The sequence below is a fragment of the Parapedobacter deserti genome (genome assembly GCF_042646065.1).
Classification (GTDB): Bacteria; Bacteroidota; Bacteroidia; order Sphingobacteriales; family Sphingobacteriaceae; genus Parapedobacter; species Parapedobacter deserti.
This window is the reverse complement of sequence record NZ_JBHRTA010000037.1, coordinates 173,015-230,685: the sequence shown is the minus strand read 5'-3', so window position 1 is coordinate 230,685 and position 57,671 is coordinate 173,015. Positions and strand designations below refer to the sequence as shown.

Here is a 57,671-nt window from a genome sequence, read left to right as displayed (position 1 = left end):
GACGATTTGTTCTTCCATTGTGTGCAAACTTAGTAAAATTTTTTATCGCAATCACAGCCTTGCGGCAAGCACAAAACTTTTGCGGTAGATTCGTTGTATCCCCGTTTCGTTGTAGGCCTCGATCACCGCGATGTATACTCCAACGGGTAGACGTTGGTTGGCGTCCGAGAGACCATCCCAGGTGATGGTGCCATGGACAGCCATACGCTGGTTGCGTTGCAATCTTTTTACCAAGAGGCCTTTATCGTTGTAGATATCGACAGTAGCCACGAAACCAGCAGCGGGGAAGTGGTAATTGATTTCGAGTTGATCCTCAAAACCGTCGTTGTCGGGTGAAAAGGTCTTTGAAGTTAAGAACACCGCGTCTTCGGCCGGTTCTACCGGATTGGTTGAATTCCGGTACCCGGGTGTGGCGCCGCCCACCGAAGTAGCCGCTGAACGGAAGTTGCCGGGAGCGAGGGTGGGCCAAGAAAAGTGCTGCCTTTCCAACGAGACACCTTGATGGCTTGAGCTGAATGGCGATTGCATCGCCGGGGTATAAAACAGGCTGTCAATCATCTTATCCTCGTAATAGAGCACCACCCCACCGTTTTCATTGTTGAAATTGGGAAATGCTGTCACCCCTACGAACGTATTGAAATCGCCATTGGGATAGTGTTCTTTCAGGATGTTGGGGTTGATCGTCAATACTTTGTATTCATTTGGGTGAAAGAGAATGGGGATATCGGTTACTTTACGCTTTGGGCCTGCCTCGCCGCGGGAATTCACATGAGCGACGCTGATGTGCCGAAGGTCAACCGTTTTCGCTGAGTTATTGTAGAGTTCAACGAAATCGACACCGCCGGGCCTTGGATGGGATAATACTTCGTTGATAAGTATCTCTTCCGGTTGAGGCACATCGGGTTTAACGGAATCTGCATTGCGATCAAATGGTTTGATCAGCAGATAATCAAGGATAAAGTCTTGCCTCCTCATGGGTGAAAAGTTGACAAAATATCCGACGTGCTGACCTATGGTATACGTAGCGTCCTTTACGGTGCTGTTTCCGATAACGTCGGTAATCAGGGTAAAGGTACCGGTGTCATGTTCATCCGTGAGAACTTGCCAATACCCGTCGGTGTCACGGACGACACGCACCCGCGCCCGGAAACGCGCCTGCTGGCTGGGTATAACTGCGCTTTGCAAAATCAGTGAGCGGGTATGGCCATGTTGCCGCCACAGCCCATACCTGTGCCCGGCCGGCGTACCGTCGATCTGTAGGTGATACCCGTATTGGCCGGCCGTGGGTGACCCCTGGCCGGCAGTCATGTAAAGCCTCATATAATTGCTGGCCGACAGTGTGCCATGGACCTGTATGCCGATCTCCCATACCGTATTATGCAGGCGTTCTGAACCGATCGATACGGATGCTGGCCCGGTTGCCCGTTCGGCAAGGCGCAGACGCGCATCTATCGTGGTGAACAAGGGTACGTCGCCATGCCACCCGTCTGGGAACCTATAGGAAAAATCCTCAAAAAAAGTAGCTCCACTGGTGTCATCCGGCACGAGCTTGGTTGCCTCATCGGTTAAAAAGCTCCTGAAATTGTTGCGGGACGGCCCGTGACCGGTCTGCATAGCGAGGATAAACGGAAAAATCACCCATAGTGGAAGTGCAGCGGTTTTCATCGGTTGAAATTACTTGTCGTTAAGTTGATCCAAATTTCGTATGTTTGGCAGTTAAAAAATAAAATTAAACAATAAAAATTAGTTCACCAAAATCAACAGAGCAAATGAAAGTGGCAGTGGTCGGCGCGACCGGGCTTGTGGGTTCGGAGATGTTAACTGTGTTAGCAGCGCGTAATTTTCCCGTAACAGAATTGATTCCGGTAGCCTCCGAGCGGAGCAAGGGCAAGGAAGTCGAATTCAAGGGAAAAAAATACAAGGTGGTCACACCGGACGAAGCCATTGCACTCAAGCCTGTTATCGCGTTGTTTTCCGCTGGGGGCAGCACGTCGTTGGCATATGCACCCAAGTTTGCCGAAGCTGGTGCTACCGTCATCGATAATTCCTCAGCGTGGCGGATGGACGCTACCAAGAAATTGGTGGTGCCCGAAGTAAACGGGCAGGTCCTATCCGCGGAGGACAAAATCATCGCTAATCCAAATTGTTCCACCATACAGCTGGTCGTGGTCTTGAAGCCGTTGCATGATCGGTACACGATAAAGCGCGTTGTTGTATCTACTTATCAGTCTGTAACCGGTACGGGGGTAAAGGCGGTCAAGCAGCTGCAAGACGAACGTGCTGGAATAGCAGGCGAAAAAGCTTACCCCTATCAAATTGATCTGAATGTCATCCCTCAGATTGATGTTTTCCAGGAGAACGGGTACACCAAGGAAGAAATGAAGATGATCAAGGAGACGAACAAGATCATGGGGGACGACACCATCCGTGTCACAGCCACTACGGTGCGCATTCCCGTCATCGGGGGACACTCGGAGTCAGTGAACATCGAGTTTGGCAATGATTTTGACATAGCCGAAGTGCGGGCGTTGCTGGCGAAGCAGCCTGGTGTAGTGGTCGTGGATAATCCTGGCAACCTTGAATACCCCATGCCGAAAGACGCACATGGCAAAGATGAAGTGTTTGTTGGCCGTATCCGTAGGGACGAAAGTCAGGCCAAATCGCTCAACCTTTGGGTTGTCGCGGATAATTTGCGTAAGGGCGCAGCAACCAATGCCGTTCAGATTGCCGAAAAGCTATTGGAAAAAGGCTTGTTGTAAAGACTTATTGTCGAGTACCGAAAAGCATCTGTCAATTCAGCAGATGCTTTTTTGCTGTCGGGACGATCCGCACGGCATCAGAAGCTGCCACGGCGCCGTGCCGGTATGGCGCTGCCACCTCCAAAATGCCTGAGATTGTAGGTGAAGCTGAGGATGAAATAGCGCTGCAGTGCGTTGTTTTGCGTATCCTGGATATACCGTTCATTAAAGCTACGGTTGATGTCCGTATTTTTATTGAGCAGGTCATATGCCGATAGGGTGATTTCTGCCTCTTCCTTTCTGAACAGTTTTTTGCCTATTGATGCATTCCAAAGGGTGAAATGCTGATTATAGCCCGCAGCCAGTCCCCGGTTGTATGTGTAGTGGAGTGACGAGGCTATCCGTATACCTTTCCAGAACGTATATGCGACGTCATTGCGTATGACTTGATTGTAATAGTTGTAGCTGGAAGCAGCATCGGAATTATTTTGTACGATGCTGTAATTGCCCGTATAACGCAATGCGACGATAAAATTGGGCCCAAAGCGGCTGTTTACACCGATGCGTTGATTGATGCCGTAAGAATTCGTAAACGTTTCCGCATTGTTAACCAACCCAATATCGTGATTATGGTATAGGTTGGTGCTCAGGTTGACGTTGATTTTCCATGGTTTGATCGGGGTGCCATAAGTGGTGTTGGCCCGTATGCTGTAATACCCGTTGATGTTTTCCGGCCGGACAAACTGACCTCCGGCTCCTAACATCACATCCGCGCCGATAAGCGTATCAGCGCTGGCGATGTAGGTCGAATTCACGATGCGGTTGTTGGAAAATTCGGCATTGACGTTTGCCGAGAAGTTGCTCCCCGACTCGCGGCGCACGCTGTTGAACCGGATATTGAAGCGGTGGCCATATTCTTGTTTCAGGTTTGGATTCCCCGTACGGATACTCAGTGGATTCTGGTTGTTGATTACGTCCTGCAGCTGTCCGATAGCAGGCGGATTTGTGGCGGTTCGATAGCTGAAATTTAAGGTGTTGTCTCGCGTAAAGTGGTATGAAAATTCAGCACTCGGTAAATAACTGCGGAAATGACTGCCGGTATTTACCACTTCCGGGAATGTGCGATTGTTATTAATCCGGGCGTCCTGAAAATCAAGCCCGATCTCGAATCGGAAAGAGTCGCGGACTCCGACCTGATAAGCCAGGCCGCCGCTATGGTAGGTGTAGTCGTTTCGGAATTCGTTGGACAAAAGACGGTCGAGTTCTCCCAATTGGCCCGTTTCGGCCAGAAATTCAAAGGTCTCCCGGTTGGAGTAACTCGCTGTGTTACGCAGGCTGTAGTTGGTCTGCATGCGGCTGTTTTCGCCCAATGGTTCTGTGTAGGCGATGCGACCTGTGATGCCGTTTCGGTATCCGTCGGTATAACTTTGGTTACTCACTGTGTCGATACGGTTTACCTGGTCTCCTCGGAAAAACTCGTTGAGCGAATGAGTGTGAGCGAACCCTTCGCTGCTGTTGACGGAGCCGTTTGCACTCAATGAAACCGTTCTTCCCGGTTTACCCAGCCGCATGCGGTAGTCGAGGCTTCCATTGAGATTGAAGTTGGAATTTTCGTTGCTATTGTTGCGTACGGAAGCGTTTACCGGTTCGCTGTTATGAAGCGCGGTATTATTGCTGGAAATGGAATTGCGGTTGTTCTGCTGAAATGACAGGTTGGGCCGGAAATCGACGCGCTGGTTTGAATCGATGTCGAACCGTATGCGCATGTTGGCACGGTGGCTGTAATTAACACTTCCTGAGGCTTGGTTTTGCGTGTTGAATTGATTGGCATTGGCACCGATCAAGTATTCCCGGTTGGTGAAACTGTTGGTTTCATTATCGGTGGAATTGAAAGAGTAGTTGGCGTTGAAATCCAGCCGTTCGTTGAGCCATTCGTCATTGAAGTTAGTCGATACACTATTGGTCGTATTGATACCCCGCCCTGAGCCAGCCCCAGCGGGGTTGTTCCGATTACGTCCACCCCGGTTGTTTCGCCCTCCCTCATGCGCCCCGCCCGCGATGCTTGCCATGGAAAAATCTGACTGATTGATGTTATTGGATATGGCAAAGACCGTCAGCCGCCTGTCGCCATCGAAGATGTTTACGTTGCCTCCGGTATTATAGCGTTCGCTCGCGCCGTATCCGCCCGAAGCTCTGCCAAAATACCCTTTCTTGCGGTCGGGACGGGTGACGATGTTGATCACCTTGCGGCGCTGGCCATCGTCAAACCCCGAAAATTGAGCCTGTTCGCTCTGCTCGTCGATGATTTGTATTTTGGATATGATGTCAGCTGGCAACGTCTTCAGCGCTATGCGGGGGTCGGTACTGAAAAACTCCTTGCCGTCCACAATGATACGTTGCACGTCTTCTCCCTGCGCTTTTACTTGTCCGTCTTCGTCGATTTCGACACCCGGGATCTGCATGATCAGGGCGTCGGCGTCCGCATAGGGTTCGGTGCTGAAGGCGGCAGCGTCAAACTCAGTGGTATCACCTTTCAATACGGCTGCTGGTGGCGCCGCGATGACAGCAACCTCTTCCAATGCCCGATACGCTGGGAGTAACGTGATGGTAAGTGGCTCAGGTGGACCGTCAGCGGATACCTGGATGCGAAGATTGGTGGTTTTATAGCCGAGAAAATTCACTTGGAGGCGGTAGTTGCCCGGAGGCACTTGTTTCAGCTGAAACTGGCCGCCCTCAGCGGAAGCCCGCAATTCGATCAGGGAGTCCTTCATGGAAAGTAACCGGAGATTAGCGCCCTGTAGCCCCACCTGATCCGTGCTATCTACTACCTTACCCCGAATACCCTGCTGTGCTACGGCCGTGCCGGTGAGAAAAATCAATAAAAACGGTAAATAGCATTTATAATTGCTGCTCATGCTGAAGTTCTAGTAGCTGGATGAGCAATTTTAACGTTTTGCGACGAAATTGCACGCTCACTGGTTAATCGTAAGCTTATTGTTACACTGAATTATGTGGGCTGTTTGACGAAAAGTTTTGTCTTTTTTAGCTGATCAGCGTCGCATAACCGCGTTTTGATGATATATTTGCATTTAATTAGCATAAAGCCGTGACAAAGCAAAAAGTAGAGAGCAGAAGGGATAAAATATTGAAGGAAGCACTCTTGTTGTTTGCTGAAAAAGGCTATCTCGATACCTCCACCAAGGTTATAGCGCAGCGTGCAGGCGTGTCGGAAGCGCTTATTTTTAAACATTTCGGCAATAAGGACAATCTACTTTTCCATTTGATTAAATCAGGATATAGGCGTGTTTTGCAGCACCATCGGGGAATGATGACATACCGGGATGCCAAAAGCTTTCTTCGCAATATGATCAACCTGCCAAAGGAGCTGGTTAATGAGGAACCCCTGTTCTGGAAGCTACAGGAGCGCCTGTCACATCACGAATTCTCCAAGCAGCAACATGACCTTTTTATGAAACCTGTGTATCCTACGATCAAACGTGCCTTCTCTGAATTGGGGTATGAAAGCCCCGAACATGAAACCCAACTCCTGCTCTTGATCATCGAAATTCTGTGGAAAAAGGAGGCGAATGGCGAGCTGAAGCAATCAGCCGAAATAGCGAGATTGCTGGAAACAAAATACGGACTCGGAGCCTAGGTGCATAAAAATGCAACAATATATGAGAATCACGCATAAACACGCAGAAATTGTTTAATATTGACTGCGATTTAGTAAACCAACGGTATTGTTTTTGTAAGCTCAATTGATATGCGCGTAACGGCTAGCCTCGTAATCATTTTATTTTTGTGTTTCCATCCCGGCGCATCGGCCCAGCAGCGCAGTGCGTTCATCCCGTTTGTCAACTCACAGCATGCGTGGGTAGATTCGGTATTCAACACGTTGAGTGACCGGGATAAGGTTGCACAGCTCTTTATGGTGCGCGCCCATACTAACCTTGGCCAGCGTTATATTGATTCGGTGGCCAGGATTATCCAACAAGAGCAACTGGGGGGTGTTGTCCTCTTTCAAGGTGGACCCGTACGTCATGCACAGGCAATTAACCGGTACCAAAGTCTTGCCAAAATACCATTACTTGTGGCCTTTGACGGTGAATGGGGACTGGGTATGCGGCTGGCCGACTCAACCATTTCTTTTCCTTATCAGATGGCTTTGGGTGCTATACAGAACGAAGCGTTGATCTATCAGATGGGCCGTGAGGTTGCAAGGGATTTCAAGCGGTTGGGGATGAATATAAATTTTGCGCCGGTAGTCGATATCAACAACAATCCGCGCAATCCTGTAATTAATTTCCGTTCGTTTGGCGAAGATAAACATAACGTTACACGTAAAGGACTTTCCTACATGCGCGGTATGATGGATGGCGGGCTGATTGTTTCACTGAAGCATTTTCCGGGTCACGGTGATACCGATGTGGATTCGCATTATGATTTGCCGCGCCTCCCATTTACGGCCGGCCGGCTGGATTCGCTGGAGATGTATCCTTTCCGGGAACTGATTAAAGCGGGGGCTTCGGGGGTAATGGTTGCACACATGAACATTCCCAGTTTGGACAATACGCCTAATCTGCCGTCATCGCTTTCCAAGCATATCGTCACCAATGTTTTAAAGAAGAGACTCGGTTTTCAGGGGCTCACGTTTACCGATGCCATGGATATGAAAGGCGTCGTAAAGCATTTTAGGAACGGCGAGGCCGATGTACGTGCCATCATTGCGGGGAATGATGTGCTCGAACTGTCGGAAAATAGCGCGAGGGCGATCAATATGGTGTTGCAAGCTGTCAAACAAGGACGACTCAGCCAGCAGGACATTGATAGCCGCGTTAAGAAGATACTTGCTGCAAAATATTGGCTTGGCCTTGACAACATCCAGCCTGTGGACCTGCACAACTTATATCGCGATCTCAATCGGCCGCAAACTGCGTTGCTTAATCAACGGCTGGCTGATGCATCGGTGACCTTGCTCAATAGTGACAGCCTCATCAACGCATTGGATTATTCGAAGCGAACTGCAATCATCTGCATCGGAGGCAACACGATTTCCGAATTTCAGAATATGCTGACATGGCGTTTTGACAACCACATGAACTACGTCTTGTCTCCGAAAGCAACGGCCGACGACGTGGCCGCTGTGGCCAATGAATTGAGGAGATATAGTCAAGTTATCGTAGCGCTCCACGACAACCGCGCACGCCCGCGGAGTACGCTGCATTACAATGGGACCGTGCGCCTGTTCATCAACGAACTGGCAAGTATGAACGCTATCTTTTGCGTCTTTGCCAATCCGTATAGCCTTGCTGGATTGCCAGGTATCGAAGCGGCAAAATCGATTCTTATATGCTACCAGAATGAAGATATTATGCAGCGGGCCGCTGCTAAAGTCATCCTGAAGCGATTGACCCCTTCGGGCAAACTTCCGGTCACCATTAACTCGTTTTTCCGATACGGCGACGGGAAATAGACCGGAAGATCAGCGGCCGGAGTCCGTCACTCGATATACAATTCCCTGACGTTAGAAGGTTTGCTTTCGTTTTTCAACCGGTCAATGGCCGTGACCACGTACCTGTAATGGGCATTTGCGCGAACCAGGTTATCCGTATAAGTCAACTGCGTACTGTCGTAGGTGATGTACAGAATGTTTTGCGGATTGTCCAAGTCTAGCTCTTCGCCTTCATTGAAGCGGTAGATCACGTAGCCGTATGCTTCATCGCCGTCAGCGGCCGGCGCTGAAGGCATCCAGTGAAGGATTACAGACTTCCGGTTCTCGGTTGCCCGTGCCAACAAGCCGAAAGGAGGCTCGGGAGGTACGCTGTCTAACCAGGGCATACTGGGAGGGAGAGATTTGTACCGGTATAGATTGTATTGCAGCGAATCCCTAAGGCCCGCAGCATTGTTGCTGATGTGTTTGGAAGAGTAGTAGATACTGCCCTGTGCGCGGGCATGCTGCCGTGCGTACCGAATCTGATTCGGGATCTGGCTACGGTCGCGCCAACCCTCGCGATTTTCATTGACGCGGTATGCTGCATGCCCGATGTAAAAGTGCCTGCCATTGGCGTGTTGGCTCCACCAATCTGCCAGTACTTCATAGGGAGCAGCCGGGTTTCCGAAAGGGAAATAAATTTGCGGGTTGATATAGTCGATCCACCCTTCTTCCAGCCATTTCAACGCGTCGGCGTACAGCTGCCGGTAGCCGCTGAGCCCTGAAGAAGCGGAGCCGCGCGGATGATCTCTCTTATTGTCCCAAATGCCGAACGGGCTTATCCCGAATTTGACGTGCTTCTTGGCGACGCGGATACCTTCTGAAACCATTTGGACCAGAAGATTGACATTATTTCGGCGCCAATCGGCTATGTTATTAATGCCGTTTGGATATTGTCTGTATGTTTCGCCATCGGGAATCGGTTTGCCGCCTTCTGGATAAGGGTAGAAATAGTCGTCGAAATGGATGCCGTCGATATCATAATTGCGAACGACGTCCATGACGATATCTGTAATGTATTCCCTGACTTCGGGAATACCCGGATTGAAGAGCTTCTTTCCACCGTAAGTAAAAAACCAATGGGGTTTTTTACGTGTGATGTGGTCACTTGTGGTATTCGTGGATACCAGGTCGAACGTCGCCCGGTAAGGATTGATCCAGGCATGGAGCTCCATGCCACGTTTATGGGCTTCTTCAATAGCGAATTCGAGCGGATCATAGAACGGAGAGGGTTGTTGCCCTGGTTTGCCGGTCAGGAAGCGGCTCCAGGGCTCTTTGCTTTTGGCATAGAACGCATCGGCTGAGGGCCGTATTTGCAACATGACCGCATTCATTCCCGCCCGCTGGTGATTGTCCAAGTGCTGGATCAACTCCCGCTTCTGTTGCTCGGTGTTGAGACCGGCTGCCGATGGCCAGTCTATGTTGACCACCGTGGCAATCCACACCCCCCGCAATTCGCGCTTTGGCAGTACATCAACCGGAGGATTTTGGCGGCAATAGCCGGCGAAAGAGGTAAGCAAAAAGAAAATAGTGTTCAGGTAGTTAATGTGTTCACGAATATAGCTCATCTCCAATGTCATAATGCGCTGTAAAGATAGGAAAGAAAAAATCAAGATGAACTGTACATCAAATAAAAGCAATACCTTTGCAAGCGCAAGTATCCTCATTCCTAATGGTGGCAAAAGAACAGATTTCAGTCTTTGACATGTTTAAAATCGGCATCGGTCCGTCGAGTTCACATACGCTTGGCCCGTGGCGTGCTGCTCAGCAGTTTACGCAGCGTCTGGCGCAGCACGGTGATCTCATGCATACCGAAGGGGTCAAAATACTGCTTTACGGCTCGCTGGCCAAGACAGGCATCGGGCATGGCACGGACGTTGCCGTTTTACTTGGGCTGAGTGGTGAAGACCCGGAGACGTTTGCCGTTGACGCAGTCGCACCGAAGGTGGCCGAAATCAAGCAGCAGCAGCGCCTAGCCCTTGGCGGGCAGCACGAAGTCCCCTTTTCCTATGCAGATGACCTGGTGTTCTTATACGCAGAAAGCCTTCCTTTTCATCCAAATGCCGTTAGCTTCCAGGCCTTTCTTGCAGGCGGCAGAGCGATCAGTGAAACCTATTATTCCGTTGGCGGCGGGTTTGTCGTTCAAGAAGGGAGCAATGGAACGGCAACACGTGAGGTTGACCTTCCATTCCCCGTACAGCATGCCAATGATCTGCTGGTATGGTGTATGCGCACCGGACTCAAGATATCCGAACTGGTGCTGGAAAATGAGCAAGCGTGGCGGCCTGAGGAAGAAACGAAAGCCGGTATGCTGCGAATATTCGAAACCATACGCGATTGTATCTACCGGGGGTGCCATACTACAGGATCATTGCCAGGCGGGCTTCATGTTGAGCGCCGCGCGTGCAAACTCAACCGCAAGCTGATTGCTGGCCGGCCGTATGACGATTACGAAAGCTGGATAGCCGCCATCCGCGCTGGTGGTGATGGTTTCCAATATACGTTGGACTGGGTAAGCTGCTTCGCTTTGGCGGTCAACGAAGAAAACGCGTCGTTCGGCCGGGTGGTCACCGCGCCGACAAACGGCGCAGCTGGGGTTATCCCGGCGGTGTTGCAATATTTTATTGTATTCCACGATGGCTATGGCCAAGATCATATTATCCGTTTTTTGGCCGCGGCGTCTGAGATCGGCAGTGTTTTTAAGAAGGGGGCAACCATCTCCGCGGCCATGGGTGGTTGCCAGGCGGAAATCGGCGTATCCTCGGCCATGGCCGCCGGGGCGCTTACCGAATGTTTAGGCGGTTCGCAGCGGCAAGTGCTCATGGCTGCTGAAATAGCGATGGAACATCATTTGGGGCTCACCTGCGACCCGATCGGCGGCCTGGTGCAGGTTCCCTGCATCGAGCGCAACACCATGGGCGCGATCAAGGCGATTACGGCGGCACAATTAGCGCTTCAGTCTAACCCCGATAAGGCGAGGGTTAGTCTTGATGCTGTGGTCAAAACCATGTGGGACACAGCGCAGGACATGAATGCTAAATATAAGGAAACTGCTGATGGCGGTTTGGCGGTGAATATCCCGCTAAGCTTGCCGGAGTGCTGAATTTTACCGTACTTTGCGGCATGCCGCTATTCATCAGTTCAATCGCGTCAGGCAGCAATGGTAATTGCTATTATATCGGCAATGGCCATGAGGCCATACTGGTGGATGCAGGCATCTCCTGCCGCGAAACCGAAAAACGGATGGCTCGCCAGGGTTTGTCCATGCAGCAGGTGAAAGCCATTTTTGTCTCCCATGAACATACTGACCATGTCAGGGGATTGAGCGTGCTCGCCAATAAATACCAACTCCCGGTGTTTTTGACCAACGGTACTCGGCGCGCGTGCAAACTGGCCATACCGGAGCGGTTGCTGCACCGGCTTGCCGACCTTCAGACCGTAGCTATCGGCGGGCTAACCGTGACGTCTTTCCGGAAATACCACGATGCAGCAGAACCTCATAGCTTTTTGATTCAGGACGGAAAATATACCGTCGGTGTTTTCACGGACATTGGACGGGTGTGCGATCGGATGGTTGATTTTTTCAGCAAATGTGATGCGGTGTTCCTAGAGGCCAATTATGACGTGGATATGCTCATGAAGGGGCGGTATCCCTTCTTTCTGAAAAACCGAATCCGCGGTGGATATGGGCATTTGTCCAACACGGAGGCATTGGACTTGTTCCTCCGTTGCCGCTCGTCACGACTTAGCCACCTGTTTTTGTCTCATATGTCGCGCGATAATAACGATCCTGAGCTGGCTTACAATCTGTTCAGCGAACACCGTGGCGACACCGAAATCATCGTCGCTGGACGCTACGCCGAGACGGCAGTGTATCGTGTGGGTGCGCCTCAGATTTCGCCCCATACGTTGTTTGAACAGGAGGTTTTCGTTTCGTATCCCATCTCAAGACAGGTATCCGGCTGAATATGGTTTAAGCTTTAAAACAAAATACTTGTTTCCGGGTATTTAATGTATACTTATTTGAATACCTTTGAGTAAAGGTCTTGCGCATATGATGTTCAATCGTTTTTTCCATTTGGCGAATCGTGGTTTGCTTGCGGTGGTGCTTGTTTCGCTGTTTTTAGCTTGTAAAAAAGAAAATGGCAAAGACGTACAATCTTCCCAAAATGTAATAACAAATCAGTGGGTCATCGGTAACATGCGGGATATTTATTATTGGAACACTGCCATCCCGCAAGACCGGAACCTGGACTTCACGCTCGGTCCTGAAGACTTCTTTGACAAAATTTTGCATCCCGACGACCGTTTTTCATGGATAGAACTCGCAGACGACTTATTGGCGGGAAATACAGGCGTTTCTACAACGGTGGGATTGGGTATCGGACTCATTCAGCTTTCAGGCTCAAACAATGTCATCATCTCCGTGAGGTATGCGTTGAAAAAGTCGCCGGCTGAGCTTGCAGGCATTGAACGAGGCGATGTCATTACGGCAATCAACGGGCAACAGCTTACCACAGGTAATTACCAAAGCCTTTTAAATATCTATTACGGCAAAGATCCATTTACCGTGCAAGTGGCGCATATAGAAGGCAACCGGATCGTGTTGGATGAAGAAGTTGAGCTAATTCCGGTGCAAAATTTCCAGGAGCAAGCGATCCACCATAGTGCTGTAATAACCACACCATCGGGAAAAAAAGTAGCCTATTTATTTTATAACCGATTCTTAAACACGCAACCCAATGAGCTGTTGGATGTCTTCGCGACATTCAAAGCCGCTGATGTGAACGAATTGGTGCTGGATTTACGGTATAATGGGGGAGGGGGGATATGGATCGCGGCTATTTTGGCGGGGCTAATTCAAGCCGATTTCAAAGAACACGAACCTTTTATCGAATATAAGTTTAATAGCAATTATACTGATGAAAAGGCCACGTATTACCAGTTGTTCGGTGGTGATTCAGAAAAAGAAGACGAGGTGGCCTCGGCTAATCAAGTGGTCAACTCCATTAAAGCATTGAATTTGAATCTTCCCAGGGTGTACATTATTGCCACCAATTATTCGGCCTCAGCCAGCGAGCTACTCATAAACAATCTGCGGCCTTTTTTGTCGGATGGTAATGTTGTGCACATTGGTGGAACTACCGTCGGCAAAAACGAGGGCTCGGTAACGATTGTTGACAAACGGAGCCCGCGGCAAATTGAATGGGGAATTCAACCCATTATTGTGAAGATCGCCAATAAAAATGGCTTCGGCGACTATCCCAAGGGGTTAGTACCGCAGTATCAAATAAACGAATGGGATTATTTGCCTTGGGCACCCATTGGTTCAGCAGATGATCCGCTGTTGGCAAGGGCTTTGGTTTTGATCGATCCGAGTTTGCAGCCACGTGCAAGCAAGTCTATGGATGCTAAGGCGCAAATTGCGAGGAGCCTGCAGGCAGCAGAAGTTCCAGGCTTTGAAGATGAGCTTAACAAACCGGTCCCGATCGACATCAGCAAGCCGGGCCAGCTTAATCGCTGATTTCCATTTCGAATAACTCCGCAATATGGAACTTCAGCCGCGTTTTTACGGCGCTGATATCCATTGACTCACCCAGTTCCCGCTGCATGGAGGTAACATCTTTGTCGTCGATACCGCAGGGGACGATATGATTGAAATAGGCAAGGTCGGTGTTCACATTGAAAGCAAAACCATGCATGGTCACCCAACGGCTCGCACGTACGCCCAATGCGCAGATCTTGCGGGCACGGTCATTGTCCGCATCCAACCATACACCGGTATAGCCCGGATAGCGCCCTGCGGCAATCCCGTAGTCTGCCAACGTAAGGATGACGGCTTCCTCCAGCGTGCGGAGGTAACGGTGGATATCGGTAAAGAAATTGTCGAGGTCCAGTATGGGATACCCCACAATCTGCCCGGGACCGTGGTAGGTAATGTCGCCCCCCCGGTTGATCTTGTGGTAGGTAGCGCGTTTTTCCCGTAGCCCGTCATCGTCCAGCAGCAAGTTTTCCGGTTTGCCGCTTTTCCCGAGGGTGTACACATGGGAATGTTCCGTAAAGACCAGGTAATTCGTGGCCGGATCAATGCTTTCCCTGAGGCGGTTGGCCGACTTCTGCGCAATTACCTGAGCAAACAGCGCTTCCTGCCTGTCCCATGCTTCTTGATAATCCGTCAGTCCCCAGTCCTCGAAAATTACCTTTTTGTTCATCCCACCTGTGGTTGCGTTGTTTCGCTTTTTTGTTGTTTCACTATGTGTCAGATGCCTTCGACCGGCTTTTTGCCGAATATTTGTTGCTTCCTCGCTGTCATCTTCGTGCATACGTTAGTCCTTTAGGCCAAAGCACCACACCTGAAAAACCATCAATATAGCAAATTATCATACGGATACCGTTCGGTATGTATTTTCACCACGGTATCATACAGCGAGGTCCTGAATTCTTCAATATTGATTTTGTCAGTAGCCGATACAAATACCGCCGGACTATTATGTTTGGCCATCCAGCTGCTTTTGAATTCTTCCAGGGAGACCGGTCGGGATACTGCTTGGATGTCATTTTCGTCTGCTTCGTGTCCGGAATCGGTTGGCACCCGTTCAGGACGATAACTATCTATCTTGTTGAATACTGTGATGATGGGTTTATCCAGTGCGCCCAGCTCTTTTAGCGTGTCGGTTACCGCCCGGATATGGTCTTCAAAGCTGGGATGTGAAATGTCCACGACATGCAGCAGTATATCAGCCTCACGTACTTCATCGAGCGTTGATTTGAAACACTCGACTAAATGGTGCGGCAGCTTTCTGATAAAGCCTACGGTGTCTGACAGCAGGAAGGGGAGATTGTCGATGACAACTTTGCGTACCGTGGTGTCTAACGTCGCAAAAAGCTTGTTTTCTGCAAAAACCTCCGATTTTGAAATCAAGTTCATAATCGTCGATTTGCCTACGTTGGTATACCCTACGAGGGCGACACGGATAAGTTGGCCCCGGTTCTTGCGTTGGGTTTCCGCCTGTCGGTCGATGGCTTTGAGCCGTTCCTTGAGTAATGCAATCTTGTTGAGAATCATCCGGCGGTCACTCTCGATCTGACTCTCCCCGGGCCCCCGCATGCCGATACCGCCGCGCTGCCGTTCAAGGTGAGTCCACATCCGTGTCAGGCGAGGCAGGAGGTACTGGAGCTGCGCCAGCTCGACCTGTGTTTTGGCCTGTGCCGATTTGGCCCTTCGCGCAAAGATATCCAAGATCAGGTTGCTTCGGTCAAGGATTTTCACATTCAACTCTCGTTCGATATTGCGAAGCTGCGATGGAGAGAGCTCATCGTCAAAGACTACGATGTCAATCTCTTCCGCCTTGATGAATGCCTTAATTTCATCAAGTTTCCCGGTGCCCACAAAGGTGGCCCTGTCCGGATGATTGAGCTTTTGTGTAAATACGCCTTTTACAATACCTCCTGCGGTATCCACTAAAAAAGCGAGCTCTTCGAGGTATTCCTGTTCTTTTTCCTCTGTCTCACCCGGCAAAATGATGCCTACCAAAACAGCGGTTTCGGGTTGTATCGCAGTGTCGAAAATTTTTTGTTTTGCCATGTATTCTCCAAAAATAACGTGAAAATAAAAATATAATTTGGTTGCCGCGGTTAACCACAAGCGGCTGTCGTATGGAGCGGTATGGTAGCGTATTACATGGTCTTAATGAAATTAACCAAATGCAAAGATAAAGGTTTTTCAGCAAAAGGCCTAATTTCCCGAATTGTGGAAAGGCAATGCAGGTTTGTAAAACGAAAGCCCTGAAACGGGGAGAATCAGGGCCTTTCAAACTAACCAATTATAAACCTAAATTATGAAAAGACAATTTAATATCGAAAAAACACCTTCAAATACTGTGCCTAAAACTAGATGTCAGGTCATTTTTTTGCAGGTTTTCTTAGCGAATCTGCCGTCAACCGATAGCTACTCACTACCCATGAATATGCTCCTTTGTGCCGTAGGAGGTGATGAGATCGCCTTCAAATTCCAGCCATTCTTTCCACCGCTTATCTACGTTTAGATCGACTGCATACCGGCGGGCAAAACCCAGGAACGTGGTATAGTGGTTTGCTTCTGACACCATCAGGTCATGATAGAAGTTAGCCAGCTCTTCGTCATTGATGTGCTGTGATAGCACACGGAAGCGTTCACAACTGCGTGCTTCTATCATGGCCGCGAAGAGCAGGCGATCGATGAAGGCTGAATTGCGACTGCCGTCCTTCTTAGCGAATTTCATTAATTGGTTCACATAGTCATCCTTGCGCTCACGGCCTAGGCTGTAACCCCGTTGCTTGATGATGTCGATAACCATCTGGAAATGCTGCATCTCTTCGATGGCAATGGCCGTGAGTTCATGCACCAAGTCCTCATGCTCGGGATTTTGTGTAATTAAGCTGATGGCATTGGAAGCGGCCTTTTGCTCACACCACGCGTGGTCAGTCAGTATTTCCGCTATGTTAGCCTCCGCAATATTTGCCCAACGGGGATCGGTCAGTAATTTAAGTCCGAGCATATGGATGTTTTTTCAGCAAACTTAAGCATAACTTCTTTTATTTTTCTTTTTCAGATATCCGGTACTGCTTTGTTCATTTTGCAGCAAAGCCACAGCCGCTGCTCAAAGAAAAGGCAGCGGCCACAAGGGTCGCTGCCAACTATATATAGACTCCATGGAGGCTTACTTAGTAGCGGCAATGGTCACATCGGTGCCGGTGAAGTTATTGGCACGGGCAATGGCCACGGCAAAGTGCTCTTCAGCTTCACGGATTAGCGGCAACGTTTCGCTGTTAACCAACTTCGTATGTTTTTTTATCGCTTTATCGAAGCGCTTTTTCTCTTCGTTTAGGGCCACCCTGAGGTGTGCCTGCAGCTTAGCGAACTGTTTCGCCTCGTAAGCGTCACGTTGTGCATGCTTTTCAGCAAAGGACGCTTCTATTTCTTCGATGGCCTTCTTGCTCTCTGCTATGCGCACGCCGTTCACAATGTCTTGCTGGTAAACACCGATGAAAAAAGCCTTGTCACGGTCCAATTCGGCGTGGTTGCCGCGACTTTTCCTGATGCGAGCTTCCGCCAAACCATACTGTTCCCACAATACGTCTACATTCCGTTGATGAAAAGCGATGACTTGTTTGAATGCATCGACGCTGGTTGGGTCATTTACCAGTTCTTTGTTGGTCTCCCTGGCCGGTTCGATAGCGGCGTGATGACTGCTTGCGGCGTTGCTTCCTACCGCTGTAGCGCAAATGATGGCGCTTAATACGAGTGATTTCATAACTATAATTTTTCTTTTTTGTTCGTTTATCGATATGACGCCAACAGCCGAAAAACGTTGCACGCAATTTAGGGATACTAGACGAACGGGCATTGGTGATCGACCAACAGTTGGCGAATTAGACGAACGGGATTTTTTGGTAGACGAAATCAGCCGACGGCAGATGTGCGCTCGATGATATAAACAATCAATTCCTTCCGCTTTTCAAAGCCCAGACCGGTATACACCTTGATCGCTTTCAAATTGTCCGATTTTACGTGGAGAAAAGGGATTTCGCCTGCAGTTTTGATGCGCAGAATTTGTCTTGCGAGCAGTTGGGTAGCCAATCCTCGGCCGAGGTAGTCGGGGTGCGTGCATACGGCGCTGATTTCCGCATAGGGCTTGGGATGCATGCGCTGCCCGGCCATGGCGACCAGCCGATTGTTTTCATAAATGCCTTCATAGTGGCCAAATTGTATGGTCCGCTGTTCAAACGGGCCGGGATTCGTGAGCCGGGTGAGTTCCAACATTTGCGGTACATCGGCCTCCGTTAGGGGGGTGACGCGGGCAGCTACGGAAAGTGGCCGTGGCTCGGAGCCGCTAACCATTTGCCATACCGGTACCGCTTGCAGGATGTTCCAACATGGGGGCAGTGCAATCGATGTCGGAGACACCAGGGCGAAGGGGCCGTCGAAGGGAAGGAGGCTGTGCATATGCTCCAGCAGACTGGCCGTGTTTTCCTTTAGTCCGACAAACGGAGAAACGTCATTCCAAAAGAAGCGCACCGTGCGGTCGCCGTGCGCCAGTAACTGGTTGCCAGAGTTCAAGGCATGCCAGGCAGGGTTATCTAAAATATGCATGATTATAGTCGTTTCGTCCTTACGATATCTTTTCCCAGCCGATCCCGGCATCGCTTTTAGCGAAATATGCCCTAAGCCGTGCGTTTTCTGGTTTTGTGAGCCGCGGGTCTTCGTTGAAAATGCGGATTACGCTACCGCGTGCCTCCGCCAGCAAGGCATGGTCTGCGGTTAGATCGGCGAGCTTGAGATCAAGTACACCGCTTTGCTGAGTGCCAGCGATGTCTCCGGGGCCGCGCAATTGCAGGTCTACTTCGGCAATTTCAAAACCGTCGTTTGTACGGACCATGGTTTCCAGGCGGAGTTTGCTTTCCTTGCTCAGTTTGTCGCCAGACATCAGGATGCAGTATGATTGCTCAGCGCCGCGGCCCACGCGTCCTCGCAGCTGATGCAACTGCGACAACCCAAAGCGCTCTGCGTTTTCGATGATCATAACCGTGGCATTGGGGACGTCTACACCTACCTCAATAACCGTGGTGGCTACCATGATCGGCGTTTCTCCCTTGACGAAGCGTTGCATCTCAAATTCCTTGTCTTTGACCGGCATCTTGCCATGCACAATGCTGATCGGATATCTTGGCAGGGGAAATTCATTCCGCAATGTTTCCAGCCCAGCTTCCAGATACAAAAGATCCATTTTTTCGCTTTCCTTAATGAGCGGATACACGATGTACACCTGTCTGCCCTTGGCAATTTCTTCTTTCATGAAACCAAACATGCGCAGGCGACTGCTTTCATAAAGGTGCAGCGTTTTGATGGGCTTGCGGCCCGCAGGCAGCTCATCGATGACCGAAATGTCAAGGTCGCCGTACAAGGTCATGGCGAGCGTGCGTGGTATAGGGGTGGCCGTCATGACCAGCATATGAGGAGGGGTGCTGTTTTTGCGCCAAAGTTTGGCACGTTGCTCCACCCCGAAACGGTGCTGCTCGTCGATAACGACCAAGCCGAGATTTTTGAAGCGTACCGTATCCTCGATCAAAGCGTGCGTACCCACTAAGATATCGAGCGTGCCGTCTTCCAGCTGTGTATGGATGATGCGACGGTCTTTTTTGGGCGTAGATCCTGTGAGCAGTTGCACAGCAGCAATCTTGTTGCCCAAGAGCTTTCTGATGCTGTGGTGATGTTGCTGCGCTAGTATTTCGGTAGGAGCCATCAGGCAGGCTTGGAAGCCGTTGTCTGCAGCGAGCAGCATGCTCATCAGCGCCACTACGGTTTTTCCGCTGCCCACATCGCCCTGCACAAGCCGGTTGAGTTGCGCACCTGTTGCGGTATCTTTCCGAATTTCTTTGATTACCCGTTTCTGGGCATCAGTGAGCGAAAACGGGAGCTGCTCGTGATAAAACGTATGGAACCGCTTGCCTACGGTATCAAACCGGTGTCCTTTAAATTTCTGGGTGTTCAGCAGTTTGTTTTTCAACAATTTCAGTTGTACGAAAAACAACTCATTGAATTTCAACCGGTGTATTGCTTGCGAGAGTTCCTGCTGATTTTTCGGGAAGTGGATCGCGACCAAGGCTTTCGGAAGGGGCATTAGTCCATGGCTTTGGAGCAGGTAGTCGGGCAAGTCCTCCTCAAGTTGGTGCGCAATGGTTTCTAACAAAGTCAACGCTAGCTTTTGGATACCGCGGCTGTCAAGCGTAAACTTTTTTAGTTTTTCGGTAGAACTATATACGGGCTGCAGACTCATATTGCCGGCTTGCTTTGCGCCCGGTTGATACAACTCCATTTCCGGATGTGTCATCGATAGCTGATCGTTGAACAGGCTAGGCTTCCCGTAAACAACATACACGGCCCCCAATTTCAAAGATTTTTTGAGCCAGACGGTGCTTTGGAACCATACCAGCTCCATGATGCCGGTGTCGTCCCTGAAATGCGCAACTAGGCGCTTGCTTCTACGCTCACCCAATTCCTCCATGTGCATCAAGCGGCCGATGACCTGTGCTGCTGGCATATCGGGGTGCAACTGCCGGATTTTATGAAATCGCGTGCGGTCAATATAGCGAAACGGATAATAGTTGAGCAGATTGCCGAAGGTATGGATATCCAATTCGCTTTTGAGCACTTCAGCACGGCTTGGACCCACGCCTTTCAGGTATTCTATGGGTGTTATGGTACTCAGCTGTGTCACGGCTACGTTCCTTTCAGCGGGTCATGCGAATTTATGAAAAACTTTGCGAAACGTGTTCCAATTGAAAAGCAACACCGCCACCGAAAGAATGCCGTAAGCCAGCAAGTGGTGCGTACTAATGCGCTCATGAAAATATAATACCGCTACAATAAAGGCTACGATGGGGTTGATATAAATGAGGATGCCAACCGTGGATGAAGACACGCCGTTGAGCGCATACATGCTCATGTATAAGGGGATGATGGTAAAGATGACCGCTATCACGACAATGTTGATCCAAAAATTCGGATCGAGTGGGATCGGGTGTTGCTGCCACAGCAGAAAAGGTAAGATCAGGAAACCGCAGACGGTGAGTTGCACGGCCAGTAAGTTGAGCCTGTCCACGTCCCGGAGCACGCGTTGAACGACCAAATACAGGGCATAAAATGACGCAATGGCCACGGACCAGGAGACCTCATAAAAGGAGCCGCTGGCAAGCATGGCTACGCTGATAAAGGCAATGCCGATGCTGATCTTTTTGACAAGCGACAAGTCTTCCTTGAGCAGGAGAAACCCGGCAAGCGTGGTAAGCAATGGACAGACCAAGTAAGCAAAGGCAGCCGATTGAATACTCACATGGTTGACTGCATAAATAAAGCAAAACCAATTGCTGATAATGAGAAGGCTGGCAGCCAGTGTAAGCCATCCCAGTTGGCGCCGTAAGGGCGGCTGAAGGCTTTTGATATGCTTGATATCGCTGTGCAAGACTTTTCTTCGAAACGAAAAAATAAATAGCCAGATCAAAATCACAGACGCGAAAATCCGGTAATAGAGAATGTCTTCAGCGGGCCACTCCTTGATTCCGCGTAGCGGAATGGCCATAAACCCCCAAAGCGCCGCCGCTAAAAAAGCCGCCAGAAAATATTTAATACGGCTTCGCATTTACGCTTTCCACGCAATGACAGAGATTTCTACATTCACATTTTTGGGGAGCCCTGAAACGGCTACCGTTTCCCGTGCAGGGGCCTGCTCGGTGAAATACTCGCCATATACCGCATTGACCGCACTGAAGTCAGCCATATCACGCAGAAAAATTGTGGTCTTGACGACATCGTTAAAAGCGTATCCTGCCGCTTTCAGCACGGCTTTCAGGTTCTTCAATACTTGGTGCGCTTCATCAGCGATGGTGCCCTGCACCAATCCGCCAGTCTCTGGCGACAGGGCGATCTGCCCGGATACATAAAGTGTGTTACCAGCCTTGATGGCTTGGTTGTAGGGACCTATTGGGGCCGGTGCTTGTGAGGTATTAATGACTTCTTTCGGTACTGACATAGCATTAAAGTTGTGTAGTCAACTAAAAAAAATGCGTTCTATGATTTTATAAAGGATGGCCAGCAAAAACAAGGTGATGGCCGTCACATTGATGGCATGCATCACGCGCAGGTTGAAGCTGCGGGGGCGATCGGGATCTTTTTTCCTAAAAAAATACATGACGATACGAAGTTTCGGCCTTAACCATCAAAAAGAATTGCTGCCGGGCAGTTCTGAGAAAGATACAACCACCCAAGGCGCCTTCCAGGGTGGTCGCAGATGTTAATCGAAATACTGCACTTTTTTCAACGCTCGCTCCGCCCGTCGGTTTGCTGTGTCGATCTTGTAATGAAACCAACGGTCCTTAAAGATCTTTCGCATGGTATTGTCAAAATGGCGGGTGATGACAAGATTGCGGAATCCGCGCCATCTGTCATACACTTTAGAAGGCAACGCCCGTACACTGATCGAATATCCTTCAGTAACGTATTGGATGTAGTGCCACCAACCAGAGGGCATAAACAGCGTCTCGCCCGGATGTATCTCGGCTTCATAGCCATCGAGGTACTTCAACGCAGGGAATTTGTTATAGTCTGGATTTCTGAGGTTGGCGATGCTATGGAAATTATATGGCAGCTTGTACATCAAATCCGACTGGTCCAATGGGAACAGCCAAATCCTTTTGATACCCTTGTACTGGGTGAGAAAGACGTGTGACATGTCGATGTCAAAGTGGTTGCGAGTGCTGGAGCCTTCGCCTCCAAAAAAAAGATAAGGCAACCACTGTAGTACCTTGCCGCCCGTTACGTCATTGTAAATCAGATCATGGTTGAGCTCCGGCTTCAATTTCATGAGGTTGAACAAAAAGATGCGCAGATCTGTCGGCTCGCGCTCAATCATATCCAGGTACTCACTGAACTTCATTTTTGCAACAGGAGCGCTGGCAGCGCGGTCATTGGACGCATCCTCCCTCCCATGCAACGAAATGACGATATCTCCGGCTATTTCCTTGAAATAGTCATAATTCCATTTGCTCCAAGCAGGGCTTTCCTTGCTAACGAAATCATTCATGATTACGGGTACCCCCTTATTCATGTAATCTTTGATGAAGTCAGCCGAGCGTATCCCGGAGATTTTTTCTACTTTTTTGAGTTGCACGACCTTATAGCTAGTTTGAAATAATTGTTAACGCATAATGCAAACTTAAGGAAACTTCATCTCCCCCAATATGAAGTACATCAATTTTACATTAACATTATAAAAAAGACACAACTATTTACGTGCCAAAAAAATAACGGATGACAGCATGTGATGAACCATTTGGCGCTGACCGTTAGTATGACCATAAATCCTGCTCGAAATCAACAAGGCTCTTTTTGATGCGTTCAGCCTCATACAGCCGTTCCAGGCCGTTGTCAATATAGTCACGGATGCGCAGATCTTCGGGGTTGGACTGTTTTACGATGTAGCTGGAAAAGAGACGCTTAATGAACACGTCATCATAGCTGAGTCCTGTAGCATCATTATGGCGGGAGGTGACTTCCTTATTGACGAATATATGCCTCGCTTCGGGGAAATAGATCCAGAATGCTGGATAAGCATCAGCTGCAATAGCCGGTGAGTCGCCACCTGTGGGCATGCCGGAAATATCCGGAGGCACTTCTCCCCCGAAATCGCCGGTGCCTCCGCCCGTAATTTCATCGATTTTCGGTGAAACCAACGGCGCAATACCAATGATACGCGGCTCGAATACCGACCGCTGTTTGTCAAATATCCAGTCTTCCTTGATCCGGAAACGTACGACGTCATCCGGATCGAATGCGGCGGCTTCGAAGTGCGATGCAATGACATTGCCGTCTTCGTCATACTCTTCCACCAGTGTGCTGTCTGATCCAAACCTTCCCAGCACCTGATCAGGCGCGAGGCGCGTTTTAAAACTGTCGCCCGTCGGGTCGCCTTCGGTCGGGGTAGGGTCGTAGGCCGTGAGTTCGCCAGCCAATACAGCTTCCATGATCACGTCGATCAGCCTTGATTTCGGCGAGGCATATAAGCTGTTCATTTTTTCCCGCACGTCAAACTCACGCCATATGCGCTTTACGTAGGCTGCATCGGTGGGGCGGATGATTGAATATGGCACCACTTCCCGATCCAAAATGTCGGATTTTACGTAATACCCGTCGACGGGTGGCTCTTCCGCCGCGATAGGCGTTGTGCTGTTGGAAAGATTACCCTGCTGGGCAGACACTGTAAGCCCAGCAGCCAACAATGCTAAAAGACCATACACTTTCATGATCACCTCCTTTTAACCAAAATCAATTGACCCGGAACGATATCGGATCCAATTCTTGCTGTACCCCGTCAGGGCCCACAGCTATAATGTTGTAAAAAAACACAAAAGAACCGGGGGCTACCGAGCTCAATGCATTTTGCATCGGCCCCGAAAACGTGCCATCGGTGCCTTGATAAGGCCCCATCGGGTCTACCCTGGGCTTCTGGATTAACATTGAAAATCTCGAGATATTGAACTTAGCATCAAACTCGAAATCGTCAAGCGCAGCGAAAATCCGGTTTTGGCTCTTTATTTGGGCTGCTGCGACGGCACCTCCGGGACGACCGGCAACCCGTGCCTGAGGTTTCGGAATGCGCTTAACGCGGAAATTGGTAGAACCAAGCGACTGGGTTTGGTCGCCTATCCGTGCCGATACGTTAATGCTCGCCGTACCTGGCTGCGTGACCCTTGCCACATACTTGCCACCCGATCCCGATACGGTAACCCCTGATCCACTCACGGACAGGCTTTCTTTCGGTATGCCGGGGGCAGACACCGAAATGGGATTGTCCACACCGATATACAGCACATTCATCGCGTCCGGCGATACAACTGCCGAAGGCCGCGCTACCTGATATGTCTGCGGCTCCGTCACATATTCCTTGACAGTACCGTCCGTTTGTTTCACGCGGATAGTGCCCGTCCAATTGTAGACGCCTTCGCTGGACGTGTTGACCGAATAGGTGGCTTGGCCGTCAGTCACGGGCAACGTGTTGCCGCCCACCGTGATCTCCGGGTTGGACTTAGAGTCATAAGCCGTCAGAAATATCTTGGCAGTATAAGGCTGCCCCTGAATGACATAAGACGATGGCGCAACAGCAACAGCGGCAAACCGGTCGAGGTTTACCACGGCCATATCCATCTCACCGAAAATGTGCTTGACAACAGCTGCTTCAGCATTCTTTACATCCGTCTTGATTTTTTCCAATGCCGTAATCGCCGCGGTAAGCGGTATCCCGTCGCCAAAGTTAGCCTGCTCCCAAGATTTTTGGATACCTCCTCTTGCGGGCGGATCCTGGGCGTCGAGCGAGAAAGAAACTTCATTGTTGGTGAGTTCCAATAGTTGCTCGCGGGTGTCGTTGATCATGCTCCGAAGCCGCTCGGCTCGCTTTTCCTGCTGCCTGATCATGATGCGCGGGCTGACGCTGAGGTTGTCGCGCTTGCGGACGTCACCGGTCTTCTCGTTATACCCGCCTCCTTCATGTTGTAAAATGAGCTGAAGCGAATCGATGTAACCTGAAAGGTTATTCGCCAATTGGCTGGCCCGCTCGGCGCGTTCAAGTATTGGTTGAGCCCTGTCGGGTTCGTCCTTTAATTTTGTTGAGCGGAAAGCATTGAACATGTTGTCGATGCCTTCCTGGGTATTTTGGGTAGAGGTACCCAAGCTAATTGCCAAGTTTCGAAAAGCATCCAATACCGAGTCGCTGACGTTCAATGCTACTAATCCCAATAACACCAAGTATAGGATACCCATCATTCGTTGCCTTGGTGTCTGTTTTCCTCCTGCCATTGCGTAATTTATTATAAGATTTGCCGCTACTACTTACTATAAATTACACCCTCGGCTGGTTCATTGCAGACAGCATGTTGCCGTAGATCGCGTTGAGCGAACCTAGGTTCTTATTCAGCTGGCTCACCTGCTCCTTAAGTTGTTGCGTATCTGAGGCGGAGTCGCCAAAGGCCTGTAAGGTCTTCGATAGGTTGTCGTAATGCTGTGTGACGGATTTCAATTTTTCTCCAGCTTCCTTAAGCTCCAATTCATATACCGCGTTGAGCTGCTGCAGGTTGTTGGCCAGCTTGCCCACTTGTTTCTGATAGGTTTGGGCGTCTGTGCTGGCGTTACCGATATCTGCCAGGTCAGCAGATGCTTTTTCAAAAGCAACGTTGAGCTTGTCGAAGCTATTGGTGGCGCCTTTTACTTTGTCTGTAAACTGCGAGGTAGCCAAGGAGGCGTCCGAAACATTAGATATGGCGGCAACCTTGTCGCTGAATGCACGCAGCCCCTCGCCAAGCGTGCCGACGAGATCGGGGCTGATTTTGGCGTCCTGCAACATCTTATCAAGTGCGGCCGTGGTGCCAGCGGCTCCAGATACCGGGCGCGCGGCAAGCTGGGGAAGTTCACCCTGGTAATTGTCCGCCAGTTCAGGGTATACACGTGTCCAATCTACGTCTTTTTCCTCATTCTGAAACCCTAAAAGCAGGAACAGTATGGCTTCCGTACCAAGACCAAGTATAATCAGCCAATCCCCGGCTGGCCAATGTTGTAATTTGGCCATAAGGCCGATGATCACGACGGTTGCTCCCCATGAGACAATATTGTTGATGCCTACCTTAAATTTACGTTTTTCTGCCATGGTATTACGATGTGGTAATTAATGTCTAAAAGTCGATTATGAGTTTGTCTAATTAATTGTTCATTGGATCCACCCCTGGATAGGCTGATACGCTCCTGAAACCGATATAAGATTTGGCTGTGTCCTGGTATTCGTAGGCCCGGGCGGAGTTTTGCAAGAAGTACCCGATATCTTTCCATGAACCGCCACGGATGACCTTGCGCTTGAGGGATTGAGGATCATCCGGCCTGGCATCATATCGGTACGTCGGGTTCATATCGTGGACAAATGAGGAAGCAGATTCGTTGAAGGAGGATGAAGTCCACTCGGCCACATTGCCAGCCATGTTGTATAAACCGAAGTCGTTTGGGAAATAGGAATAAACCGGGGCGGTGTATGCAGCTCCGTCATCAATGTAGTTCCCTCTTCCCGGTTTGAAATTGGCCATCAGACATCCTTTCGCGTTGCGTGCGGAAGGTCCTCCCCAAGGATATGGCGAACCTACCCGACCCCCACGGGCTGCATATTCCCACTCCGCTTCGGATGGAAGCATGTATGGTTGCCTGATTTCCCGGCTTCCACCTCTCCGGCTACGCTGATGGTTTTCAAACAGCCGCGAACGCCAGATGTTGAAAGCTTGTGCCTGTCGCCAGGTCACACCTACCACTGGGTATTCATCGAATGAAGGGTGCGAGAAATATCCTTCTACCATAGGCTCGTTTTGCGCATAGCTGAAGTCGTTGAGCCACACGGTCGTATCCGGATATACGAGAATAGTGTCCCGACGAATAAAGTCTGACCGTGTTTTGGTTGGGTCGTTTTTTGCCGCAGTGGCTGCACGAAGGTCATACCATTCATAATGATAGCGCAGCAACCGTACATCAAGCTCATCTTTTCCGAAAATACGGTCTTCGCCCTGGTAGTACATCTGCCGGGTGCGCTCGCGCACCGCCTGGTCTTTCGAGTTCCACAGCGATCGCCGGCTGTTGTTTACCTTTGACCAATCAATGTATCGCTCATTGGTGCCTTCCACCTGCACAAAGTAGTTGTCGTCTTGCAGGAAATTGTAAATTAGTATCGAATCACGGACCCAATTGACGAATTGCCGATATTCGCTATTCGAGATCTCCGTCTCGTCCATATAAAAGGAAGAAATGGTCACCTGCCTGTTCTGTGCAATCTGTGCAAACGTAATGTCCTGGTCAGATTGACCCATGATAAACGTGCCCCCCGGAATAAGGACCATGCCGTGCGGCACCTTATTTGTCTTTAACCGCTCACGCTTGACACCGACAAGCTCACCACCTCCGGATCGGCTACAGCCAATCGAGCACACAGCGTATATAACAACGAATAGTACAGGTAAATATCTTTTATTCATTTAGATGTATATATAGCTACGGTGGAAGATGCCGTATGATTGATTTCGTAAACCCATGATTATTTAAATTTGTCGTAGTAACAAATTTCAGGCCGAAAAGACCTTATAAACAGCCTGCTTGCCCAAGCTCCACAAAACTAGTGATCTTTCCAACGTATTCAAAGTAGCAATTTTTAGTAGATGAATTAATCCATTATTTCCTATCGGAATAACGGGCATAAATTTATTAAAAGAAATGAGATTTCTTTTAATAGGGACACATATTTTTAAAAAGTTATTTTAGATGCTGCGCACGCAAACACACCGTGTTATTTATTTGCCTGCTTGATGTACTGTTCTACGGCCATGGTCATGCTGGGAGCTTCCGGCGTGGGAGCTGCGATATCGAGTATAAGCTTCCTGTCCAGTATCGCCTGATGGGTACTGGACCCGAAGGCTGCCAGCCGGGTGTTGCGTTGTTCAAAATCGGGGAAATTCTCAAACAAAGATTGTACGCTCGATGGGCTGAAAAACACAATGATATCGTAAAATACGTCCTTTAGGTCGGAAAGGTCACTGACTACCGTCCGGAAAAGTACTACGGGCGTTACATTATAGCCATTTTCCTGTAGCCAGTTATAGGTTTCTTCATTGGCCACATCAGCGCAAGGATACAGGAATTTTTCCTTGGCATGCTTCTTCAGCACATCGGCCAAGTCTTTGGCTGTCTGCTTGCCAAAAAAGATTTTACGCTTCCGGTACTGAATGTATTTTTGTAAGTACAGGGCGATGGTTTCGGACAGGCAAAAATATTTCATGTCGGCAGGCACCTCATAGCGCATTTCCTCACAGATGCGGAAAAAATGGTCCGCGGCATTACGGCTGGTAAAGATGACTGCGGTAAAGTCTGCAAGATTGATACGTTGCTCCTTGCGCACCTCGCGGGCGGGAACACCTTCTACATGGATGAACGCCCTGAAATCTAGCTTTAGGTTATATTTTTGCGCCAAAGCAAAGTAGGGTGACTTTTCATTCTCTGGCTTAGGCAACGTTACTAAAATGCTTTTTACTTTCTTTACTCTATCTGCTTCTGACACTTGCATATTTCTTACGTTAGTCGCCGAATACTTTTACCAAAATGAGTATCGGCGCGATTTCGAGGCAGCAAAGATACATAAATAAATAAAATTTTGAAAACCGATGGTTGGTCAACACATTGCTGGCCGTCTTGACAAACCGGAAAACAAACAGGCAAAATACGATTAGCAAGGTAAGGGGAACCACCCAGCTCATGTCGCTTCGTGGGACGAAACTTAATACCAGTACGATCGGGAGAAATACTAATGCAGCATTAAAATAACTTAAATATAATATTGATACGTACTCTCGCACGACGCGTTGCAGGTCAAATACGAACCCGAGGAACCGTGTGGTAATAATCTTGAGACTAAACAACAGCATCACAAACATGGAAATACCCATGAAAGCTTCTATTCCGCCACTGGATCCCTTGGATAGGTAGTAATGCTCTAAAAGATAAATAAACAAACCAACGGCGAAGCCAAACAGAATATATAGGAAGACAAATGGCCATGAACTATAAAGTGTATCTTCTTTGTTGATCTGCAATAACATGCGGTCGTTGTAAAATGCCTGGATAATGGACGCCACTTCATTGGGGAAAGAAACTTTTACGATACCGAAAAATAGCAATAATAGTCCGATGACAGCTATAACCCACGGCTCACGGCTAGCCTTTTCCTCGTCAAATTCATGTTGGTTTTCAAGCGAGTGGGCAAAAGTCAACCAGCGCATGAAGTCTCCTTTTTCCACAACGAGCAGTTCCCGCAAACTGTCAGCGAATTGGTTCGGACGGTTTGGGTCGGGAAGGCTAATGTACTGCATCGAAAGGGAGTCCTGAATCTGCCTTATTGAATCGGCAGCCCGTTTGTTTTCGGCCAAGCGCGCCTGTCCATTGGCATCATAGGGGCGCGTTTCGGGAGCCTGCTGTTGCGCGGGAAACGCAATAGCAACGTGCAGCGGCGTAGCGACACACCACGGCAAAACGGCGACTACCAAAAGAAGAAAATACTTCATTTGTCGAAGTGTTAATCCGGCCGTAAAGTTAGGATATTTATTAGACAGCGCAGCGCCTCCGGCGCTTGCTTTTATAAGCTTCTGATTTTTATATTTCGAAAGCTTACCCGGTCGCCGTGGTCTTGCAAAAGGATGTGGCCGCTCGCCGCCTCGCCGAAATTCGTCCAGTTTTTATACTTACTGTCCCTTACCAGCGCTTTATACGCTGCAGAACCGCGCTTATACTGCACCACTTTTTCGCCATTCAGGTAGTGCGTGACGGTATTGTCAGGAAGTACTACGATCCGTCCTTTATTCCATTCACCGATCTTGCGTAGGGAGCGCTTGGTTTTTTGGGCAGGGATCAGGTCATAAAGTGAGGCCAGTGTCCGGTTGCCGCCCTTGCCCATTTTAGCATCTGGATGCCTTTCGTCATCCAGTATTTGGTATTCCAGTCCAATGGCCGAGCCGGAGTTGTTTTCAGACAAGGTGACAAAGTATTTCACGCCGCTATTGGCCCCTTCGGTGAGCTTAAACTCAAAAGAAAGGTCAAATGCGCTAAATTGATCCGCTGTTACGATGTCCCCGCCGTTGGAGGATTCTCCCCCGTCGGACGGCAGTACGGTGATTGTGCCGTCGTTTATTTCCCAGCCTTTTTTCGGGAAGGTGTTCTTATAGGCTCCCATCCAACCAGCATTACTCCGCCCGTCAAAGAGCAACTTATATCCGTTCTGTTCTTCGTAGGTTGAAAGGCTATTGGGTGTCAGATTTACGGTATAGATACCTTGCGGGAACTCCTGTGTCTGCAGGTTTTCGGTCTGTATCCGTAAGTTCCTGAAATACACTTTCTTCCCATCCAGCGCCTTGTCGCCGATACTGTGCACCTGCAAGCCGATAAAGCCTGTTGCATCAATGGTGTCCACCACGTGGGCTACCGGTACGCCGTTTATCCAAGTTTTGGTTTCATAGCCGATGGATTCAATCCGTATATGGTTATAACTATCCCGTTTATATGTTTTTTTAGCGTTCTCATTGAGGTCCAGTGGATAAAGCCATCCGCGGCGGGCTTCGTCATAGATTCCGCCCGTCCATGCCCGTTCAGTCGGATCTATCTCCACCTGACGGCCAAAGACACGCCCCCGCCCGTTGTTGGCGGTCTTGTCTATGTGACTTCGTATCTGGACGCCCGAGTTGGTTGCGTCTCCCTCCAGCAGTACTTCCAATTCCAAGATGAAATCGCCGTATTCCTTTTCGGTGATGAGAAAAGAATTTGGGGTGCCGGCGGTCATTGTGCCCACGATGGCTTCGTCCTCCACGGCATACGGTGCTTCGCCGCCTACGCGCGTCCACCCATCGAGTGTCTTTCCATCAAACAGCGGCTGCCAACCGTCGCTCGCGGTGCTTGTGCATGATGCCATTGCAGTCCAAACAAATAAAACGGTGAGGGATGCGTAGATTATCGCTGGTTTGGTGTGTCGTGATGTGTTCATAGCTTTTTTGTCTGCCAAATTGCTAGCTTTGCTGCTGATTATAATTGATTTCTGCATTCAATTATAGGGATTTTATTCGCGCTTTGAGGCGCGATGGGTAGTGTTTTTTTACGAAAACGATGTCGTAAGGTCATGGAAACAAAGCGAGATCACAGCTTTTTCGAGCAGGTATATCAGTTGGTCAGGCAGATTCCAGAGGGCCGTGTCACCTCCTACGGAGCAATTGCCCGAGCGTTGGGAAATGCAGGGTCTTCACGTATGGTCGGGTGGGCTATGCGGACCGCTCACATGGCCAAACCGCCGGTACCTGCCCACCGTGTCGTGAACCGCATCGGCATGCTAAGCGGGAAACGGGCGTTCGGAAGCTCAACGCTGATGCAGCAACTGCTGGAGAATGAGGGTGTGGAAGTGGTGGATGACCGAGTGGTTAATTTCGCTGCTGTTTTTTGGGCGCCATCGACCGGTTGACTTTCAGTAGCACATCCGTCGGCCGCATCCGAAACAGGCCAGATCGTCGTTCACCTATCGATGGTGATCTCACGGTAGATATCCGGCAGTGTCCGCCCCATTCCGTGGTAATCTAATCCATAGCCGACCACAAAATCATTAGCGATTTCAAACCCGACGTACGCGATGTTGTCAAAGCTATGCTGCACTGCGTGGGGTTTTAGCAACAAGGTGCAGACGGCTACCGAAGCCGGCTTCTGTGCGCTGACCAGATCAAGCGTATGCTTCAGCGAGTTGCCAGAATCGATGATGTCTTCCACGATGACTACTTCCCGGCCTTCCAGACTGATCTCGAGTCCGATGAGTTCCTTTACATCTTCGCGCCTCTCCGAGCCTTTATAAGAGGCAAGTTTGATGAATGAAACCTCGCAACCAATGTGTACCTGTTTCATGAGATCAGCCATGAACATGAAGCAACCATTGAGCACACCGATGAACACGGGTTGCTGGTTTTCGTAAGCTACGTTAAGCTGTATGCCAATGAGCCTGGTACGTTTCTTAATCTGGTGGTAATCGATGATTCGTTCGAAACTTTTCTGGTTTATCGTGATTTTCACGGGTTCTCCTCCTCTTGCTGGTCGTTTCGGAATATGCGGTCCAACAGACCGCGAACTTGATTCAGCTCCACTTCAAAATCCGTTGGCGGTACCTCCAATTGCAATGTGTCTATCGTAGCTGGTCTTGCCGGACGGAGTGCCTCGCGCAGACTGACTGTATAGAACCCGTAGCTGCCTGACGAGTCTGCCTGAACTAAACCTCTCCTGGCCATGATATTGCCGATATAGTTGAAATACGGTGTCATATATGGCTTTAGTCGGCCTTCGTGGTTGAATGAGTACAATCCCGTTTTAGGCCTTGGAACGATGCTTGCCAGGTAAATACTTTCTCCGACGGTTAGCTGCGAGGGGTGTTTGCTGAAATAGTAACGTGCTGCTTCTCCGATGCCATAGACATTGTGCCCCCATTCAATGATATTCAAATAGACCTCAAGCATCCGTTCTTTGCTTACGGCCCTGGTGCTTTCCATCAGCCATACGATGAGTATCTCCTCGAGCTTCCGTACCATGGTTTTGTTTCTGTTGAGGAATGCATTCTTGACCAGTTGCATCGAAATCGTACTGCCACCGCGTTTGAATGCTTTCTCCTTGTAGTTAATGGCAATAGACGATCGTATCGCCTCCTCTACGAACCCATTGTGGCTAAAGAATGACGGATCTTCAGTGGTGAGGATGGCATTCTTCAGGTTCGGGGATATTTCTGCAAGCGGCACAAACGCCGGATTTTCTGGGCCAACCACAATGTCACGCACAGGTTTTCCGTTCTCAAACGGCGTATACACAAACGTTGTATTTATTTTTTGAACCTTAGCATTACCCCAGGCATTGACTTTGAAGTCCTTTTGGATCATTTCAGAATCAAATTGCACGCTGTCCGGGCGTTCGGTATCCAGAAAGGCGCTCAGCTTATATTGGATTTTACCAGACACCCGTATCCCTTCGAGTGATTCAAAAAGACCTTTGGGAAACGAGTCAAATAGATCCTGTGCCTCCATTTCCGGAGTCTCCAACGAAAAAGCGTAGGTCTTGTCCGGCGTGGTGGTATAGCGGATATACGGATGCACCTCAAGGTTTTTAACGGTTACGGTTGACTTGTCCGAAAGTTCCACATGGTTCCCCCCAATAATTATTTCGCCTTCGGCATGGGCGTCAGGCACCGCCACATCCGTCTGTGCGATGCGCCAGTGATTGATGTTTAAGTTTTTTACGGCCCATTCACCCTTGATGTGAAGGAATTCGTTATTGGCCCAATAAACCTCGCGAAGCCGGGCCTCTACCGTATCGAAGCTGAGCTGCAGACCGAACTTTTGTTCAAGCAGCGGCAGCGCTACTTTATCTCCATTGGCGTGTACCCTTATATAAAGCTGGCGCCGGTTCGGATTGAGCTTCCCTGAAACTTGCCAAGCAGCTTTGCTGTCGTTGAGAAAGACAGCCGATGTAAGGTTGCCGTTATTGATGTCAGCCTCGGGAATGATAATGCGTTGTTGTATACTGTCATCGCGATAAGTCAGCAGGAAGTTGCGTAACTCCATGTTTTCCGGTATTTTGTAAAGTACGCTGTTAAGCATGCGGTTTGCAGCCTGCGCCATGTTGATGTTTTCAGCGGGTTGGGAGTTTTCGGATGCGACGGTGTCGGGCGCTTTAAAAAGAAAATCGTAGTTGCTGATGCTATCCTTTTTCATAAGCTGAATGCGGACATTGCGTGCGCGGACGCGTCCGAATTTCACATCACCGGTAATCAAAGGGAACAGTTTTACGCTGATTGCTACATCATCTACACGGGCCAGTTGGTTCCTGTCATGAGGAGTGGCACTGACATCCTCGAATGTGACAGTGGTCAGACCGGAGAAATAAGCCTTGCCGATAGCGAGGTCTATCTGGTGATCCCGGTTCATAGCGGCTTGCACCCGCGTTATGGTGGCTGCCAATAAGGCTTCACGCTTATAATAAGCGACCGCGAATGCAATGAGGCTACCGAAAGCCAATATACCCAAAATAATCCCGCCGATGACTAGCTGCCGTCTGGTGATTCTATCTAAAAAATGCCTAAACATACGATCCGTTACGGTGTATCCCGCACCTAAATACGGGATAATTATCATTAAAAACAAAGATATGACAAGTTTGTGTGCATGTTTCCGTAGCTTTGTGTTTCGCAAACTATAGTAGCGCAATGATTACGAAAGAACAGGTATTGCACGCATTGAGCCATGTGGATGATCCAGACTTGAAGAAAGATTTGGTGACCCTCAACATGATCAGAAACATAGAAATCACCCCATTAAAAATTCGTTTCGATGTGGTCCTTACCACGCCGGCTTGCCCTTTGAAGGGGCATATTGAGCATGCTTGCCGCAACGCGATTGCATTGTTCGTAGACAAAGATATCACCGTAGATATCAACATGACTTCTCAGGTAATGGGGTCAAAGGGTAGTCAGCTGTCCAACATCAAAAATATCATTTTAGTGGCGTCCGGAAAAGGGGGAGTAGGCAAATCTACTGTAGCAGCCAATCTTGCCTTGGCCCTGCAAGTGAACGGAGCAAAAACCGGCCTTATTGATGCCGATATCTACGGGCCATCGTTGCCCATTATGTTTGGCCTGGAAGGCGCGCGACCGAAAGCTTCCAAAACCCCAGATGGAAAGACGAAGATTGAGCCGGTAGAGAAGTTCGGTTTGAAGCTGCTTTCCATCGGGTTTTTCACGGATCCCAACCAGCCGGTTCCTTGGCGCGGCCCTATGGTCAGTACGGCTGTCAAGCAACTGTTCAACGATGCAGATTGGGGCGAATTGGATTATTTGGTGGTAGATTTGCCGCCCGGAACCGGGGATGTGCACATTACCGTGGCACAAAGTTTCCCTATTGCTGGAGCCGTCATCGTAACTACGCCCCAGAACGTGGCGCTTTCGGACGCCGTGCGTGGCATCGGCATGTTTCTGATGGAGTCGATCAACATTCCATTGCTGGGCGTGTTGGAAAATATGGCCTACTTCACACCAGCGGAATTGCCGGATCACAAGTACTTCATTTTCGGCAAAGATGGCGGCAAGCGTTTAGCCGAACGGTTTAATGCGCCCTTCCTCGGCGAAATTCCACTGGTTAAGAGCATCAGCGATTCGGGCGATAACGGCTTGCCGGTGATGATGGATGAGCATAGTCCCGCACGATCAGCATTCCTGGAAATCGCGGGTAGGGTGGCACAGCAGTTGGCGATAGTGCAAGCCGCCGTGTGAATTAAGTGAGCGGCTGCTCCTTCCGGCGCTGTCGCCGAAAACAAGACCATCTATTTCCAATCAATCATTGATATTATCTCAGAAAGTCTTACCTTTGGCTTCAATGCTTTAGGGGTGTCGCCCGCGTGATTGCCGGCGGCTGAGAATAACCCTCATAACCTGCTCAGGATAATGCCTGCGAAGGGAAAAGTAATGGATCTCTCACCTTTTGTGGTTCCTAAGGCATTATCAGAACATAATATGCCCGATATGGAAGTCATTATCAATCATCAGAAAATTTCCATCCAGCCAGACGCGTCGCTCGTAAAAGTGTTATGCGATTATGGTATTACACAGTCAAAGGGGATAGCCATAGCTGTTAATGAGTCCGTCATCCCGCAAAAGTACTGGGAAAGCACCTCGCTAAGACAGGGTGATCGACTAACGATAATCAAAGCGGCCCAAGGGGGATGATACAAACACCGCTTTCTCAATCGGGGAAAATCTATAGGTCTTGATTCCTAACGGGAAGATTACCGGCTATATGCAACTGACGGTCATTACACGGGAAGACTTTTTCAAAAGGGAGGCAGATATCATCAACGGCCTTTTCCAAACCGGATTAACGGACCTGCATCTCCGCAAACCTGGGGCAAGCGTGTACGAGATGCGGACGTTGTTGCGCGCGATTGACACCGGTTTCCATAAACAGATTATTATTCACGGCCACGATGTTTTATATCGGGAGTTTGGTCTGCTCGGTGTGCACCTTCGCCTGGACATATTGCTGGAAAAGCGGAGAATGCAGGATATCAGGTTAATCTCCTGTTCAACGCATACGCCTGCTGAAGTCGCGGCTGTCGCAGGTCTAGCCGACCGCGCATTTATCAGTCCGGTGTTTAACAGTATCTCGAAAAAAGGATACCGAAGCAATGCGGCATTGCTCGCAGTTCCCAAGCCCGAAGGGAAGACAAGGTGGGTGGCGTTGGGCGGTATAACGCCTGCGCGTTTACATGCGGTACACCGGCATGGCTACCGTAATGCTGCCCTTTTGGGCTATATCTGGGAAGGTGAGCATCCACAGCAGCGTTTTCAAGCGTGTCAGGCCGTAGCCGCACGTCTGCCGGCGGTAGCGCCACAATTTTTTTTGTAAAAGCTTACAACCGGATAGATAAAACCACGATAAGTTCATTGGCATTGAATACAAATTATTCGAATGAAAAAAATTGATTCGTTTCATTACATTACCCACCCGCTAACCGATTATCCCATTGCCCGGCAGGTAGACGATGTTTGCCGATGCGGTTGTACCTGGATACAATTGCGTTTAAAACAATCTGATACGGAAGAGCGGTTGGATACGGCGCTGAGCGTATATCCGGTGCTGAAGCGGTACAACGCTAAGTTAATTATCAATGATGACGTGCATGTGGCGCTGGCTGCTGACGCCGATGGTGTGCATATCGGTGCCAGAGACATGCATCCGTCCGATGCGCGGCACATGCTTGGCCCGAACAAAATCATCGGATGTACTGCCAATACGCTGGATGATGTGCTTAGGCTGAGCCAATACGACATTGACTACATTGGTGTGGGGCCTTTCCGCTTTACATCGACGAAGGAGAAGTTAAGTCCTGTATTGGGACGGGAAGGAATACACCGGATTGTAGCCGCTGCACGGATACACGGTGTCTGCCTTCCGATAATAGCCATAGGGGGAATTATGCCGAGACATATAGCTGCAGTGATGGAAACCGGTGTGCATGGCATAGCCGTCTCTGGAGCCATCTGTGGTGCCGACGACCCGTCCGCAGCAAGTCAAGCCATCATGAAACAGCTGGCCGACTATCGGTCCCCTACCGCCGATCACCAATCACCAAAACGATGAACGATAAAAACGATGAACGATAAACTTAAAATAGCTGACAAAACATTTTCCTCGCGCTTATTTGCAGGTACCGGAAAATTTGGTAACCACCAAGTCATGGAAGCTGCATTGCTGGCCTCGGAAACCGTGCTCGTCACGGTTGCGATGAAGCGTGTGGAGCACATGGGACGGGAAGATGATACCTTATTGCGGCATTTGGCGCACCCGCATATCCAGCTATTGCCAAATACCTCAGGTGTGCGTAACAGGGGAGAGGCGGTGTTTGCCGCGCAACTGGCACGGGAGGCCATGGAAACAAATTGGCTTAAATTGGAAATTCATCCCGATCCCAAGTACCTTATGCCGGATCCGATTGAGACGTTGGCCGCTGCCGAGCAACTGGTTAAGCTGGGCTTTGTTGTGCTGCCGTATTGCCACGCCGATCCGGTGCTGTGCAAGCGGCTGGAAGAAGTAGGCGTTGCCGCCGTCATGCCGTTGGGCGCACCTATCGGCAGCAATAAGGGGCTTGCGATGCAAGAGATGCTGCGCATTATAATTGATCAGGCGAATGTGCCGGTGGTGATCGATGCAGGGATCGGTGCACCCAGCCACGCCGCGCAGGCAATGGAATTGGGCGCAGACGCCGTGCTGGTCAATACCGCGATGGCTACTTCGGGCGACCCGGTGCAGATCGCCGAAGCGTTTAAATGGGCTGTGCGAGCAGGACGACAGGCCTTTTTGGCCGGCCTGCCCGGAGAACAGGCGGTTGTCTCGGCGACAAGTCCGCTGACATCGTTTTTGGATTGAATAGACAACATGATGTTTACACCGATATTTAACCAATACGACTGGAATGACCAACTGCGGTCTATTTACAGTAAAACCGGGGAAGATGTACTGCGTGCGCTGGCAAAGAAGCAACGTACCTTGGGCGATTTTCAAGCATTGGTGTCTCCGGCGGCGGCACCGTATCTGGAGCATATGGCGTTATTAAGCCAGCAGGCTACACAAAAGCGCTTCGGCAAAACCATTCAACTGTACGCACCGCTGTACCTTTCCAACGAATGCCAAAACATCTGTACCTACTGCGGGTTCAGCTTGGATAACAAAGTTCCGCGGAAAACGTTAACAGCCACTGAATTGCTTCAGGAACTGCTTGCCGTAAAGGCGATGGGCTACCAACATGTCCTGCTGGTTACCGGAGAGGCACAACAGGTTGTCGGCATGCCCTATTTCCGAAAGGTGCTCCCTTTGGTAAAACAGCATTTCCAGCTTATCGCCATGGAAGTGCAGCCTTTGGATGAAGCAGACTATGCCGAGCTGCATGCACTGGGAATACATACCATCCTGGTCTATCAGGAAACCTATCACCGGCAAGACTACCGCAAATACCACCTCAAAGGCAAAAAGTCTAATTTCGATTATCGGTTGGAGTGCCCAGATCGCGCTGGCCGGGCGGGAATCCACAGAATCGGTATAGGGGCACTGCTCGGACTGGATGATTGGCGTGCCGACAGTTTCTTTGCGGCGCTGCACCTGCAATACTTAGAAAAGACGTATTGGCGGAGCAAGTTTTCGGTATCCTTTCCCCGCCTGCGCCCGCATATAGGGGGGCTGCAGCCCAAGTCGGCCATTACCGACAAGGAATTGGTGCAACTGATCTGCGCATGGCGGCTGTTCAACTCGGAGGTGGAACTGTCGATGTCTACCCGTGAAAGCCCGCGGTTCCGCGACAACATCATCAAGCTGGGCATCACGTCCATCAGTGCGGGATCTAAGACCAATCCCGGTGGTTACGCCGTGGAACCCCAAAGTCTGGAGCAATTTGAAATCGACGATGGGCGCAGTCCGGCAGCCATCGCCCAGGTCATCAAAGAAGCCGGATACGAACCTGTATGGAAGGATTGGGACCAAGTTAAGTTTGTTTAATCATGACACAGCAATTGACCCACACGGAAGCCCGTTATTTTGACCGTCACCTCCAGCTGGCTGGCTTCGGCTTGGAAGCTCAAGAACGCTTAAAGGCCGCACGTGTGCTCGTCGTTGGAGCAGGAGGGCTGGGCTGCCCTGTGCTGCAATACCTGGCAACGGCTGGAGCGGGGAATATCAGCGTCATCGATGCAGACACGGTAAGTTACCACAACCTGCACCGGCAGGTGCTGTTTACGCCCCACGACGTCGGGAAAAACAAAGCAACAACAGCTGTGCGCCGGCTCGCAGCCCAGCAGCCTTTCGTGCAGTTCACTGCTTATGCGGAACGCCTATCGCCTGCAAATGCGCTGTTGCTCGTCGGTACGCACGATCTGGTGATAGACGGTACGGACAACTTCGAGACTCGATACCTGGTCAACGATGCCTGCGTCATCCAAAACGTACCTTTTGTCTCAGGAGCAATTGACCGCTATACCGGACAGGTATCGGTATTCAACTACCAGGGAGGGCCTACCTATCGTTGCTTGTATCCCGAGCCGCCGGGCGAATGCGGCTCATGCGCCCGGGATGGGGTGCTCAACGTGCTGCCCGGCATCATCGGAACGCTGATGGCCAATGAAGCGCTCAAAGTTTTGGGAGGATATGGCGAGCTGCTTGTGGGCAAGCTACTTTTGGTGGATATCCGTGGCAACGGTTATCAGCAGTTCAGTTTTTCAGCCGTTGAGGAGAACAGGCATATCCAAGCGCTGCAGGCTACTTATGCCCGGGAAGAGGCCGATGAAGTGCCCATTGAAGCAGCGCATATGGCGGAGCCGGAGGTCCCGTCCGCCGGCGCTCTACTGGTGGACGTACGCGAGGCATGGGAATACGAAGAAGGCCACGTGGATGACCACATTAACATTCCGATTTACCAGTTGCCGCATCGTGCTGCCGAATGGGCAGACAATGCCCGTCCGGTCTTGTTTTACTGCACCACGGGTAAGCGCAGCCGCATGGCAGTGGAGGTGGCCAGGGAACGCGGGGTTACTGCATACGCCAAGCGGTTGAGGTAGCCGCTACTCTTCTTCTATGGCTTGTGGTACTCCAATAAACTCACGGTAGGGGTCATTCGGATACGGCACTGCGTCGGCATTATGCTGGAACGGAATATCTGGATTGAACAGCTCTTCCAGTGTCTGTCGTAAAAAAAAAACAAATTGTGCTTTGATGTCTTCCAGTTCGGCACCTTCGGCAATATGCCGTCCGCCACGACCGCTCATGTAAAATAGCGGACCTTCCTTGCGGAGTTTGCGGGCAATGTATAAATTGGGTTCTACATCGCGTTTGCCCGTCACCTGCTCGTATACATAGGTGTAAAACAAGGTTTGAATCATGGCCTTGTTGCTTTTGGCTGACGCCGGTGCGAACAGCGTGTCCAATCCGTTGTACTTTACCTCGTCACGCCCCGTCTTGTAATCTACGATGCGCGTTTTGCCGTTCGCTTCATCCACCCGGTCAATGATGCCATATAGCTTCACCGTGCGAGGCTTGCCCTGTACCGTAATCGGGAACGCTAAGGAATAATCCCGCTCGTTTTCCAGTTCCACAATGCGCAGCGGAGCCACATGTGCGGCATCATATTGCAAAAACACGGCTGCATATTCCTCGGCCACCTTGAGCAGGATACGTTGCATGCTGTTGGGATTTTGTATCCTTCCAGACTCGCCATACAGTTCTTTCGACAACGCTTGCAGGCAGATTTTCGGCAGCGCCTTAATGTGCTGACGGATGTGTTGTGCGGTGATGGTGTCATTTTCCGTTTTCAGTTGTGCATAGACGTCTTCCATCGCCCGGTGCACCACGTTGCCCAGACGGTTCATCTCGAATTCTCCGGTCACCTTGGGCGGTTCCTTGATGCCCGCCACATATTTGAGGAAAAACAGCAGAGGCGATTGCAGGTAGGTGGTCAGCGCTGAGGCCGAAAGTTTCGGCCGGTCGGAATCCCTGTCGTCCAGGTAGCGGCTCAGTTTGTTCCATGCTGCCCCGGTTTTCGGCAAGCGGAGCGAAGGCGGGGCAGGTATCGTTTTGATGGACTGCTGCTGGTTGCGGTGTATAAAGGTGAAGCTGCTTTCGAATGCAAGTTGTCGTACAAACCGGCTCACCTCACCGCTGTTGCTGTCGTCCAATACGGCGTTGCACACTACTGTGATGTGCCGGGGATGGTGCAACAGGCGGTAGAACAGATAAGCCGAAAGCGCATCCTGGTTTTCCAGCACGGGCAGGCCATGAGCACGGCGGATGGAATCCGGGATAAATGTCGGCGCCGCGGAGATGCTGGGCAACGCCCCCTCATTTGCGCCGATGATATACACTTCATCGAAGTCTAGGCAACGGCTTTCCAGCAGCCCCATAATCTGTACGCCTTTCAGCGGCTCGCCCTCGATGGGGGCCGATACGCTTTGAAGTGCTTTGCGGATGAGTGCACACAGGAAGGGCATCGGCAACTCGGGGTTGTGGGCGAGTCCGTCCTGCAGTAGGTTAAGTGCCTTCTTCACGGCGAGGATGAGTACCGCTTCCATATGCCGGAGACTGTCCGTGCGTTGGCGGAACCGCAGCACACCATCCAGCAGGGCATGCAGTGCTTGGATTACGGCTGCATTGCCGGTGCGCCGCGTGAAATATTCCGGATAGCTGCCGGACCGCAATCCAAGTTCAGTAGCTGGCACTTCCAGCCATTCGTTGCTGTTTATCCGTTCCTGCAACGCCAAACGTTCGTCCAGTGATACGCCGCTTAGCGGGTGGGTGAGCATGGATTCTACATCCAGGTGGTGCACAAAGCGGCCCTGATTAGCGGCCAGTTGCCGCTGGGCGCCTAGCCACCCATCGATGTACCCGAACAGTGTGGATTGCGTCAGCGGATAACCCATGGTCACGTTGAAATGTATACCATCCGGTAAGCTTTGCAGCACCGGGATGAGCAAGCTCTCATCCGCAAGGATGATGGCCGTGCTGGTGGGTGTATCGCGGTCGGCCGGCCGGTTGGCCAGCAGGGTCGGCAGAAGCTTCGCTTGTGCCACTTTACCTGAGGTGGTGAACAACTCGATACGGTCGGTTTTGGCACCCAAGACAGCCGGGAATTCACCCAGCGCATGCCTCAACCCGTATTGCCGGATGTTTCTGCGGAGGAAGAGCCCGGCCTCTTGCAGGTCGTCATCAAGGTAATAGCTATCAGCATCGAAATAAAACAGTGCTTTACCAGTATCTTGCCATTGCGTAAACAACTTTACTTCGCAGCGGTTTAGGGCGTTGAAACCCACAAATGCGACCTGTATATAAGCGGCGAGGAAATCTGCGTTGGCGGCGCGCCCTTCCGCGAGGTCACGGTAGATTCCCGCCGTCGTTGCCAGTCGCTGCCGGGTCAGTTCTTCTTTAAACCGCTGGTAGAGCCGCGGCAGTCGCCCCCACAGCTGGAGGAACTTTTGCTGGATAGCCGTTTGCTTTCCCGCAGAGAATGATTCCCAAAACTGCCGCATGAAGCGCTGCTGTTCGGCCGAGAGGTGGGGGAACCGTTGCTGGAGCATAGCCATATCACGCAGTTCGGCGTAGACTTCTTCCGGTTGCACCAGGTCGTAGTCCAGTTGGGCAAAATCGCTCAGAATTGTTTCAGCCAGCGGATAAAATTCATCGGGCGTCTCCTCGGGCCGTCCCTCTTCGCGGAGCAGCGCGTTATGCAGCCGATGCAGGATGAAAAACTGGGTAAGTGGGCTAGCCTCCGGCGCGGCGGCCGATTGTCGGAGGAACTCCTGAATGGTGAAAAACGAAGGGCTCCATATTGGTTTTCCAGCCAGGTCGGCGAAGTGCTTTTGCAGGAACACGATGGGTCGCTTATTGGTAAGCACCACTGCCACGTCCTTCAGGTTGTCTCCAAACCGGGACAGCAAATCCGTTGCAACTTGTTGGAGAAATGAGGGCATAGGTTAAAATTCCCTCGCTCTTTTGATAACGACTTTATCCAGTTTAACTTCCAGCTTTGAATCCATACTTACTTCTTATACATACAAACTTAGCTAAAGTAGCTTCGCCATGCAAACTATTAACGCCTTTGAGTAGGTAGGCCCATACAATGCTATTCTATAGCATAGGCTATTTTTGTTACCTCATGGAATACATAGGATGATTACATCTCTACCAACTTGCCTGACATTCCATAATACACATACCCTTTTACATCCGGCATGCCCATTTCCCGCAGCATCAGCACGTAACCCGACACCTGCATGCGGTGGGCATCGTCTTCATGCTGCGTAAATTTGAAGTCCAGCACGATGGTTTCGTCTGCGCGTACCAGCACCTTATCAGGGCGCATGATGCGACCATTCGACAGGATGATGCTCCGTTCGTTCCAGTGTTCGTAATCACCGCTGAACCACTGTGCCAATTGCGGGTGGTTCAGCGTATCCGTAGCAAGCTTTCGCACATCGGCTAGGTCGTCTTCCGCAAGCAGGCCCCCTATTTGCAGGACCTCGAGGTGGGCATCCAACTCGTTCGCAGAAGCCAGCTCAGCCATCAGCGCGTGCAACAACTGGCCGTGGCGCTTGGCCGCATCCAGACGTACGATGTCCAGTTCAGCCTGAATTTCCGGCCGGGCGAGTTCTTCCTTCAGCCTGGCAGAGGCGGGATAGTGGCCAAAGGACCAGCCTGCGGAAACTGAGGCACGTTCCGTATCAGTGTCCGGCCGGGGGACATTTCCCAGCTGTATTCCGCTGCGGAACGGCACATCCCATTCGTCCACAATGCGGGGCAACACTTCCGAAATCAGGTCGCCGGCGAGCAGCGTATTGATTTCACTGTCGCCCTTCTTACCGGGCGCTGTTATGTAGAGGTGCTTGCGCGTGCGGGTAGTGGCCACATACAGCGTGTTGAGGGCGTCCATGTAATTGAAGAGCATTTCTTCAAAATATGCCCGGTAAAGGCGCGATTTGCCAAGGTCGCTTTTATATCTGACGGGGGTCTTGTGCAGCAGCGCATAGGGTGTATCTTCGGTGCCCACCCAGAAATTGCCGTTGATTCGCCCGTCGATTGGCCAGCTGCAAAACGGAATCATCACCACATCAAACGCCAGCCCTTTGGACTTGTGTATGGTCAAAACCTCCACGGCGTCCATACCCTCCGCAGCCGGCAATGCCTGGTCGATGCCCTCTTCTTCCCAGTAGGTTAAGAATGTCGGTATCCCGCGTTCTCCGTCGGCGGTAAACGTGGCAACGAGGTCGCGGAAGGCAAAGAGGTATGGGAGGCTGTCCTGGTTTTCCTGAAGTTTATACGCCACGATGAGCGACTCGACGAGTTCGGCCAGCGGCTGCTGCGACCATAGTTCCCAGTTGCTGCATAGCGGTTCGGGCAATAGCCCCATGAGTTCAGCAGGCTTGCAGGTGCTGATCCGTGCCCAGTCGTCGGGTAATACCGTGTCCCCAGGCCGTAGCAGCTGGCCGTAGAGGTACACGCAGTTTGCTATGTACAACGCCGAATCGGGCAGCTTTCCGACTAACGCACGCAGGGTGTCCATCAGCAGCCGGATGGCGGGATGGCCAGCCAAGGCTAGCGCGTCGCCCGAGATGATGTTGAATGCCACGGCCGATCCGCTTTGCTTATCGAGCAGGTACTGGATGATTTCCCGGGCTTCGCTATTGGTGCGCACGAGGATGCCGATCTGGCCCGGCTGATAAATGCCGGCCGATAGCCAGCCAGTGAGCGTGTCGGCTAGCCGGGTAAGTGCTTCGTCTTTTACCGCGCTGGCGCGCTGGTTGTTGTTTGTCACATCGATAAAATCAACCTGTACGGTGCCACCTACCTTCTTCCCCGAAGATGGCAATTTCTGGTGGCTATCCCGATAAGCCCGGATGATGGTGTCGTGATTGCCGGCTGGTTTCCACCACTGTTCATAGTGTTCCTCGCCCAGTTCAGTGAGTATGCGGTCGTTTAGACGTTGCTGTAGCCATTTTGGGGCTTGTTCGAAAACCGCATTGTTGAAGGAAACGATGTTTTCATGGCTGCGGTAATTGACCTCGAGCGTGTCGTTCCTGATGAGTAAAGCCGTGTCCGTTAGGTTGAATGCCGTGCCGATCTGTTGCTCCGCACGGTCCAGCAGAATGCGCCAGTCGCCATTGCGCCAGCGGTAGATGCTTTGCTTTACGTCGCCCACGATGAGGTGTTCGGCATGCTGGCCGGACGCATTTCCCATGGCGTTGATGAGCAGGGGGCGCAGGTTGTCCCATTGTCTGCGCGATGTATCCTGGAATTCGTCGAAGAGAAAATGCCGGAAGCGGCTGCCCGTCTTTTCCCAGATGAATGTCGGGTCGCCCGACTCGTTGATGCCGATGTTATTGAGCAGTATCTGGGCGTCGCTAATGAGTTGTGCGCCGTTATCGCGGCGCCACTCGGCAAGTAAGGTGCTCATCTCTTTGAGCAGGCGCAGGTAATAAAGATTTTCGTCGACAGCTTTGGCAAGGTAGTAGTCTCGGCTCTGTTCAGTATACAAGTTGTACAACCGCTCCAATATCGGATTCAGCTCGTTGTACAACACGGCCATCTGGCCGGTCAATCCACCTTTTTGCCATTCATCCGGCGCATGAATGTATTTCTCCAGTTTTTTAATGGTGTCATAAGGATTTTGTGCGGACAGGTTGGCCAGCTTGCCGAGCTGGTTGCGTGATTTGCCCGTCATATCCATCACATCCACACCGGAGGTCGTGAAGGTATCGGCTGCGCTTTTAAGCAGTTGTTCGAAGGCGTCTTCAAACTGGTCAATGGCAGTTTTGCAGTAGCTGTTGAGGCTGGCGAACAGTTCCTGTTCGGGAATGCCGGACACTGCTTTGTCGAAGTCCTGGAAATCCTCCTTGAAGATTTCCGAGGCCAGGTCGCTCAACGCCCGCCGGTAATTCCAGTTCTCATCCCGATCGATCTTCGACTTTGCGTAATCCATGACCCATTGCAACAGGTCGAGACGTTCATCCAGTAAGCGGTTAAGGCGGAGCACCAAGTCTTCCTTAACCTTTCGGATGTTCATTTCCAATTTATATCCGGCATCGATCCCCAGTTCGAACGTGAAGCCGCGGATGACCTTCTGCGTAAATCCGTCGATAGTACTCACGGCAAAGCGGCTGTAGTCGTGCAGGATATTGCGGTATACTTCCGCAGCACGCACGTGCAGGTAAGCGGCGTCCCACTGCGGATAAGCTTTCAGAAGCATCTTACGGTAACTGGCGGCCTTGTCTTCATGAAGCCCGTCTGCCGTGGCCAACGCTTCCAGCACTTCGAGTATCCGGCCCTTCATCTCCGCCGTTGCCTTGTTAGTGAAGGTTATAGCCAGTATCTCACGGTATTTGTTGTCTCCGGAAAACAGTAGCGTGAGGTAATGTGCAGTAAGGCTAAAGGTTTTGCCTGATCCAGCAGAAGCTTTTAATATGTTGAGTGGGGCTACGGTGGGCATCGTCCTGTGATTTCCGGGATGAAGATAGGGAATTTTGCGGATAGCCACACGTCGTATATGCTTGATTTGTTTCTTTGCCGTTACTTGTCTGTCTTAGTACTAGCTCAACAACGCGTTGACAACGTTTAGGAGCGCTTTACTTAGCTCCGAGTACGCCAACACCTCGCTGACACGGGATTGCTATATGCTAGTCGCCCGTCAATAGGGCGTCGGTAAACGGATCAGGGCGGATGGACGGCAAGCGCGAATCGAAGGTGCTTGCGCGCAAATACGGTCTATTCCTTATCCTTATCCTTATCCTCGCCATGGCCGGGCTGTGAATAGGAAGGGGGGTCGCTGGCGGGAAAGGTTTGCTCCACCTCCTCGTCTATCCTGCGCTCCTGTTTTTCTTTCTTTTCTTGGTTTTCCGTTTTCTTATCTCCAACGCTTTCTTTGTTTTCCGGCGTTTTTTTGCTGTCGTTGTTCATGGCTATATATTTTGGTGCATGGAATATTTTGTAGGGAAAACAATCCAGAACGATCGTTGTTTTGTTCGGATTTTGAATCAACGTTTAAAGACATTGCACCGGCCACGCCTACAAAAAGAGCGCCTGCTTTTTATACGGTGGTTCATGTGCCAGCAGCCACTTTTTGCGCCAAAGGCCACCGGCATATCCGGTTAGCGAGCCGTCGCTACCGATGACGCGGTGGCAGGCTACCGCAATCGAAAAGGGAATGTGTGGATTAATGCTTCCTGATATTCCATAGGCAATAGGACTGAATTTTCGCCGCGTGCTTAGTGATTTATTACCTTTGCCGTAGCATGCAGCGCCCTCCGCACCCCATCTATAATATTCCGTTTGCGTTACTTTGCCTGAGCTCGCTCCTTTTTTCAGCCAGCTTCAATATGTTGATTCCGGAGTTGCCAGCTTACCTAAGCAGTATAGGAGGCGGAGAATACAAAGGGCTGATCATTGCCCTCTTTACGCTAACGGCGGGGATCTCCCGTCCGTTCAGCGGTAAGTTGACGGATACCGTCGGCCGCGTGCCGGTGATGGCTGTGGGCTCTATTGTCTGCTTTGTATGCGGTTTTCTGTATCCGGTACTCGGCAGCGTCGCCGGCTTCCTGTTTCTCCGTCTGGTCCATGGTTTTTCCACCGGGTTTAAGCCCACGGCTACCGCAGCCTATGTCGCCGATGTGGTGCCCCGCGAGCGGTTGGGTGAAGCAGCTGGCATCCACGGGGTAAGCTTCAGCATGGGCATGGCTATCGGCCCGGCGGTAGGCAGTGCCATCAGCCAGCATTATCCATAGACGCCCTTTTTTACTGTTCGTCGGCTTTCGCGCTACTTTCCATCGTCATTCTGATGAATATGAAGGAGACGTTGCCCAAGGCACAGCGGCAACGGCTGCGATTGTCATCTTTTCGGATCGCACGTACAGACATAATTGATGGTCGGGTGCTCCCGGCTGCGATTGTTACGTTCTTGTCTTATGTCGCATATGGAGTTATTCTCACCTTGATCCCGGACTGGACCGGGCACCTGGGATCAGCCAACCGCGGATTATTTTTTGTGGCCTACACCATAGCTTCTTTGTTCATCCGTTTTGCAGCTGGGAGACTTTCCGACCGTTATGGACGGGTGGTGGTCATCAGGTACGGACTTGTCATGCTCGTGTTGTCCTTGTGCGTATTGGGATGGGGCGATAGCCTATTCTGGCTGATGGCTGGAGCGGCCGGTTATGGTGTCGCTACCGGGATTTTATCTCCGGCGATAAATGCGTGGACAATCGATCTTGGCCATCCGAAGCACCGTGGTAAAGCGGTGGCGACCATGTATATTGCACTCGAAGCCGGTATTGGTACCGGAGCATTGGCAGCGGGATGGATATACCACGATGCGATCGCACGGATACCTTTTATCTTATATGGAACTGCAGGCGTCGCTTTGGTCGCCTGGATATATTTGTTTAGTTACCGTAATACCGGCGATGAAAAGGAAACAACATGTTTCCGATAGTATATCAGCGTACGTTGGGAGACCTTAAAGTCACTGCATATCGAAGAGGTGCTTTTCGGCGTGGTAGGATGAGCGCACCAACGGGCCGCTTTCTACGTATTTAAAGCCCATTCGTAGCCCGATTTCTTGGTAATACTTGAATTGATCGGGCGTGATCCACTCAACCACCGGGTGGTGTGCTTTGGTGGGTTGTAGGTATTGGCCCAACGTGAGGATATGCACCCCAGCTTCGTAGAGGTCGGTCATCGTTTCGATGACATCAGCTTCGGACTCGCCAAAGCCGAGCATAATGCCTGACTTGGTGCGAAGGCCTGCCGCTGATATACGGCGCAGGCATTCGAGGCTGCGGTCGTATTTGGCTTGTATACGCACTTCGCGGGTGAGGCGCCGGACAGTTTCGAGGTTATGCGATACGACTTCGGGGCGCACGGCCAATACGCGCTCAAGGTTTTCCCAAACGCCCTTAAAATCGGGAATTAGCGTTTCCAGCGTGGTTTCTGGGCTTTCACGGCGGATGGCATTTACGGTTTCAGCCCAGATGATGGACCCGCCGTCCTTAAGATCATCACGGTCTACCGAGGTGATGACGCAATGTTTCACCTGCATCAGTTTTACTGATTGGGCCACCCGGTTGGGTTCATCGAGGTCGACCGCCAGCGGCCGCCCTGTAGCGACAGCACAAAATGAGCAGGAGCGCGTACAGATATTGCCCAATATCATGAATGTTGCGGTACCTGCCCCCCAGCATTCCCCCATGTTGGGGCAATTGCCGCTTTCGCAGATGGTATGAAGTTTATGTTCATCCACCAAGCTGCGGACATGCCGGTATTCCTTGCCTACAGGTAGTTTTACGCGCAACCAATCGGGCTTGCGCTGCAATTGGTTTGCCGGGATCACGGGAAGTTCGATCATAATTACAAAGTTAGCGATTAATCTTGAAATTCCGGAAACCGGGTGTTCGCGGCAAAATAATCTGACGCAGTACCAACATTCGAGTCCAAACCGGTTATATATGAATAATAGCTCGCTTCTTTAAGCCAATCCGGCCAAGACGGACGCCACGCCTATGTAAGCCATTGAGGCCACTACCGCGATGCCAAGCGCCGTGAGCCAGCGGGGGTGGCGGTATGCTGTGCCTACAATAGCGTGTTTGTTTGCGGCGATAAGCATCACGCCTAATGCTAAAGGAAGAATCAGTCCATTCACGGCACCGGCGAAGATCAAAACCTGTACCGGTTTCCCGATGGCGGTAAATGTAGCGGTTGAAACAAGGATGAATCCGATAATGAGCCGATGTTCGTGCCTCAACAGTTTCGGATGGAGGCTTTTCAAAAAGGAGACCGACGTATAAGCGGCGCCAACAACCGAGGATATAGCGGCACACCAAAGCACGATACCGAACACAAAGTGACCGATTTCGCCGGAAGCGATCCGGAATACCGATCCGGCAGGATTTGCCGCATCGAGTGCAACGCCGTGGGCCACTACACCGAGTGCTGCCAGAAAAAGAACCGTCCGCATAACCGAGGCAAGGCCGATCGCCGAAACAGCACTTCGGTCGGCACTCTTCACGTGGGATAGCCCTTTGACGCCTGCGTCGATAAGCCGATGTGCACCGGCGAACGTGATGTAACCACCCACAGTGCCACCCACCAGCGTCAGGATAGCATGAAAGTTTATCCGGCTCGGCATCACCGTTTCCCGCAGGACATCTCCCAACGGGGGATTAGACTTCCACGCGACATACAGTATCAGTCCGATCATCAGCATCCCTAGTATTTTGATCAGCCAATCCATCGCAACGGCGGCATGCCGTGCCATGAAGATGCCTATGGCGAGCAAGCAACTAACTGCTGCACCTAAGCGGGGGTCTAATCCGGTTAGTATCTCAATGCCCAGCCCCGCACCGGCAATGTTGCCGATATTGAATGCAAGTCCGCCAAAAACGATCAGGCCAGCAAGGATGTAGCCCAAGCCTGGGAAAACATCGTTGGCGATGTCCTGCGCACGTCGCTGTGAAACGACGATAACCCGCCAGATGTTGAGCTGGGCGATGATGTCGAGGATAATGGTCACTAAGATCACGAAGCCAAAGCTTGCGAGAAGTTGCTCGGTGAACACCGCTGTCTGGGTGAGAAAGCCCGGCCCGACAGCAGACGTTGCCACGAGGAACGCTGCTGCTACAATCGAATTGCGGGTAGTTCGTCGGTTCATCGGGTTGTCGGTTGGATCTTTACCTGTGCTCGTTGCAAGTATGTATGAACAGCTTTAGCGAACGACAAGGCATACGGGCTGTCGCTATGGATGCATAGGGTTTCCGCAGTTAGGGATACCGGGGTGCCGTCTGCGGAAATGGCTTGGTGATGAAATACGAGGGATGTCACCTGCGCAATGGCGGCCGCCTCATTGCCGATTATGCTGCCGGCATGGCCGCGCGGGGTTAACGAGCCGTCGCTTTGATAGGTGCGGTCTGCAAAAACCTCGTTTGCCACCGCAATCCCAGCACGTTGAGCGGCGTGGATCAACTCACTGCCGGATAAGCCGTATAAGACAAGCCGCGGATCAAAATCGACGATGGTTTGGACGATGGCCTCGGCAAGCTTCCGATCAACGGCGGCCATATTATACAGCGCGCCGTGAGGCTTTACATGATTCAGTGCAAGCCCCTCGGCTTTCACGAAGGCGTGGAGGGCCCCGATTTGGTAAAGCGTGACCCGATAGGCTTCTTGAGGCGTGATGGGCTGTGGCCGCCGACCGAAACTGCCCCGGTCGGGCAGTCCGGGATGGGCACCGATAGCAATGCCCCGCCGCACCGCCGCCTGTACCGTGTCTTGCATGATGGCCGGACTTCCCGCATGGAATCCACAGGCGATGTTTATGGAAGACACATAGTCCATCAACGCCACATCGAGGCCCTGGCCATTATTGGGCCCGAGCCCTTCTCCCATATCACAGTTGATGTCAATGGTATGCATGTCTAATTTTTACAAAAATATAATTGCAGGTGGAAAATTTCCATTTATTTCCAGAATTGCCTGATTTATCGAAAATGCGCGCTCGGCAAACAGAAGTTGGCGACCTTGTTTTCGGTAAAAAGCCTACATTTGTATGGCTATGGAGCTTGAATGCGGTTCCAAAGGCCGCTTGTAGAAGTTTAACCATATCGTGAAATACCTCCCCTTAAATGAGTATGCCGTGACCGTTTATTTCGGTGAGCTGCCCGATGAAGAGACGAGATCGGAGATAGCCCGTTTAGACGCAGCGTTGCAAGCCCGCCCTTTTCCCGGGTTAGTTGAGGCGGTGCCAGCATACGTGTCACTTACTGTTTATTACGACGCCTTGCAAGTGAACCGTCAACAGGTAATCCGGTTTTTAGAAGAGTTGTCGCAAACAGCGGAAAACACTGAGGCGCCAGAGGGTATGACCGTGAATATTCCTGTATGTTATGGCGGACAATACGGCCCTGACCTATCATTTGTAGCTGACCACAATGCGTTGAGCGAAGCGGAGATTATCGATATCCATTCTTCGGCTACATACAGGGTGCATATGATTGGATTCATGCCCGGATTTCCGTACCTTGGCGGTATGTCCCCTCGCATAGCTGCACCACGGATGGCTACGCCGCGACCACAGGTTTTGGCTGGCTCTGTCGGCATTGCTGGGGAGCAGACTGGTGTCTACCCATTTACTTCGCCCGGCGGTTGGCAACTTATCGGTCGCACTCCCTTCCGGTTGTTTGATATCCGCCGGCCTTCCCCCTCGTTGTTGACCGCTGGGCAGCTGGTGCGATTCTGTCCCATTGATACGGAAACGTTTGAAGACCAAGTTAGGATAGCTGATCATGCAGATTGAAGTTATATCACCGGGAATGCTTGTCACGTTGCAGGACCAAGGGCGCACCGGACACCGGAGGGCGGGGGTGCCGGCGGCGGGCTGCATGGACCCTGTGGCGGCTGCTATCGCTAATTCGCTGGTGGGAAACGACCGAAACGACGCTGTCATTGAAATGGCCTATGGTGGGGCGGTCTTCCTGGCAGTTTCAGATTTATTGATTGCGATTTGCGGCGGAGGGTGCGAGCTACGCATCGGCAGCCGTACGCTCCCTTCCTGGCGACCTGTGTTCGTGCCGGCCGGTTCGCGTCTGTCGTTTACATCCGCGTCTACCCAGATCTACAGCTACCTCGCGATAGCAGGCGGATGGCACTGTCCTGTTGTTTTGGAAAGCCGGAGCACATATCTTTTTGCAGCGTTCGGCGGAATGGAAGGGCGGGGTTTGCGCAAGGGGGACAGGTTAGCCAATCAACCGCGGATATCTAGCGCTTCGCAGGCATTGCTCTTGCACTTGGCAAATGGGGCCGAACCGACATATCCGAATTGGGGAGTGAACCCGTCAGCACTGGCGGCGTATGGCTCTGGAGTAATTCGGTTTATAAAAGGACACGAGTACCAGTGGTTTTCAGCGTCCTCGATACGATGTTTTGAAAAGTCGACTTTTGTGGTCAGCCGGCAATCCAACAGGATGGGGTATACGTTGAAAGGGCCGTCATTGAAGCGGGGGGGGAAGCGCGAACTATATTCCACGGCTGTGGTTACAGGCACCATACAGGTTACGGCTGCAGGTGACGTCATTGTGCTAATGGCTGATAGCCAGACGACCGGTGGTTATCCACGCATCGGCCAGGTTGCGGCCGTGGATATCTCCGTTTTTGCACAGCTTCGCCCTGGGGACGCGATTCGTTTTGTCCCGATAGACTTGGATGAAGCCGAAACACTTTACCTGAGGCAACAGTATGGACTTGCCAGGCTGAAAAATGTTTTGTCTTTGGTCGACAAGCCTTACACGGAGGAGTAGGAGCCGTTGTCACAGCTCCTCTAATTTCTCTGCGGTTACCTCAGCCTTGATCTTGGATTCCAGCTCGTCCATAAGGTCCGGGTTGTCTAACAGCAGATTTTTTACGGCATCGCGCCCCTGGCCGAGTTTTGTATCGCCGTAACTGAACCAGGATCCTGATTTCTTGATGATGTTGAAATCGACCCCCAGGTCAATGATTTCCCCAGCCTTGGAGATTCCTTCGCCGAAAAGGATGTCGAACTCGGCAATCCGAAAAGGCGGGGCCACTTTGTTTTTTACGATTTTGACTTTTACGCGGTTTCCCGACACCTCGTCTGCATCCTTAATTTGCGCCATGCGACGAATGTCCAGCCTTACCGAGGCGTAGAATTTGAGTGCATTGCCGCCCGTTGTCGTTTCCGGGTTGCCGAACATCACCCCGATTTTTTCCCGTAGCTGGTTGATAAAGATACAGCAGCAGTTGGTCTTGGAGATGGTTCCGGTAAGTTTACGGAGTGCTTGAGACATCAAACGGGCTTGAAGGCCCATTTTCGAGTCGCCCATCTCACCCTCGATTTCGCCTTTTGGAACTAGTGCAGCGACAGAGTCAATAACGATAACGTCGATTGCTCCGGACCGGATCAGGTTGTCGGCGATCTCCAACGCCTGCTCGCCATTGTCCGGCTGAGAAATCAGTAGGTTTTCGATGTCAACGCCCAGCTTTTTTGCATAGTATTTATCGAAGGCATGTTCGGCATCAATGATGGCCGCGATGCCACCCTTTTTCTGCGCTTCTGCAATAATATGGGTTGCTAAGGTGGTTTTTCCGGAAGACTCCGGTCCGTATATCTCGATCACGCGTCCTTTTGGCACGCCACCGATCCCCAACGCAATATCCAGCCCGATTGAACCGGTTGAAATTGCATCAATTGGTTCCACGGCTGAATCGCCAAGCTTCATTATGGTGCCTTTGCCATAGGACTTTTCCAGTTTATCTAAGGTGAGCTGTAACGCCTTCAGTTTTTCTTGATTGCTCATGTTTTTAGTTGTTATTCGGTCAAAGGTAAATTTTTATTCAATAAATTACTAATTTTTTTCGTTTTCGTCGGCTCAGGCTGACTTATCAGTTGGTTGCGTTTTTGCTGTAGACGCGGGTTTACGGCCTATTGCTTTCTCGTAATAGCTACAAATCCACGTAATCGGACATTTTTCGCATCTTGGCCTGCGGGCTACACAGGTGTATCGTCCATGTAAAATTAGCCAATGATGCGCAATTGCCAAAGTATCTTTCGGTAAATTTTTTACCAATTGTTTTTCTACGGCAAGCGGGGTTTTGGCATTGGTGAGCCCGATGCGGTTTGCTACCCGGAATACATGCGTATCCACGGCAATGGCCGGAGCTTGATAGACAACCGAGGCAATTACATTGGCTGTTTTACGTCCGACGCCCGGGAGCTGCTGGAGATCAGCTGTATTGTGCGGTACGACGCCGCCGAATTCGCTAATCAGTTTTTGCGCCATGCCCACCAAATGCTTTGCTTTGTTGTTTGGATAACTCACGCTGCGGATGTATGTATATACTTCCTCAGGGGAACTGGCCGCCAGGCTTTCCGCGTCGGGAAAGCGGCTGAATAGTGCCGGCGTTACCTGATTGATTCGCTTGTCCGTGCATTGTGCTGAAAGAATGACCGCAACCAGTAACTCGTAAGGATTGCTGTAATTTAGTTCAGTCCGCGCGTCTGGATTGTGGGTGGAAAAATAGGTCACAAACGCCCGGTATCGTTCCTTTTTGAGCATAGCGCTATTCCTCTTACATCGGTGCGCGACGGGTTTTAGAGTAGGCGGTAATTTTATTGATGCTTCTGGTTTGCGGTTGTAAAAGCAAAGTGTTCATTTTGCTTTTAAGAAGGTCATAAAACAGTTTGTCATCAGAGTCCAGCCGGAGAATGTCCCTGTCCAATGTTTTGACGATTCCATTGGTCGGACTTTTACTTGTATAAGTTTCCGTCATACGCACGTTATTATTCACATATATTTTAATAACGCAATAAGTAACGTATTAGTATGGTGGAAGCTGTGTTTTCTTGTGGCCTATTGCTTTTCCGAAATTTCCATCGCTTTTTGTTCGGCTAGTTGAAGTGCCTTGTAGGCATTGACGATGCCGCCCGTTACACAGATGTCGTTCATGGATACACGCATATTTCGGCCGTCAGGACCAGTTACTTTCACGCGTTGATCGACGCGTGTGACAGATTGCATGATCACGCGTTTCACTTCCATCGCCGGAAGTTGCGGGAAATACGAGCGTATCAATGCGGCGAGACCTGCTACCACAGGTGCGGCCATACTAGTTCCCTGTTGGTCTTTGTAAGCCGATCCGGGCATGGTGGAATGGATTTTCACGCCCGGGGCGAACACATCGACCGATCTGCGGCCGTAGTTGGAAAACGATGCAATCAGATCGCCATCATTTTTCCAGCTGGAGGCACCTACTTCGATCCAGGCGCCTGCCTCCCCTTTGTTGATACCCAGACTGTCTACATAGTTTCGATTAGGAAAATTGGGGTTGGCATCATTATCTTGTCCTTCATTTCCGGCGGCATGGACAAGGAGTACATCGTGCTCCATAGCAAACCGGACAGCGTCGTCTACGACCTGTTTGTCCTTGGCAAAGGCTTTCCCGAAGCTCATGTTGATGACTTTGGCGCCATTCTCCACGGCGTAGCGAATGGAGTTGGCAACATCCTTATCCCGTTCATCGCCGTCAGGTACTGTCCGCAACGCCATGATGCGTACATTGTCAGCTACCCCTTTTATACCAATGTCATTGTCGCGTACGGCACCGATGATGCCGGCGACATGGGTGCCATGGTCCGCATCCGGACCGGTTACATCGGCGTTGCCGTAGTACCGCTCACGGCTGTCTTCATAGTCGTCGCCGACGATGTGGCGGGAATCATATTCCTTATTGAGGTGGTAGTTTACTTGGTTGTTGAAATGTTTGACACCATCTTCCAATTGCTCGTAGAACTTGCTGAAGTCGGGTTCCTCTTTCAGTTCTTTCCTTATGATTTTTAAGGCCATTTTTTCCAGGTCGCCCTCAGCTTTGTATCGATCGAAATCGGCGGCAGTAGGGTTTTCTTTGTTCATCCGAGCTACCATGGAGTCCACTGCACGTTTGAGGCCAGTATAACTGATTTGGCCGAAACGGGCTTCCTGCGTCTTCTTGGCATAGTAGGTGACCATTTTTTGGTATTCCTGAAATTCGCGACGTTCCTCGCCGCTCATCGGAGTGGAAGGAAGCACTGATATGTACTTAGGTTCTAACTCCCTGACGAGCCGCGTTACTTCCAGGTTGTCATACTGCACGTTTTCGCCGCTGGCGTTGCCAATGAAGTTCCAACCATACTTGTCATTGATATAGCCATTGCCGTCCTCATCTTTGCCGGTCGATGAGCTGTCTTTTTCATTGATCCAGATGACATCACGTAGATCCTCGTGGTTCACATCTATGCCACCGTCAATGACAGCTACGATGACGGGCGTGCTCTTCTTGTCCTTCAATAGCAGCTCATACGCTTTCTCTGTACTGATGCCCATTACGCCGTCCCGCTCCAAGTCGAGGTTGAACCAGTTTGCCGGTGGGACATCTTTCGCTTGACCGAGAGAGAAGAATGGAATTAGGATGATGAAGAAAGTATTGAGCAATTTATGGAACGCCATATGGTGGTCAAAGTTTTTAGTGTGCGGACAAACTTAGATAAATTTCCTTTATATCTCTCTGCTGCCTTAAAATTTTTGTTGTAGCGGGCATATACTGTCTGTCCCTGCGTATTATTGTCAAATCTGCTACAGTTTTTTTGATAAATATGTGTGTAAAAGGTTTAATCGAATCGTTATAATTCTTTCATTTGCACTATCAAATTAATA

51 protein-coding genes and 1 riboswitch (1 of these 52 cut by a window edge) are annotated in these 57,671 nt (G+C 50.7%); of the genes, 18 read left to right on the top strand and 33 right to left on the bottom strand.

All coding sequences use genetic code 11. The annotated features are described in order from the left end of the window. Together ACFOET_RS12720 and ACFOET_RS12715 are read right to left on the bottom strand one after the other, a co-directional pair. Window positions 1-18 carry the start of an NAD-dependent epimerase/dehydratase family protein gene (locus ACFOET_RS12720; protein ID WP_379023194.1) on the bottom strand. 954 nt of this gene lie to the left of the window's left edge, so only the first 18 of its 972 coding nucleotides appear in the window; its start codon is at window positions 16-18; its stop codon lies beyond the left edge, outside the window. A gap of 33 nt (window positions 19-51) precedes the next feature. After that, the gene (locus ACFOET_RS12715) at window positions 52-1,665 is read right to left on the bottom strand and encodes a T9SS type B sorting domain-containing protein (protein ID WP_379023192.1); all 1,614 of its coding nucleotides are present in this window, start codon (window positions 1,663-1,665) and stop codon (window positions 52-54) included. A 104-nt stretch (window positions 1,666-1,769) separates the two neighbouring features. Here ACFOET_RS12715 and ACFOET_RS12710 point away from each other — a divergent pair, with 104 nt between their 5' ends. Next, window positions 1,770-2,759, top strand: coding sequence for an aspartate-semialdehyde dehydrogenase (locus ACFOET_RS12710; RefSeq protein ID WP_379023190.1), 990 nt, complete (start codon window positions 1,770-1,772; stop codon window positions 2,757-2,759). 77 nt (window positions 2,760-2,836) lie between these two features. Here ACFOET_RS12710 and ACFOET_RS12705 read toward each other — a convergent pair whose 3' ends face one another. Beyond that, on the bottom strand, window positions 2,837-5,653 hold the full coding sequence (locus ACFOET_RS12705) for an outer membrane beta-barrel protein (RefSeq protein WP_379023188.1): 2,817 nt from the start codon (window positions 5,651-5,653) through the stop codon (window positions 2,837-2,839). Window positions 5,654-5,844: 191 nt separating this feature from the next. Between ACFOET_RS12705 and ACFOET_RS12700 the strand changes: the two genes are divergently transcribed. Both ACFOET_RS12700 and ACFOET_RS12695 read left to right on the top strand, forming a co-directional pair. Next, on the top strand, window positions 5,845-6,393 hold the full coding sequence (locus ACFOET_RS12700; protein WP_379023186.1) for a TetR/AcrR family transcriptional regulator: 549 nt from the start codon (window positions 5,845-5,847) through the stop codon (window positions 6,391-6,393). Between the two features lie 111 nt (window positions 6,394-6,504). Continuing rightward, complete coding sequence (locus ACFOET_RS12695; protein WP_379023184.1) at window positions 6,505-8,214, top strand: glycoside hydrolase family 3 protein; 1,710 nt, start codon at window positions 6,505-6,507, stop codon at window positions 8,212-8,214. A gap of 26 nt (window positions 8,215-8,240) precedes the next feature. Here ACFOET_RS12695 and ACFOET_RS12690 read toward each other — a convergent pair whose 3' ends face one another. Next, window positions 8,241-9,800 carry a glycoside hydrolase family 10 protein gene (locus ACFOET_RS12690; RefSeq protein WP_379023182.1) on the bottom strand — a complete coding sequence of 520 codons (1,560 nt, stop codon included), beginning with the start codon at window positions 9,798-9,800 and terminating at the stop codon, window positions 8,241-8,243. Between the two features lie 107 nt (window positions 9,801-9,907). Here ACFOET_RS12690 and ACFOET_RS12685 point away from each other — a divergent pair, with 107 nt between their 5' ends. The 3 genes from ACFOET_RS12685 (at window position 9,908) to ACFOET_RS12675 (ending at window position 13,756) form a co-directional block, all read left to right on the top strand. Next, on the top strand, window positions 9,908-11,335 hold the full coding sequence (locus tag ACFOET_RS12685; RefSeq protein WP_379023212.1) for an L-serine ammonia-lyase: 1,428 nt from the start codon (window positions 9,908-9,910) through the stop codon (window positions 11,333-11,335). After that, the gene (locus ACFOET_RS12680; protein ID WP_379023180.1) at window positions 11,329-12,198 is read left to right on the top strand and encodes an MBL fold metallo-hydrolase; all 870 of its coding nucleotides are present in this window, start codon (window positions 11,329-11,331) and stop codon (window positions 12,196-12,198) included. The genes ACFOET_RS12685 and ACFOET_RS12680 overlap by 7 nt, the downstream gene beginning before the upstream one ends. A gap of 88 nt (window positions 12,199-12,286) precedes the next feature. Continuing rightward, a complete protein-coding gene (locus tag ACFOET_RS12675) occupies window positions 12,287-13,756 on the top strand; it encodes a S41 family peptidase (protein ID WP_379023178.1) in 1,470 nt (489 codons plus the stop codon). Here the strand turns inward: ACFOET_RS12675 and lipB are convergent. The 17 genes from lipB to ACFOET_RS12590 form a co-directional block, all read right to left on the bottom strand. Beyond that, window positions 13,746-14,444, bottom strand: coding sequence for a lipoyl(octanoyl) transferase LipB (gene lipB, locus ACFOET_RS12670; RefSeq protein ID WP_379023176.1), 699 nt, complete (start codon window positions 14,442-14,444; stop codon window positions 13,746-13,748). The genes ACFOET_RS12675 and lipB overlap by 11 nt on opposite strands. Window positions 14,445-14,596: 152 nt before the next feature. Next, entirely contained in the window at window positions 14,597-15,817 is a 1,221-nt protein-coding gene (hflX, locus tag ACFOET_RS12665; protein ID WP_379023174.1) for a GTPase HflX, read from the bottom strand. A gap of 370 nt (window positions 15,818-16,187) precedes the next feature. After that, the gene (miaE, locus tag ACFOET_RS12660) at window positions 16,188-16,769 is read right to left on the bottom strand and encodes a tRNA-(ms[2]io[6]A)-hydroxylase (protein WP_379023172.1); all 582 of its coding nucleotides are present in this window, start codon (window positions 16,767-16,769) and stop codon (window positions 16,188-16,190) included. A gap of 162 nt (window positions 16,770-16,931) precedes the next feature. After that, entirely contained in the window at window positions 16,932-17,525 is a 594-nt protein-coding gene (locus tag ACFOET_RS12655; protein ID WP_379023170.1) for a hypothetical protein, read from the bottom strand. Between the two features lie 149 nt (window positions 17,526-17,674). After that, entirely contained in the window at window positions 17,675-18,364 is a 690-nt protein-coding gene (locus tag ACFOET_RS12650) for a GNAT family N-acetyltransferase (RefSeq protein WP_379023168.1), read from the bottom strand. Between the two features lie 19 nt (window positions 18,365-18,383). Next, window positions 18,384-20,489: an ATP-dependent DNA helicase RecG gene (recG, locus tag ACFOET_RS12645; RefSeq protein ID WP_379023166.1), complete on the bottom strand. Its 2,106-nt coding sequence runs from the start codon at window positions 20,487-20,489 to the stop codon at window positions 18,384-18,386. A 21-nt stretch (window positions 20,490-20,510) separates the two neighbouring features. After that, window positions 20,511-21,410 carry an EamA family transporter gene (locus ACFOET_RS12640; RefSeq protein ID WP_379023164.1) on the bottom strand — a complete coding sequence of 300 codons (900 nt, stop codon included), beginning with the start codon at window positions 21,408-21,410 and terminating at the stop codon, window positions 20,511-20,513. Next, complete coding sequence (locus ACFOET_RS12635; protein ID WP_379023162.1) at window positions 21,411-21,800, bottom strand: RidA family protein; 390 nt, start codon at window positions 21,798-21,800, stop codon at window positions 21,411-21,413. 18 nt (window positions 21,801-21,818) lie between these two features. Beyond that, window positions 21,819-21,959, bottom strand: a complete 141-nt coding sequence (locus ACFOET_RS12630; protein WP_379023161.1) for a DUF6728 family protein — start codon at window positions 21,957-21,959, stop codon at window positions 21,819-21,821. A gap of 102 nt (window positions 21,960-22,061) precedes the next feature. Next, window positions 22,062-22,937 carry a cupin-like domain-containing protein gene (locus tag ACFOET_RS12625; protein ID WP_379023160.1) on the bottom strand — a complete coding sequence of 292 codons (876 nt, stop codon included), beginning with the start codon at window positions 22,935-22,937 and terminating at the stop codon, window positions 22,062-22,064. A 175-nt stretch (window positions 22,938-23,112) separates the two neighbouring features. Beyond that, on the bottom strand, window positions 23,113-24,069 hold the full coding sequence (locus ACFOET_RS12620) for a gliding motility protein GldN (RefSeq protein ID WP_379023158.1): 957 nt from the start codon (window positions 24,067-24,069) through the stop codon (window positions 23,113-23,115). A 22-nt stretch (window positions 24,070-24,091) separates the two neighbouring features. Then, window positions 24,092-25,618, bottom strand: coding sequence for a type IX secretion system motor protein PorM/GldM (gene porM, locus ACFOET_RS12615; RefSeq protein ID WP_379023156.1), 1,527 nt, complete (start codon window positions 25,616-25,618; stop codon window positions 24,092-24,094). A gap of 43 nt (window positions 25,619-25,661) precedes the next feature. Further along, window positions 25,662-26,462: a type IX secretion system motor protein PorL/GldL gene (porL, locus tag ACFOET_RS12610; RefSeq protein ID WP_379023154.1), complete on the bottom strand. Its 801-nt coding sequence runs from the start codon at window positions 26,460-26,462 to the stop codon at window positions 25,662-25,664. A gap of 52 nt (window positions 26,463-26,514) precedes the next feature. Beyond that, window positions 26,515-27,822: a T9SS ring complex lipoprotein PorK/GldK gene (gene porK / locus ACFOET_RS12605; protein WP_379023152.1), complete on the bottom strand. Its 1,308-nt coding sequence runs from the start codon at window positions 27,820-27,822 to the stop codon at window positions 26,515-26,517. 308 nt (window positions 27,823-28,130) lie between these two features. After that, complete coding sequence (locus tag ACFOET_RS12600; protein ID WP_379023150.1) at window positions 28,131-28,904, bottom strand: uroporphyrinogen-III synthase; 774 nt, start codon at window positions 28,902-28,904, stop codon at window positions 28,131-28,133. A 10-nt stretch (window positions 28,905-28,914) separates the two neighbouring features. Further along, window positions 28,915-29,898: a DUF4271 domain-containing protein gene (locus ACFOET_RS12595; protein ID WP_379023148.1), complete on the bottom strand. Its 984-nt coding sequence runs from the start codon at window positions 29,896-29,898 to the stop codon at window positions 28,915-28,917. A gap of 71 nt (window positions 29,899-29,969) precedes the next feature. Further along, the gene (locus ACFOET_RS12590; RefSeq protein WP_379023146.1) at window positions 29,970-31,367 is read right to left on the bottom strand and encodes a 3-keto-disaccharide hydrolase; all 1,398 of its coding nucleotides are present in this window, start codon (window positions 31,365-31,367) and stop codon (window positions 29,970-29,972) included. A gap of 132 nt (window positions 31,368-31,499) precedes the next feature. Between ACFOET_RS12590 and ACFOET_RS12585 the strand changes: the two genes are divergently transcribed. After that, a complete protein-coding gene (locus tag ACFOET_RS12585) occupies window positions 31,500-31,835 on the top strand; it encodes an MGMT family protein (protein WP_379023144.1) in 336 nt (111 codons plus the stop codon). 50 nt (window positions 31,836-31,885) lie between these two features. On the opposite strand, the gene hpt is transcribed toward ACFOET_RS12585, so the two are convergent. Next, window positions 31,886-32,431 carry a hypoxanthine phosphoribosyltransferase gene (gene hpt, locus ACFOET_RS12580; RefSeq protein ID WP_379023142.1) on the bottom strand — a complete coding sequence of 182 codons (546 nt, stop codon included), beginning with the start codon at window positions 32,429-32,431 and terminating at the stop codon, window positions 31,886-31,888. Beyond that, complete coding sequence (locus tag ACFOET_RS12575; RefSeq protein WP_379023140.1) at window positions 32,428-34,533, bottom strand: transglycosylase domain-containing protein; 2,106 nt, start codon at window positions 34,531-34,533, stop codon at window positions 32,428-32,430. Before ACFOET_RS12575 ends, hpt begins: the two co-directional genes overlap by 4 nt. Window positions 34,534-34,604: 71 nt before the next feature. Here ACFOET_RS12575 and ACFOET_RS12570 point away from each other — a divergent pair, with 71 nt between their 5' ends. From ACFOET_RS12570 to ACFOET_RS12540, 7 genes are all read left to right on the top strand, one after another. Next, complete coding sequence (locus tag ACFOET_RS12570) at window positions 34,605-35,666, top strand: Mrp/NBP35 family ATP-binding protein (RefSeq protein WP_379023138.1); 1,062 nt, start codon at window positions 34,605-34,607, stop codon at window positions 35,664-35,666. A 100-nt stretch (window positions 35,667-35,766) separates the two neighbouring features. Further along, window positions 35,767-35,869, top strand: a riboswitch (TPP riboswitch). After that, window positions 35,838-36,119, top strand: a complete 282-nt coding sequence (gene thiS / locus ACFOET_RS12565; RefSeq protein ID WP_379023136.1) for a sulfur carrier protein ThiS — start codon at window positions 35,838-35,840, stop codon at window positions 36,117-36,119. Its footprint overlaps the riboswitch before it by 32 nt. Window positions 36,120-36,189: 70 nt before the next feature. After that, entirely contained in the window at window positions 36,190-36,798 is a 609-nt protein-coding gene (locus ACFOET_RS12560; protein WP_379023134.1) for a thiamine phosphate synthase, read from the top strand. Between the two features lie 63 nt (window positions 36,799-36,861). Continuing rightward, window positions 36,862-37,533: a thiamine phosphate synthase gene (gene thiE, locus ACFOET_RS12555; RefSeq protein ID WP_379023132.1), complete on the top strand. Its 672-nt coding sequence runs from the start codon at window positions 36,862-36,864 to the stop codon at window positions 37,531-37,533. A 12-nt stretch (window positions 37,534-37,545) separates the two neighbouring features. Continuing rightward, a complete protein-coding gene (locus ACFOET_RS12550; protein WP_379023130.1) occupies window positions 37,546-38,319 on the top strand; it encodes a thiazole synthase in 774 nt (257 codons plus the stop codon). A 12-nt stretch (window positions 38,320-38,331) separates the two neighbouring features. Further along, window positions 38,332-39,441 (top strand): 2-iminoacetate synthase ThiH, encoded by a 1,110-nt coding sequence (gene thiH, locus ACFOET_RS12545; protein WP_379023210.1) that lies wholly within the window; start codon window positions 38,332-38,334, stop codon window positions 39,439-39,441. Window positions 39,442-39,443: 2 nt separating this feature from the next. Continuing rightward, entirely contained in the window at window positions 39,444-40,496 is a 1,053-nt protein-coding gene (locus tag ACFOET_RS12540) for a ThiF family adenylyltransferase (protein ID WP_379023128.1), read from the top strand. 3 nt (window positions 40,497-40,499) lie between these two features. On the opposite strand, the gene ACFOET_RS12535 is transcribed toward ACFOET_RS12540, so the two are convergent. The 4 genes from ACFOET_RS12535 to ACFOET_RS12520 all read right to left on the bottom strand — a co-directional run bounded on the left by ACFOET_RS12535 (window position 40,500) and on the right by ACFOET_RS12520 (window position 47,637). Next, on the bottom strand, window positions 40,500-43,397 hold the full coding sequence (locus ACFOET_RS12535) for a PD-(D/E)XK nuclease family protein (protein ID WP_379023126.1): 2,898 nt from the start codon (window positions 43,395-43,397) through the stop codon (window positions 40,500-40,502). Window positions 43,398-43,600: 203 nt separating this feature from the next. Continuing rightward, window positions 43,601-46,957: a UvrD-helicase domain-containing protein gene (locus ACFOET_RS12530; protein ID WP_379023124.1), complete on the bottom strand. Its 3,357-nt coding sequence runs from the start codon at window positions 46,955-46,957 to the stop codon at window positions 43,601-43,603. Between the two features lie 227 nt (window positions 46,958-47,184). Further along, on the bottom strand, window positions 47,185-47,376 hold the full coding sequence (locus ACFOET_RS12525) for a hypothetical protein (RefSeq protein ID WP_379023122.1): 192 nt from the start codon (window positions 47,374-47,376) through the stop codon (window positions 47,185-47,187). Between the two features lie 108 nt (window positions 47,377-47,484). Continuing rightward, window positions 47,485-47,637 (bottom strand): methylated-DNA--[protein]-cysteine S-methyltransferase, encoded by a 153-nt coding sequence (locus ACFOET_RS12520; RefSeq protein WP_379023208.1) that lies wholly within the window; start codon window positions 47,635-47,637, stop codon window positions 47,485-47,487. Between the two features lie 74 nt (window positions 47,638-47,711). Between ACFOET_RS12520 and ACFOET_RS12515 the strand changes: the two genes are divergently transcribed. Beyond that, window positions 47,712-48,200, top strand: coding sequence for an MFS transporter (locus ACFOET_RS12515; protein WP_379023120.1), 489 nt, complete (start codon window positions 47,712-47,714; stop codon window positions 48,198-48,200). A 53-nt stretch (window positions 48,201-48,253) separates the two neighbouring features. Next, window positions 48,254-48,907 (top strand): MFS transporter, encoded by a 654-nt coding sequence (locus ACFOET_RS12510; protein ID WP_379023118.1) that lies wholly within the window; start codon window positions 48,254-48,256, stop codon window positions 48,905-48,907. Between the two features lie 30 nt (window positions 48,908-48,937). Here ACFOET_RS12510 and lipA read toward each other — a convergent pair whose 3' ends face one another. The 3 genes from lipA to ACFOET_RS12495 all read right to left on the bottom strand — a co-directional run bounded on the left by lipA (window position 48,938) and on the right by ACFOET_RS12495 (window position 51,882). Next, window positions 48,938-49,819 (bottom strand): lipoyl synthase, encoded by an 882-nt coding sequence (gene lipA / locus ACFOET_RS12505; RefSeq protein ID WP_379023116.1) that lies wholly within the window; start codon window positions 49,817-49,819, stop codon window positions 48,938-48,940. Window positions 49,820-49,939: 120 nt separating this feature from the next. Further along, complete coding sequence (locus tag ACFOET_RS12500) at window positions 49,940-51,121, bottom strand: NRAMP family divalent metal transporter (RefSeq protein WP_379023114.1); 1,182 nt, start codon at window positions 51,119-51,121, stop codon at window positions 49,940-49,942. Beyond that, window positions 51,118-51,882, bottom strand: coding sequence for a 5-oxoprolinase subunit PxpA (locus ACFOET_RS12495; RefSeq protein ID WP_379023112.1), 765 nt, complete (start codon window positions 51,880-51,882; stop codon window positions 51,118-51,120). Before ACFOET_RS12495 ends, ACFOET_RS12500 begins: the two co-directional genes overlap by 4 nt. A gap of 190 nt (window positions 51,883-52,072) precedes the next feature. Here ACFOET_RS12495 and pxpB point away from each other — a divergent pair, with 190 nt between their 5' ends. Next, window positions 52,073-52,762, top strand: a complete 690-nt coding sequence (gene pxpB / locus ACFOET_RS12490; protein ID WP_379023110.1) for a 5-oxoprolinase subunit PxpB — start codon at window positions 52,073-52,075, stop codon at window positions 52,760-52,762. Continuing rightward, complete coding sequence (locus ACFOET_RS12485) at window positions 52,752-53,762, top strand: 5-oxoprolinase subunit C family protein (protein WP_379023108.1); 1,011 nt, start codon at window positions 52,752-52,754, stop codon at window positions 53,760-53,762. Before pxpB ends, ACFOET_RS12485 begins: the two co-directional genes overlap by 11 nt. Before the next feature lie 9 nt (window positions 53,763-53,771). Here ACFOET_RS12485 and recA read toward each other — a convergent pair whose 3' ends face one another. The 3 genes from recA to ACFOET_RS12470 form a co-directional block, all read right to left on the bottom strand. Beyond that, a complete protein-coding gene (recA, locus tag ACFOET_RS12480) occupies window positions 53,772-54,779 on the bottom strand; it encodes a recombinase RecA (protein ID WP_379023106.1) in 1,008 nt (335 codons plus the stop codon). 72 nt (window positions 54,780-54,851) lie between these two features. Then, window positions 54,852-55,538 (bottom strand): endonuclease III, encoded by a 687-nt coding sequence (gene nth, locus ACFOET_RS12475; RefSeq protein WP_379023104.1) that lies wholly within the window; start codon window positions 55,536-55,538, stop codon window positions 54,852-54,854. A 294-nt stretch (window positions 55,539-55,832) separates the two neighbouring features. Next, entirely contained in the window at window positions 55,833-57,464 is a 1,632-nt protein-coding gene (locus ACFOET_RS12470) for a S8 family peptidase (RefSeq protein WP_379023102.1), read from the bottom strand. Window positions 57,465-57,671: the final 207 nt, after the last annotated feature.

Bases quoted from the DNA above. Each gene is read 5' to 3' on its own strand.
- ACFOET_RS12715 (WP_379023192.1), bottom strand. From the start codon at position 1,665: ATGAAAACCGCTGCACTTCCACTATGGGTGATTTTTCCGTTTATCCTC.
- ACFOET_RS12710 (WP_379023190.1), top strand. From the start codon at position 1,770: ATGAAAGTGGCAGTGGTCGGCGCGACCGGGCTTGTGGGTTCGGAGATG.
- ACFOET_RS12705 (WP_379023188.1), bottom strand. From the start codon at position 5,653: ATGAGCAGCAATTATAAATGCTATTTACCGTTTTTATTGATTTTTCTC.
- ACFOET_RS12695 (WP_379023184.1), top strand. From the start codon at position 6,505: ATGCGCGTAACGGCTAGCCTCGTAATCATTTTATTTTTGTGTTTCCAT.
- ACFOET_RS12690 (WP_379023182.1), bottom strand. From the start codon at position 9,800: ATGAGCTATATTCGTGAACACATTAACTACCTGAACACTATTTTCTTT.
- ACFOET_RS12675 (WP_379023178.1), top strand. From the start codon at position 12,287: ATGATGTTCAATCGTTTTTTCCATTTGGCGAATCGTGGTTTGCTTGCG.
- lipB (WP_379023176.1), bottom strand. From the start codon at position 14,444: ATGAACAAAAAGGTAATTTTCGAGGACTGGGGACTGACGGATTATCAA.
- hflX (WP_379023174.1), bottom strand. From the start codon at position 15,817: ATGGCAAAACAAAAAATTTTCGACACTGCGATACAACCCGAAACCGCT.
- miaE (WP_379023172.1), bottom strand. From the start codon at position 16,769: ATGCTCGGACTTAAATTACTGACCGATCCCCGTTGGGCAAATATTGCG.
- ACFOET_RS12655 (WP_379023170.1), bottom strand. From the start codon at position 17,525: ATGAAATCACTCGTATTAAGCGCCATCATTTGCGCTACAGCGGTAGGA.
- ACFOET_RS12650 (WP_379023168.1), bottom strand. From the start codon at position 18,364: ATGCATATTTTAGATAACCCTGCCTGGCATGCCTTGAACTCTGGCAAC.
- ACFOET_RS12640 (WP_379023164.1), bottom strand. From the start codon at position 21,410: ATGCGAAGCCGTATTAAATATTTTCTGGCGGCTTTTTTAGCGGCGGCG.
- ACFOET_RS12635 (WP_379023162.1), bottom strand. From the start codon at position 21,800: ATGTCAGTACCGAAAGAAGTCATTAATACCTCACAAGCACCGGCCCCA.
- ACFOET_RS12630 (WP_379023161.1), bottom strand. From the start codon at position 21,959: ATGTATTTTTTTAGGAAAAAAGATCCCGATCGCCCCCGCAGCTTCAAC.
- ACFOET_RS12620 (WP_379023158.1), bottom strand. From the start codon at position 24,069: ATGAAAGTGTATGGTCTTTTAGCATTGTTGGCTGCTGGGCTTACAGTG.
- porM (WP_379023156.1), bottom strand. From the start codon at position 25,618: ATGGCAGGAGGAAAACAGACACCAAGGCAACGAATGATGGGTATCCTA.
- porL (WP_379023154.1), bottom strand. From the start codon at position 26,462: ATGGCAGAAAAACGTAAATTTAAGGTAGGCATCAACAATATTGTCTCA.
- porK (WP_379023152.1), bottom strand. From the start codon at position 27,822: ATGAATAAAAGATATTTACCTGTACTATTCGTTGTTATATACGCTGTG.
- ACFOET_RS12600 (WP_379023150.1), bottom strand. From the start codon at position 28,904: ATGCAAGTGTCAGAAGCAGATAGAGTAAAGAAAGTAAAAAGCATTTTA.
- ACFOET_RS12595 (WP_379023148.1), bottom strand. From the start codon at position 29,898: ATGAAGTATTTTCTTCTTTTGGTAGTCGCCGTTTTGCCGTGGTGTGTC.
- ACFOET_RS12590 (WP_379023146.1), bottom strand. From the start codon at position 31,367: ATGAACACATCACGACACACCAAACCAGCGATAATCTACGCATCCCTC.
- ACFOET_RS12585 (WP_379023144.1), top strand. From the start codon at position 31,500: ATGGAAACAAAGCGAGATCACAGCTTTTTCGAGCAGGTATATCAGTTG.
- ACFOET_RS12575 (WP_379023140.1), bottom strand. From the start codon at position 34,533: ATGATAATTATCCCGTATTTAGGTGCGGGATACACCGTAACGGATCGT.
- ACFOET_RS12570 (WP_379023138.1), top strand. From the start codon at position 34,605: ATGATTACGAAAGAACAGGTATTGCACGCATTGAGCCATGTGGATGAT.
- thiS (WP_379023136.1), top strand. From the start codon at position 35,838: ATGCCTGCGAAGGGAAAAGTAATGGATCTCTCACCTTTTGTGGTTCCT.
- ACFOET_RS12560 (WP_379023134.1), top strand. From the start codon at position 36,190: ATGCAACTGACGGTCATTACACGGGAAGACTTTTTCAAAAGGGAGGCA.
- thiE (WP_379023132.1), top strand. From the start codon at position 36,862: ATGAAAAAAATTGATTCGTTTCATTACATTACCCACCCGCTAACCGAT.
- ACFOET_RS12550 (WP_379023130.1), top strand. From the start codon at position 37,546: ATGAACGATAAACTTAAAATAGCTGACAAAACATTTTCCTCGCGCTTA.
- thiH (WP_379023210.1), top strand. From the start codon at position 38,332: ATGTTTACACCGATATTTAACCAATACGACTGGAATGACCAACTGCGG.
- ACFOET_RS12540 (WP_379023128.1), top strand. From the start codon at position 39,444: ATGACACAGCAATTGACCCACACGGAAGCCCGTTATTTTGACCGTCAC.
- ACFOET_RS12535 (WP_379023126.1), bottom strand. From the start codon at position 43,397: ATGCCCTCATTTCTCCAACAAGTTGCAACGGATTTGCTGTCCCGGTTT.
- ACFOET_RS12525 (WP_379023122.1), bottom strand. From the start codon at position 47,376: ATGAACAACGACAGCAAAAAAACGCCGGAAAACAAAGAAAGCGTTGGA.
- ACFOET_RS12515 (WP_379023120.1), top strand. From the start codon at position 47,712: ATGCAGCGCCCTCCGCACCCCATCTATAATATTCCGTTTGCGTTACTT.
- ACFOET_RS12510 (WP_379023118.1), top strand. From the start codon at position 48,254: ATGAATATGAAGGAGACGTTGCCCAAGGCACAGCGGCAACGGCTGCGA.
- lipA (WP_379023116.1), bottom strand. From the start codon at position 49,819: ATGATCGAACTTCCCGTGATCCCGGCAAACCAATTGCAGCGCAAGCCC.
- ACFOET_RS12500 (WP_379023114.1), bottom strand. From the start codon at position 51,121: ATGAACCGACGAACTACCCGCAATTCGATTGTAGCAGCAGCGTTCCTC.
- ACFOET_RS12495 (WP_379023112.1), bottom strand. From the start codon at position 51,882: ATGCATACCATTGACATCAACTGTGATATGGGAGAAGGGCTCGGGCCC.
- ACFOET_RS12485 (WP_379023108.1), top strand. From the start codon at position 52,752: ATGCAGATTGAAGTTATATCACCGGGAATGCTTGTCACGTTGCAGGAC.
- recA (WP_379023106.1), bottom strand. From the start codon at position 54,779: ATGAGCAATCAAGAAAAACTGAAGGCGTTACAGCTCACCTTAGATAAA.
- nth (WP_379023104.1), bottom strand. From the start codon at position 55,538: ATGCTCAAAAAGGAACGATACCGGGCGTTTGTGACCTATTTTTCCACC.
- ACFOET_RS12470 (WP_379023102.1), bottom strand. From the start codon at position 57,464: ATGGCGTTCCATAAATTGCTCAATACTTTCTTCATCATCCTAATTCCA.